Origin of the sequence: Microbacterium hominis (assembly GCF_013282805.1) — a bacterium.
GTDB lineage: Bacteria > Actinomycetota > Actinomycetes > Actinomycetales > Microbacteriaceae > Microbacterium > Microbacterium hominis_B.
The window spans coordinates 2,807,546-2,864,145 of record NZ_CP054038.1; the positions used below are offsets into that span (position 1 = coordinate 2,807,546).

General features: G+C 72.3%; 49 protein-coding genes and 1 pseudogene (1 of these 50 cut by a window edge). 20 read left to right on the forward strand and 30 right to left on the reverse strand.

The features are described 5' to 3' along the window. Nucleotides 1-302, forward strand: the 3' end of a protein-coding gene (locus HQM25_RS12735) for an acetylxylan esterase (protein ID WP_172990574.1). It extends 667 nt beyond the left edge of the window; 302 of the gene's 969 nt are visible here — the last part of the coding sequence; its start codon lies beyond the left edge, outside the window; it ends in the stop codon at nt 300-302. 58 nt (nt 303-360) lie between these two features. Here the strand turns inward: HQM25_RS12735 and HQM25_RS12740 are convergent, their stop codons facing one another. After that, nucleotides 361-2,580 (reverse strand): NADP-dependent isocitrate dehydrogenase, encoded by a 2,220-nt coding sequence (locus HQM25_RS12740; RefSeq protein WP_172990575.1) that lies wholly within the window; start codon nt 2,578-2,580, stop codon nt 361-363. Nucleotides 2,581-2,728: 148 nt separating this feature from the next. Between HQM25_RS12740 and HQM25_RS12745 the strand changes: the two genes are divergently transcribed. Both HQM25_RS12745 and HQM25_RS12750 read left to right on the forward strand, forming a co-directional pair. Further along, the gene (locus HQM25_RS12745) at nt 2,729-3,181 is read left to right on the forward strand and encodes a GNAT family N-acetyltransferase (RefSeq protein ID WP_172990576.1); all 453 of its coding nucleotides are present in this window, start codon (nt 2,729-2,731) and stop codon (nt 3,179-3,181) included. 457 nt (nt 3,182-3,638) lie between these two features. Further along, nucleotides 3,639-4,529 (forward strand): endonuclease domain-containing protein, encoded by an 891-nt coding sequence (locus HQM25_RS12750; protein ID WP_172990577.1) that lies wholly within the window; start codon nt 3,639-3,641, stop codon nt 4,527-4,529. Nucleotides 4,530-4,767: 238 nt separating this feature from the next. On the opposite strand, the gene HQM25_RS12755 is transcribed toward HQM25_RS12750, so the two are convergent. The 5 genes from HQM25_RS12755 to HQM25_RS12775 form a co-directional block, all read right to left on the reverse strand. Continuing rightward, on the reverse strand, nt 4,768-6,582 hold the full coding sequence (locus HQM25_RS12755) for an ABC transporter ATP-binding protein (RefSeq protein WP_172990578.1): 1,815 nt from the start codon (nt 6,580-6,582) through the stop codon (nt 4,768-4,770). After that, on the reverse strand, nt 6,579-8,402 hold the full coding sequence (locus HQM25_RS12760; RefSeq protein WP_172990579.1) for an ABC transporter ATP-binding protein: 1,824 nt from the start codon (nt 8,400-8,402) through the stop codon (nt 6,579-6,581). Before HQM25_RS12760 ends, HQM25_RS12755 begins: the two co-directional genes overlap by 4 nt. Before the next feature lie 399 nt (nt 8,403-8,801). Next, nucleotides 8,802-9,308: a methylated-DNA--[protein]-cysteine S-methyltransferase gene (locus tag HQM25_RS12765; protein WP_172990580.1), complete on the reverse strand. Its 507-nt coding sequence runs from the start codon at nt 9,306-9,308 to the stop codon at nt 8,802-8,804. Continuing rightward, nucleotides 9,305-10,936, reverse strand: coding sequence for a DNA-3-methyladenine glycosylase 2 family protein (locus HQM25_RS12770; RefSeq protein WP_172990581.1), 1,632 nt, complete (start codon nt 10,934-10,936; stop codon nt 9,305-9,307). The genes HQM25_RS12765 and HQM25_RS12770 overlap by 4 nt, the downstream gene beginning before the upstream one ends. 81 nt (nt 10,937-11,017) lie before the next feature. Continuing rightward, nucleotides 11,018-11,701, reverse strand: coding sequence for a TetR/AcrR family transcriptional regulator (locus HQM25_RS12775; RefSeq protein WP_254359331.1), 684 nt, complete (start codon nt 11,699-11,701; stop codon nt 11,018-11,020). 123 nt (nt 11,702-11,824) lie between these two features. Here HQM25_RS12775 and HQM25_RS12780 point away from each other — a divergent pair, with 123 nt between their 5' ends. From HQM25_RS12780 to HQM25_RS12790, 3 genes are all read left to right on the forward strand, one after another. Continuing rightward, nucleotides 11,825-12,838: an NAD(P)-dependent alcohol dehydrogenase gene (locus HQM25_RS12780; RefSeq protein ID WP_254359333.1), complete on the forward strand. Its 1,014-nt coding sequence runs from the start codon at nt 11,825-11,827 to the stop codon at nt 12,836-12,838. Continuing rightward, the gene (locus HQM25_RS12785) at nt 12,835-13,605 is read left to right on the forward strand and encodes a DUF4386 domain-containing protein (protein ID WP_172990583.1); all 771 of its coding nucleotides are present in this window, start codon (nt 12,835-12,837) and stop codon (nt 13,603-13,605) included. Before HQM25_RS12780 ends, HQM25_RS12785 begins: the two co-directional genes overlap by 4 nt. Before the next feature lie 118 nt (nt 13,606-13,723). Beyond that, nucleotides 13,724-15,145, forward strand: coding sequence for a dihydrolipoyl dehydrogenase family protein (locus HQM25_RS12790; protein ID WP_172990584.1), 1,422 nt, complete (start codon nt 13,724-13,726; stop codon nt 15,143-15,145). Nucleotides 15,146-15,169: 24 nt separating this feature from the next. Here HQM25_RS12790 and purH read toward each other — a convergent pair whose 3' ends face one another. The 3 genes from purH to HQM25_RS12805 are packed head-to-tail and all read right to left on the reverse strand — an operon-like array spanning nt 15,170 to nt 18,827. After that, entirely contained in the window at nt 15,170-16,777 is a 1,608-nt protein-coding gene (gene purH, locus HQM25_RS12795) for a bifunctional phosphoribosylaminoimidazolecarboxamide formyltransferase/IMP cyclohydrolase (protein ID WP_172990585.1), read from the reverse strand. Between the two features lie 40 nt (nt 16,778-16,817). Continuing rightward, nucleotides 16,818-17,420, reverse strand: coding sequence for a phosphoribosylglycinamide formyltransferase (gene purN / locus HQM25_RS12800; protein WP_172990586.1), 603 nt, complete (start codon nt 17,418-17,420; stop codon nt 16,818-16,820). Between the two features lie 9 nt (nt 17,421-17,429). Next, nucleotides 17,430-18,827: a cell division protein PerM gene (locus HQM25_RS12805; protein ID WP_172990587.1), complete on the reverse strand. Its 1,398-nt coding sequence runs from the start codon at nt 18,825-18,827 to the stop codon at nt 17,430-17,432. 198 nt (nt 18,828-19,025) lie between these two features. Here HQM25_RS12805 and HQM25_RS12810 point away from each other — a divergent pair, with 198 nt between their 5' ends. Then, nucleotides 19,026-20,486, forward strand: a complete 1,461-nt coding sequence (locus HQM25_RS12810) for an NCS2 family permease (RefSeq protein ID WP_172990588.1) — start codon at nt 19,026-19,028, stop codon at nt 20,484-20,486. A gap of 26 nt (nt 20,487-20,512) precedes the next feature. On the opposite strand, the gene HQM25_RS12815 is transcribed toward HQM25_RS12810, so the two are convergent. From HQM25_RS12815 to sucC, 3 genes are all read right to left on the reverse strand, one after another. Next, complete coding sequence (locus HQM25_RS12815) at nt 20,513-20,953, reverse strand: nitroreductase family deazaflavin-dependent oxidoreductase (protein WP_172990589.1); 441 nt, start codon at nt 20,951-20,953, stop codon at nt 20,513-20,515. Nucleotides 20,954-21,081: 128 nt separating this feature from the next. Next, a complete protein-coding gene (sucD, locus tag HQM25_RS12820) occupies nt 21,082-21,984 on the reverse strand; it encodes a succinate--CoA ligase subunit alpha (RefSeq protein ID WP_172990590.1) in 903 nt (300 codons plus the stop codon). A 33-nt stretch (nt 21,985-22,017) separates the two neighbouring features. Next, nucleotides 22,018-23,181: an ADP-forming succinate--CoA ligase subunit beta gene (sucC, locus tag HQM25_RS12825; protein WP_172990591.1), complete on the reverse strand. Its 1,164-nt coding sequence runs from the start codon at nt 23,179-23,181 to the stop codon at nt 22,018-22,020. A 166-nt stretch (nt 23,182-23,347) separates the two neighbouring features. Here sucC and HQM25_RS12830 point away from each other — a divergent pair, with 166 nt between their 5' ends. The 6 genes from HQM25_RS12830 to HQM25_RS12855 all read left to right on the forward strand — a co-directional run bounded on the left by HQM25_RS12830 (nt 23,348) and on the right by HQM25_RS12855 (nt 30,610). Then, complete coding sequence (locus tag HQM25_RS12830) at nt 23,348-24,028, forward strand: TetR family transcriptional regulator (protein WP_172990592.1); 681 nt, start codon at nt 23,348-23,350, stop codon at nt 24,026-24,028. 80 nt (nt 24,029-24,108) lie between these two features. Next, complete coding sequence (locus tag HQM25_RS12835) at nt 24,109-26,811, forward strand: cation-translocating P-type ATPase (RefSeq protein WP_172990593.1); 2,703 nt, start codon at nt 24,109-24,111, stop codon at nt 26,809-26,811. Between the two features lie 38 nt (nt 26,812-26,849). Further along, nucleotides 26,850-28,016, forward strand: a complete 1,167-nt coding sequence (locus HQM25_RS12840) for an AI-2E family transporter (protein WP_172990594.1) — start codon at nt 26,850-26,852, stop codon at nt 28,014-28,016. Between the two features lie 242 nt (nt 28,017-28,258). Then, entirely contained in the window at nt 28,259-29,407 is a 1,149-nt protein-coding gene (locus HQM25_RS12845; protein ID WP_172990595.1) for an alcohol dehydrogenase catalytic domain-containing protein, read from the forward strand. 1 nt (nt 29,408) lies between these two features. Further along, a complete protein-coding gene (locus HQM25_RS12850; RefSeq protein ID WP_172990596.1) occupies nt 29,409-30,158 on the forward strand; it encodes an SDR family oxidoreductase in 750 nt (249 codons plus the stop codon). Next, a complete protein-coding gene (locus tag HQM25_RS12855; protein WP_172990597.1) occupies nt 30,155-30,610 on the forward strand; it encodes a MaoC family dehydratase in 456 nt (151 codons plus the stop codon). The genes HQM25_RS12850 and HQM25_RS12855 overlap by 4 nt, the downstream gene beginning before the upstream one ends. 69 nt (nt 30,611-30,679) lie before the next feature. Here the strand turns inward: HQM25_RS12855 and HQM25_RS12860 are convergent, their stop codons facing one another. Then, entirely contained in the window at nt 30,680-31,894 is a 1,215-nt protein-coding gene (locus tag HQM25_RS12860; RefSeq protein ID WP_172990598.1) for an acetyl-CoA C-acetyltransferase, read from the reverse strand. 162 nt (nt 31,895-32,056) lie between these two features. After that, the gene (locus tag HQM25_RS12865) at nt 32,057-33,325 is read right to left on the reverse strand and encodes an acyl-CoA dehydrogenase family protein (protein WP_172990599.1); all 1,269 of its coding nucleotides are present in this window, start codon (nt 33,323-33,325) and stop codon (nt 32,057-32,059) included. A 113-nt stretch (nt 33,326-33,438) separates the two neighbouring features. Between HQM25_RS12865 and HQM25_RS12870 the strand changes: the two genes are divergently transcribed. The 5 genes from HQM25_RS12870 to HQM25_RS12890 all read left to right on the forward strand — a co-directional run bounded on the left by HQM25_RS12870 (nt 33,439) and on the right by HQM25_RS12890 (nt 38,522). Further along, nucleotides 33,439-34,083 (forward strand): QsdR family transcriptional regulator, encoded by a 645-nt coding sequence (locus HQM25_RS12870; protein WP_172990600.1) that lies wholly within the window; start codon nt 33,439-33,441, stop codon nt 34,081-34,083. After that, nucleotides 34,083-34,526, forward strand: a complete 444-nt coding sequence (locus HQM25_RS12875; protein ID WP_172990601.1) for an acyl-CoA thioesterase — start codon at nt 34,083-34,085, stop codon at nt 34,524-34,526. Before HQM25_RS12870 ends, HQM25_RS12875 begins: the two co-directional genes overlap by 1 nt. Nucleotides 34,527-34,626: 100 nt before the next feature. After that, nucleotides 34,627-35,661: a phosphotransferase family protein gene (locus HQM25_RS12880; protein WP_172990602.1), complete on the forward strand. Its 1,035-nt coding sequence runs from the start codon at nt 34,627-34,629 to the stop codon at nt 35,659-35,661. Then, nucleotides 35,661-36,875: an acyl-CoA dehydrogenase family protein gene (locus HQM25_RS12885; RefSeq protein ID WP_172990603.1), complete on the forward strand. Its 1,215-nt coding sequence runs from the start codon at nt 35,661-35,663 to the stop codon at nt 36,873-36,875. Before HQM25_RS12880 ends, HQM25_RS12885 begins: the two co-directional genes overlap by 1 nt. 66 nt (nt 36,876-36,941) lie before the next feature. Continuing rightward, nucleotides 36,942-38,522 (forward strand): AMP-binding protein, encoded by a 1,581-nt coding sequence (locus tag HQM25_RS12890; RefSeq protein WP_172990604.1) that lies wholly within the window; start codon nt 36,942-36,944, stop codon nt 38,520-38,522. Between the two features lie 92 nt (nt 38,523-38,614). Here the strand turns inward: HQM25_RS12890 and HQM25_RS12895 are convergent, their stop codons facing one another. The 9 genes from HQM25_RS12895 to HQM25_RS12935 form a co-directional block, all read right to left on the reverse strand. Further along, nucleotides 38,615-39,892, reverse strand: a complete 1,278-nt coding sequence (locus HQM25_RS12895; protein WP_172990605.1) for an ABC transporter substrate-binding protein — start codon at nt 39,890-39,892, stop codon at nt 38,615-38,617. Between the two features lie 11 nt (nt 39,893-39,903). Next, nucleotides 39,904-41,031 carry a branched-chain amino acid ABC transporter permease gene (locus tag HQM25_RS12900; protein WP_172990606.1) on the reverse strand — a complete coding sequence of 376 codons (1,128 nt, stop codon included), beginning with the start codon at nt 41,029-41,031 and terminating at the stop codon, nt 39,904-39,906. Then, nucleotides 41,028-41,906, reverse strand: a complete 879-nt coding sequence (locus tag HQM25_RS12905) for a branched-chain amino acid ABC transporter permease (RefSeq protein ID WP_172990607.1) — start codon at nt 41,904-41,906, stop codon at nt 41,028-41,030. Before HQM25_RS12905 ends, HQM25_RS12900 begins: the two co-directional genes overlap by 4 nt. After that, nucleotides 41,906-42,646 carry an ABC transporter ATP-binding protein gene (locus HQM25_RS12910; protein ID WP_172990608.1) on the reverse strand — a complete coding sequence of 247 codons (741 nt, stop codon included), beginning with the start codon at nt 42,644-42,646 and terminating at the stop codon, nt 41,906-41,908. Before HQM25_RS12910 ends, HQM25_RS12905 begins: the two co-directional genes overlap by 1 nt. Then, a complete protein-coding gene (locus HQM25_RS12915; protein ID WP_172990609.1) occupies nt 42,643-43,392 on the reverse strand; it encodes an ABC transporter ATP-binding protein in 750 nt (249 codons plus the stop codon). Before HQM25_RS12915 ends, HQM25_RS12910 begins: the two co-directional genes overlap by 4 nt. 376 nt (nt 43,393-43,768) lie before the next feature. Then, the gene (locus HQM25_RS12920; RefSeq protein WP_172990610.1) at nt 43,769-44,545 is read right to left on the reverse strand and encodes a glucose 1-dehydrogenase; all 777 of its coding nucleotides are present in this window, start codon (nt 44,543-44,545) and stop codon (nt 43,769-43,771) included. Beyond that, nucleotides 44,532-45,545 (reverse strand): NADPH:quinone oxidoreductase family protein, encoded by a 1,014-nt coding sequence (locus tag HQM25_RS12925; protein WP_254359334.1) that lies wholly within the window; start codon nt 45,543-45,545, stop codon nt 44,532-44,534. Before HQM25_RS12925 ends, HQM25_RS12920 begins: the two co-directional genes overlap by 14 nt. After that, the gene (locus HQM25_RS12930; protein ID WP_172990611.1) at nt 45,542-46,123 is read right to left on the reverse strand and encodes a TetR/AcrR family transcriptional regulator; all 582 of its coding nucleotides are present in this window, start codon (nt 46,121-46,123) and stop codon (nt 45,542-45,544) included. Before HQM25_RS12930 ends, HQM25_RS12925 begins: the two co-directional genes overlap by 4 nt. 51 nt (nt 46,124-46,174) lie before the next feature. Further along, on the reverse strand, nt 46,175-46,912 hold the full coding sequence (locus HQM25_RS12935) for an SDR family oxidoreductase (RefSeq protein WP_172990612.1): 738 nt from the start codon (nt 46,910-46,912) through the stop codon (nt 46,175-46,177). A 134-nt stretch (nt 46,913-47,046) separates the two neighbouring features. On the opposite strand from HQM25_RS12935, the gene HQM25_RS12940 reads away from it, so the two are divergent. Further along, complete coding sequence (locus HQM25_RS12940; protein ID WP_172990613.1) at nt 47,047-47,253, forward strand: hypothetical protein; 207 nt, start codon at nt 47,047-47,049, stop codon at nt 47,251-47,253. 48 nt (nt 47,254-47,301) lie between these two features. After that, nucleotides 47,302-48,347: pseudogene (locus HQM25_RS12945) on the forward strand (ATP-dependent DNA ligase). Between the two features lie 19 nt (nt 48,348-48,366). On the opposite strand, the gene HQM25_RS12950 reads toward HQM25_RS12945, so the two are convergent. The 7 genes from HQM25_RS12950 to HQM25_RS12980 form a co-directional block, all read right to left on the reverse strand. Beyond that, the gene (locus tag HQM25_RS12950; protein ID WP_172990614.1) at nt 48,367-48,846 is read right to left on the reverse strand and encodes a nitroreductase family deazaflavin-dependent oxidoreductase; all 480 of its coding nucleotides are present in this window, start codon (nt 48,844-48,846) and stop codon (nt 48,367-48,369) included. After that, a complete protein-coding gene (gene ligD / locus HQM25_RS12955) occupies nt 48,839-49,882 on the reverse strand; it encodes a non-homologous end-joining DNA ligase (RefSeq protein ID WP_172990615.1) in 1,044 nt (347 codons plus the stop codon). The genes HQM25_RS12950 and ligD overlap by 8 nt, the downstream gene beginning before the upstream one ends. 197 nt (nt 49,883-50,079) lie before the next feature. After that, entirely contained in the window at nt 50,080-51,234 is a 1,155-nt protein-coding gene (locus HQM25_RS12960; RefSeq protein WP_172990616.1) for an SseB family protein, read from the reverse strand. 72 nt (nt 51,235-51,306) lie between these two features. After that, nucleotides 51,307-53,799 (reverse strand): ATP-dependent helicase, encoded by a 2,493-nt coding sequence (locus tag HQM25_RS12965; RefSeq protein ID WP_172990617.1) that lies wholly within the window; start codon nt 53,797-53,799, stop codon nt 51,307-51,309. A 45-nt stretch (nt 53,800-53,844) separates the two neighbouring features. Continuing rightward, the gene (locus HQM25_RS12970) at nt 53,845-54,717 is read right to left on the reverse strand and encodes a CHAD domain-containing protein (RefSeq protein WP_172990618.1); all 873 of its coding nucleotides are present in this window, start codon (nt 54,715-54,717) and stop codon (nt 53,845-53,847) included. A 161-nt stretch (nt 54,718-54,878) separates the two neighbouring features. Then, nucleotides 54,879-55,400: a hypothetical protein gene (locus HQM25_RS12975; protein ID WP_172990619.1), complete on the reverse strand. Its 522-nt coding sequence runs from the start codon at nt 55,398-55,400 to the stop codon at nt 54,879-54,881. Between the two features lie 143 nt (nt 55,401-55,543). Then, on the reverse strand, nt 55,544-56,413 hold the full coding sequence (locus HQM25_RS12980) for a hypothetical protein (protein WP_172990620.1): 870 nt from the start codon (nt 56,411-56,413) through the stop codon (nt 55,544-55,546). Nucleotides 56,414-56,600 lie beyond the last annotated feature (187 nt).

The window sequence follows — 56,600 nt, forward strand, 5'->3', positions numbered from 1 at the left end:
CCGACCGAGACCCGTACCAGGAGGTCGCACGCTACCTCTCGGTGCACCGCGGCGCCACCGAGCGCGTGTTCGACACCCTGTCGTACTTCGACGGCGCGAACTTCGCCGCGCGCGTCTCGGCTCCCTCGCTGTTCTCGGTCGCGCTGCAGGATCTCACCTGCCCGCCCTCGACCGTGTTCGCCGCGTACAACCGGGTGCCGGTGGCCGACAAGGCGATCGAGGTGTACGACTTCAACGACCACGAGGGCGGCGGGCCGTACCAGTGGGCCGCCCAGGCCGCCTTCGCGGCATCCCGGGTCTGAGGGCGACACGGCGAAGGCCCGGCCGCACGCAGCGACCGGGCCTTCGTGGTTGCCGCGATCAGACGATCGCGTCGATGATCTCGTTGAACGTCGGCGACGGACGCATCACGCCGGTCACGAGGGCTGCGTCGGGACGGTAGTAGCCGCCGATCTCGACGGGCGAGCCCTGCACGGCGACCAGCTCGTCGACGATCTTCTGCTCGTTGGCCGCCAGCGCCTCGGCGACCGGGGCGAAGGCCGCGGCCAGCTCCGGGTCGGCGGTCTGCTTCGCGAGCTCCTGCACCCAGTACAGGGCGAGGTAGAAGTGGCTGCCGCGGTTGTCGATCGTGCCGAGCGCCCGGCCCGGCGACTTGTCGTTCTCGAGGAACGTGCCGGTGGCGGCATCCAGCGTGTCGGCCAGCACCTGTGCGCGGACGTTGCCGGTGAAGGTGGCCAGGTGCTCGAGCGAGGCTGCGAGCGCGAAGAACTCGCCCAGCGAGTCCCAGCGCAGGTAGTTCTCCTCGACGAGCTGCTGCACGTGCTTCGGCGCCGATCCGCCTGCGCCCGTCTCGAACAGGCCGCCGCCGGCCAGCAGCGGGACGATCGAGAGCATCTTGGCCGACGTGCCGACCTCGAGGATCGGGAAGAGGTCGGTGAGGTAGTCGCGCAGCACGTTGCCGGTGACCGAGATGGTGTCCAGGCCGTGGCGCATGCGCGCCAGCGTGTACCGGGTCGCCTCAGCGGGAGCCAGGATGCTGATCTGGATGCCGGTGGTGTCCAGCAGCGCGAGACCCTGGTGCACCTTGGCGATCAGCTGCGCGTCGTGCGCGCGGTTGACGTCGAGCCAGAACACGGCGGGCGAACCGGTGGCCTTGGCGCGGCCGACCGCGAGCTTGACCCAGTCCATGACCGCGATGTGCTTGGTCTGGGTGGCGCGCCAGATGTCGCCGGGCTGCACGCTGTGCTCGATGAGCACCGCGCCCTCGCCGTCGACGATCTGCACGACGCCGGGCGTCTCGATCTCGTAGGTCTTGTCGTGGCTGCCGTACTCCTCGGCCGCCTGCGCCATGAGCCCCACGTTCGGAACCGTGCCGATGGTGGCCGGATCGAGCGGGCCGTTGGCGATCACGTCGTCGATCACGGCCTGGTAGACGCCCGCGTAGGACGAGTCCGGGATGACGGCGAGCGTGTCGTCCTCGCCGCCGTCGACGCCCCACAGCTTGCCGCCGTTGCGCACGAGGGCCGGCATCGAGGCATCCACGATCACGTCGGAGGGGACGTGGAGGTTCGTGATGCCCTTGTCGGAGTTCACGTACGACAGGCGGGGTCCGGCGGCCAGGCCCGCGGTGATCTCCGCGGCGATCTGGTCGCCCCCCTCGACGGAGCCGAGGCCGGCGAGGATCGAGCCGAGGCCGTTGTTGGGGGTGAGGCCGGCCGCGGCGAGCGCCGCGCCATGACGCTCGAACACATCGGCGAAGTAGGCCTTCACGACGTGGCCGAAGATGATCGGGTCGCTGACCTTCATCATCGTGGCCTTCAGGTGCACCGAGTACAGGACGTCCTCGGCGCGGGCGGCCTCGAGGGTCTCGGCGAGGAACGCGTCGAGGGCCGCGGCAGACAGGAACGTCGCGTCGATGATCTCGCGCGGCAGCACCTTGAGGTTGTCCTTGAGCACCGTGACGGTGCCGTCCTCGGTGACGTGGCGGATCGTGAGCACGTCGTCGTGGGCGGCGATCCACGACTTCTCGTTGCTCTTGAAGTCGTCGTGACCCATGGTCGCGACGCGGGTCTTCGACCCCTCGGCGAACGCCTTGTTGCGGTGCGGGTGCTTGCGGGCGTAGTTCTTCACCGACAGCGGCGCGCGGCGGTCGCTGTTGCCCTCGCGCAGCACCGGGTTCACGGCGGAGCCCTTGATGCGGTCGTAGCGGGCGCGCACGTCCTTTTCCTCGACGCTCTGCGGCTCGTCGGGGTAGTCGGGCACGTCGTAGCCGGCCGCCTGCAGCTCGGCGATCGCAGCCTTCAGCTGCGGGATGGATGCCGAGATGTTGGGGAGCTTGATGATGTTGGCCTCGGCGAGCGTGGCGAGACCGCCGAGCTCGGCGAGCGCGTCGCCGACCTGCTGCTCGGGCGCGAGCTGCTGCGGGAAGGCGGCGAGCACGCGGCCGGCCAGCGAGATGTCGCGGGTCTCGACATCCACCCCGGCCTGGCTCGTGACGGCCTGGACGATCGGGAGGAAGGAGGCGGTCGCGAGGGCCGGGGCCTCATCGGTGTAGGTGTAGATGATGGTCGAGTCGGTCACCTGTGTCGTCTTTCGTTGTCGGGGCCCGCACAGCCTATCGCACGGAACCGAAAGTATCTTGACGTCAAGATAAATCCCGAGGATCTTGCGACACGGTCGCATATCGTTCACGTGACCCGGGCCGTGGATTGCGGCTAGCCTGTCGCCTATGGCTGAACTGCGACTGGTCGAACTGTCCGCCGCCACCATCGTGGCGGTCAACAACATGTCGCTCAAGCCCGGTCAAGCCGAATACCTCGCTCCCGTCAGCTACGGCATCGCCGCGACGGTCGTGAATCCGCAGACGTCGTGGCAGCGGGTCGTCGTCGACGGCGACGAGGTCGTCGGGTTCGTCAGCGCGAACTTCGACGATGAGGCGCCCGACGAGCACTTCCGCTCCGTGCTGTGGCGCATCAACGTCGACGCCGACGACCAGGGCCGCGGCGTGGGCCGCTTCGCCGTCGAGCACCTGCTGGCCGAGGCGCGCGAGCGCGGCGTCGACCACGTCAACGTCATCTACGAGGCGGGCGAGGACGGCCCCGAGGCGTTCTTCACCCGTGTGGGCTTCACGCCGGTCGCCGAGACCGAGTACGGTGAGGTCATCGCGGAGATCCGCCTGTAAGCACAGTCGCCTCTCAGAGCGAGCGCGGCGAACGGGTATCGACACCCGCCCAGATCCGGCGGCGGGGTCCCGGCCACCCCTCCCCCGCCGAGACCCCGTCGCCCTTGGCGTGCTCCGCGGCGCCCGGTGCGCGCGCTCGTCGGCCCCCGCGCCCTGCGCGAATGCGCGGCGCTGCACTCCCTGCGCGAGTGCGCGGCGCTGCGCCCCTGCGCGAGTGCGCGGCGCTGCACCCCTGCGCGAGTGCGCGGCGCTGCACCCCTGCGCGAGATCCGGAAACCGGATGACGGCAGGTTTGCCGGACTCGATCCGCACGCGGGCCCGGAAAGCGCACTGACCTCCGGTTTCCGGACCGTTCGGCGCGCGGCCCCGCTCCTCCCCAGCGGCCGCAAACGCGCCACCGCGTGATTCTTCTGTGGAGAGCGCCTGGACGGAACCCGTCGTCGGCCACGATCGCCGTATGAGTCCTCGCACCCTCAGCCCCCGCCGCTTCGCCTCGATCGCCGAGGGGGTGCCCGCACTCGCGGCCTGGGCCGCCGCCTCCGGCGGGATCGTCCACCGGGCTGCGGCCGAGCGTGCCGGCTTCCCGATCTCCGTACGCCGGGCGGCGGTGCGCACCGGTGCGGTGCGCAAGCTCCGGCGCGATTGGCTGGCGACCGACGACGCTCCACCCGACCTGGTCACCGCCGCGATCAACGGCGGCACGCTCACCTGTGTATCGGCGGCACGGCGACGAGGCTGGTGGATGCCGGAAGGCGCGCCCACCGGCATCCACCTCCGGGTCGATCCGCACGCGTCATCGCCCGTCGATCCCGACGTCGCCGTGCATTGGTCGCAGCGGATCGCACCCGCCCGACCGGACAGCCTCCTCGAGTCGGTGGAGGACACTCTCGCCCACATCGCGGTGTGCCTCGATGCGGAGAGCGCGCAGGTGGTGTGGAACTCCGCCGTCAAGCTGGAATCGCGATCGCCCGCAGCGCTCCAGCGGGTGCGGTGGCGAACGCAGGCTGCACGGGACTGTGCGGACCGCGCGTCCGAGCAGTCGGACTCGGGGCTCGAGACGATCGCCGTCGTGCGGCTGACCCCGTGGGGGATCCCCATCCAGCAGCAGGTCGTGCTGCTCGGGCGCCCCGTGGACATCCTCATGGGCGAACGGCTCGTGATCCAGATCGACGGGTACGCCCACCACGCGTCATCGGCGCAGCGGAGCCGAGACGTGGCGTTCGACGCGGAGCTGGCGCTGCTCGGCTACACCGTGCTGCGCTTCACGTACGTGCAGATCGTGCACGATTGGGAGGGCGTCGAACGCACCATCGCCCGCGCGATCGCCGCCGGGCTGCACCTCGCATGACGCGCCGCGCGCTGTCGCTCGGCTCGCGCCCCGCGCCGCGCGCGCGCCGCGCGCGCCGCGCGCGCGTGCTCCGGAAACCGGATCCACGTACGTTCTCCGGACGCGATCGCCGCTTCGGTCCGGAAACTGCGCGGGCCTCCGGTTTCCGGATCGCGCTGCGGAAGACGACGCGAACGCCGCACGCCGGAGTGGATGCCGCGCCCGGCGCGAGCGCGGGGCGCGGCATCCACTCGCGGCGTCAGACGAGCGATTCCCGCCAGGCGGCGTGGAGCTTGGCGAAGCGCCCGTCGCCGCCGATGAGGTTCTCGGGGGCGTCGTCCTCGATGATGCGGCCGTGCTCCATGACCAGCACCCGGTCGGCGATCGCGACCGTCGACAGGCGGTGGGCGATGATGATCGCGGTGCGGTCGGCGAGCAGGGTCTGCAGCGCGTCCTGGATCTGCCGCTCCGACGGGATGTCCAGCGACGCGGTCGCCTCGTCGAGGATCAGCACCGAGGGGTCGGCCAGGAACGCGCGCGCGAACGAGATGAGCTGGCGCTGACCGGCCGACACGCGTCCGCCGCGCTTGTTGACGTCGGTCCCGTAGCCATCGGGCAGCGCCTCGATGAACTCGTGCGCTCCGACGGCGCGCGCCGCCGCCTGGATCTCCTCGAGCGTCGCGTCGGGCTTTCCGAGCGCGATGTTGTCGGCGACCGTGCCGCTGAACAGGTACGCCTCCTGCGTGACCATGACGATCGCGCGGCGGAGGTCCTTGGGGTGCAGCGAGCGCAGGTCGACGCCGTCGAGAGTCACGCTGCCGTAGGTCGGGTCGTAGAACCGCGACACGAGCTTGGCGAGCGTCGACTTTCCGGCACCGGTGGTGCCGACGAGGGCGATCGTCTGCCCGGCGGGGATGTCGAGCGAGAAATCGGGCAGGATCACCCGGTCGTCGGAGTACCCGAACATCACGTCGTCGAAGCGGATCGCGCCGCGTGCGCTCCACAGGTCGACCGGACGCACCGGGTCGGGAACCGTGGGCTCCTCCTCCAGCACGCCCGACACCTTCTCGAGCGCCGCGGTGGCGGACTGGTACGAGTTCAGGAAGAACGCGACCTCCTGCAGCGGCGAGAAGAAGTTGCGCACGTACAGCACCGCGGCCAGCAGCACGCCGACTTCGATCGCGCCGTCGACCACCCGGATGCCGCCCCACAGCAGCACCAGGGCGACCGAGGTGGATGCCACGGCCATCAGCCCGGGCTCGAACGTGCCGAACAGCTGGATCGAGCGCATGTTCACGTCTCGGTAGTTGCTGGCGAGCCCGCCGAACTCCTCGTCGTTGCGCTTCTCCTTGCGGAACGCCTTGACCGCGCGAACGCCCGTCATCGTCTCGACGAACTTGACGATCACCTGGGCGCTGACCACGCGGGACTCGCGGTACACGACCTGCGAGCGCGTGTAGAACCAGCGCATCAGCAGCATGAGCGGGATGCCCATCACCGCGAGGATCACGCCCGACTCCCAGTCGAGCAGGAGGAGGGCGATGAGGGTGAACCCGCCGTACAGCAGGCCGGAGACGAGCTCGTTCAGGCCGCCGTCGAGCAGCTCGCGGATCGAGTCCAGGTCGCTGGTCTGGCGCGAGATGATGCGACCCGACGTGTACGACTCGTGGAACTCCAGGCTGAGCCGCTGCGTGTGCAGGAAGATGCGCTTGCGCAGGTCGAGCATGATCGCCTGCGTGAGGCGCGCGGCGACCACGACGTACCAGCCGATGAGCCCGGCACCGCCGATCGCGGTGACGAGGTAGACGGCGACGACGCCGATGGTCGGCATCCAATCCATCTCGTCCACGACGGCGGGCAGCGCGTTGTCGATGCCGAACGCGATCAGGGCGGGTCCGGCGACGCGGAACGCCGTCGAGACGACGAGCACGATGCCGGCCAGCCACAGCTGACCGCGCACCGGCGTCACGAGCGAGCCGAGCAGGCGCAGCGAGCGCCGCCGGATCGCGCGGCTCTCGTCGCGGGTGTAGTCGGAGCGGTCTTCGCCGCTGGTTCCGGTGACCGTGGTGCTCACAGGTTCACCTCCCTCTCCCGCAGGCGGGCTTGCTCGACCTCGAGGCTCGAGATCACGTGGCGGTAGTGCGCGCTCTCGCGCAGCAGCTCGGAGTGGGTGCCGACGGCGGTGATGTGACCGGCTTCGAGCAGGGCGACGCGGTCGGCGAGGGTCACCGTCGAGGGGCGGTGGGCGACCACGAGGGCCGTGGTCTCGTGCAGCACCTCGCGCAGCGCGTCTTCGACGAGCGCCTCGGTGTCGACGTCGAGGGCCGACAGCGGATCGTCGAGCACGAGTACGGCGGGCCGGGCGGCGACGGCGCGGGCGAGGGCCAGGCGCTGGCGCTGGCCGCCGGAGAGCGAGAGGCCCTCCTCGCCGATGATCGTGTCGACGCCCTGGGGCAGGTCGTCGACGAACCCCGCCTGGGCGACCCCGAGCGCCTCGCGCAGCACCCGCTCGGCCTCCGGCGACCCGGGCACGAGGTCTTCGCGGCCGAGCAGCACGTTGTCGCGCACGCTCTGCGAGAACAGCGTCGCATCTTCGAAGGCCATGCCCACATGGGTGCGCAGCTCGTGCAGGGTCAGGTCGCGCACGTCGATGCCGTCGAGCGTGACGCGACCGCCGGTCACGTCGTACAGCCGGCCCGGGAGCGTCGTGAGGGTCGTCTTGCCCGAACCGGTCAGCCCGACCAGCGCCATGGTCTCGCCGGGGCGCAGCACGAGGTCGATGCCGTCGAGCAGGTCGCGTTCGGTGGGCGCGGCATCCTGGTAGCGGAAGTGCACGCCCTCGAAAGCGAGCTCGCCGCGCGCGCGGCCGAGCTCGCGGGGCTCCGCCGGATCCTCGATCGTGTTGACCTCGTCGAACACCTCGAAGATGCGGTCGGTCGCGGTGCGCGCGTCGAGCAGGAACGAGAACAGGAAGCCGATCGACTCCATCGGCCATCGCAGCACGGTCGCCATCGCGAAGAAGGCGATGAGCTCGGATGCCTGCAGCTGGCCGACCGCAGTCAGGGCGATGCCCGCACCGAGGCACAGCGCGAACGCGATGTCGGGCAGCAGCACCAGCCAGAACCAGATCCAGCCGATGGCCCGGGCCTTGCTCAGCTCGGTCTCGCGGAGGGTCTCGGCCTGGCGGGTGAACTTCAGGAGCGCGTGCTTGCCGCGTCCGAAGGCCTTGAGCACGCGGATGCCGTGCACGCTCTCCTCGACCGACGTCGCGAGGTCGCCGGCCTGGTCCTGCGACTGGCGGGCCAGGGTGCCGTAGGTCTTCTCGAACCGGTAGCCGGCGTACCACAGCGGAGCGTTGACCAGGAGGAAGATCCCGCCCAGCGCCCAGTGCCACCGGAACAGCAGCCCCATGCCCACGAGGATCGTGAGCACGTTGACGACCAGGAGCACGATGCCGAAGGCCATCCAGCGGCGCAGCATCGAGATGTCCTGCATCATGCGGCTGAGGAGCTGCCCCGACTGCCACCGGTCGTGGAACGCGACCGGGAGGCGCTGCAGGCGCGAGTAGAAGGTCTGACGGATCTCGTACTCGACACCGGTGGCGGGGCCGAGCACGAACCAGCGGCGCAGCCACACCATGAGCGCCTCGGCGAGGCCGAGGGCGAGGATGGCGGCCGCGCCCCAGCCCATGAGCACGAGATCGCCCGAGGCGATCGGCCCGCGAACGATGACTTCGAGCACGAGCGGGATGGACAGGGCGAGCAGGCTCGCCGCCAGGGCGCTGGCGGCGCCGAGGGCGAGGCGGGGCAGGACCGGGCGGGCGAACGGCAGCAGCCGGGCGAGCGCTCGGAAGGTGGACAGTTCGGACCGTGGCGATTCAGCGGTGGTGGTCATGATCCTTGATGGGTCCTCGTGGGGAGGGGTGGTGCGGGCCTGGTGGGCCGGAGAGAACGCGCGCGGCGGCGCGGCGGAGGCTCCGATGGGAGGAACGCTCCGAGTGGCGGCGATATGCCGGGTCGGCCGTGGCCGAGAGCAGAAACGGAGCGGACTTACCCCTGGAAGCGAAGACGCGGCCGCCCGACGGCAGGGAGGACGACCGGGGTCTTCGCGATGTGAGCGACCTGGTACATGGCTTCCTCCTGTGGGCGGCGTGGGGACTGCGCGAGCGCGGCAGCCCTCCAGCATATGCCTGGGATTTGGCTGAATGCAACAGCAAAGGCTTTCCGAGCGGTGTGGGACGCCCGCGCGCGGCGCCGGGACGCGGCGCGGCGCCCGCGCGTGGCGCGGCGCGGGTCAGACGAGCGCCGGCACGCCCGCCTCGCGCGCGAGCAGCCGCTCCTTCACGGCGAGTCCCCACGCGAAGCCGCCCAGGCCACCGCCGGTGCGCAGCACCCGGTGGCACGGCACGAACAGGGCCGGGGCGTTGCGGGCGCAGATGGATGCCGCGGCCCGCACGGCCGACGGAGAGCCGAGCTGCACCGCGAACTCCGCATAGGTCAGCGGATGTCCGGGCTCGATGCGCCGCAGCGCCGCCCAGCCGGCCCGCTGCATCTCGGTGCCGCGCTGCAGAACCGGAACCTCGTCGATCGCGGTGAGATCGCCCTCGTAGTAGGCGGCGACGGCGGGCGCGGCATCCACACTCCCCGGCCGCACGTCGGCGGGACGGTCGGCGGGTCGGAGGCGCGCGAGGATGGCGTCGGGATCGGCGGTCCAGCCTGAGGCGAGCACACGGCGGGCGTCGTCTTCGAGCACGGTGAAGGGTCCGTCGGGGGTGTCGAGGGTCTGGATGGTCGCGATCATGATCGGTCTCCTTCGGGGGGTGTGCAAAACTCCGGTGATCCGGCGGCGGCGCCCGCGGCGGGCCCCGGAACTCCGCGGGTCTTCGCCGCGGCGGCCGCAGGACTTCCGGAGTTCTGCAGGCGGGTCGCCGACGCCGGCCGGGAGGGCGGCGAGGCGTGCCACAGGTGGGCGGTGAGGTAGCTGCGCCACGGGGCCGTCCGCTCGGCCCACGTCGCCAGTCCTTTCGGGTCGGACGGGATGCCGAGCACGGCCGCGCCGGAGCGCACCGCGACATCGCCGGGCAGGGTCACGTCGGGGTCGCCGATCACGCGCATGCGCACGTAGTCGGCCGTCCACGGGCCGATGCCCGGCCGCGCCAGCAGCGCCGCGCGCTGCTCGGCGCCGTCATCGCCGGTGGTGAGCACGAGCGACCCGTCGGCGAGGGCTTCGGCCGCGCCGACGATCGCGGCGATGCGCGCCGCGGGGCCGCGCAGCACCTCGCGCCCGCGCTCGGCGATCGCCGTCATCGTCGGGAAGAGGCGCTCGGCGTCGGGGAACCCCGTCACCGGTTCGCCGAGGGCCGCGGTGAGGGCGGTCAGCGCGGTGCGTGCCGCGGCGACGGTGATCTGCTGGCCGACCATTGCGCGGATGAGCATCTCGTGCGGGTCGGCGGCCCCGGGCACGCGCATCCCCGGCGTGCCCGCGACGGCGCGGGCGAGTTCGGGGTGGGCGGCCAGCGCATCGTCGACGGCGATCGGGTCGGCGTCGAGGTCGAAGAGGCGCCGCACGCGGGTGACGAGCGTCGAGAGGTCGGCCAGCTGGGTCAGCGCGGCCCGCAGGCGCACGCGGCCCTGCGCGTCGAGGCGCACCTCGAACCAGGCGGGGCCGCCGGGCAGGCGCAGCACGCGCGCGAAGGTGGTGCCGGTCGCGACCTCGACGCCGGTGACGGCGCGGGCGCCCATCCAGTCGAACAGGCCGTCGGCGTACAGCGGCCCCCGGTGCGGCAGCACCAGATCGATCGCGCCGGGGCCGGCGGCGTGCCCGCCCGAGAGCGGCCGACGCGCGCGCAGCTCGAGCGGCGTCATGCCGAACACCTCGCGGATCGTGTCGTTGAACTGCCGCACGCTCGCGAACCCCGCCGAGAAGGCGACGTCGGCGGCGGGCAGGTCGGTGCCGACCAGCAGCATGCGCGCGGTCTGGGCGCGGTGCGCGCGGCTGAGCGCCAGCGGTCCCGCGCCGAGCTCGGCGGTGAGGAGGCGGGTGAGGTGGCGCGGCGAGTAGCCGAGACGCCGGGCCAGGCCCGGCACTCCCTCCCGCTCGATCACGCCGTCGGCGATGAGGCGCATCGCGCGACCCGCGGTGTCGCCGCGGAGGTTCCATTGCGGCGAGCCGGGCGCGGCCTCGGGCAGGCACCGCTTGCACGCGCGGTACCCCGCCTCGTGCGCGGCGGCGCTGGTCGGATAGAAGGTGACGTTCGCGGGCTTGGGGGTGCGCGCCGGGCAGCTGGGCCGGCAGTAGATGCCCGTCGAGCGCACGGCGGTCACGAACTGCCCGTCGAACCGGGTGTCGCGCGAGTCGATCGCGCGGTAGCGCTCGTCGAACGACAGCGACGCCACGGACGCGGCGGGCGGTGTCGTCGTCAGGCTCATGCCCCCTAGCCTGTCACGCCGGGGAGGCACCGGCTGGCGGAAATCGGACACCGCCGTGCGCGGCATCCTCCCCTCGCGTCGTCAGGCGACGCCCACGCCGGCGGCCTCGTCGCCAGCCGCCGCCTCGAGGCCGTCGAGCACGAGGTCGAGACCGTACGCGAAGGAATCGCCGAAGCGGTAGTCGGGCCTCATCGCGTGCTCGGTGGTGAAGCGCACGAGATGGGGGTGGCTCTCGGGTGAGAAGCCCTCTGACACCTCGGCCGCCGTCTCGGCCGACCCCTCTCCGCCCTGCACGAGAAGGCTCGCCTCCTGGATCGCGAACCCGTACACGTAGGCGTCGAGCACCGCATAGGCGTGCGCGGTCAACGGCATCGACAGCCCGGCCTCGAGGAAGCACGCGAGCATCGCCTCGTGGTGGCGCAGGGTCGCGGGCCCGGGCGACCGCCGCGATTCGAGCAGGGGCACCGACCAGGGATGCCGCACCAGCACCTCTCGCGCCGACGCGCAGCGGGCGCGCACCGCGTCGCGCCAGGGCCGCGCCGGATCGGGAAGGGCGATCTTCTCGAACACGACATCGACCATGCCGTCGAGCACCTGCTCCTTTCCCTCGACGTAGTGGTACAGCGTCATCGGGCCGACCCCCATCTCCTTGGCGAGGGCGCGGATGGTGAGGGCGTCGATGCCGTCGCGATCGGCGAGGTCGACGGCGGCCGCCATGATGCGCTCGCGGGTGGGCCGGGTGCGCGGCGAGGGAGGTGTCGGCACGGGGTCTCCTTTCGGATCGTCCATCGGGTCTCGACCATCGGGTCTTGACCCATCGTACTAAGTACGAGTACCGTGATGCCAACAGTTCGTACTTAGTACGAGAAACATCCACGGGAGGATGACATGGCCACCACGACCACCACGAAAGGCACCATGCGGGCTCTCGCCCAGCACCGCTACGGCTCCACCGACGCGCTCGCCGTCGAATCCCGGCCGACTCCCGCGCCCGCCGCAGGCCAGGTTCTGCTGCGCGTGCGCGCCGCGGGGGTCGACCGCGGGGTCTGGCACCTCATGACCGGCAGGCCCTACCTCGTGCGTCTGCTCGGCTTCGGGCTGCGCCGCCCGGCCCAGCCCGTGCGCGGGGCCGATGTCGCCGGCACCGTCGTCGCCACCGGCGAGGGCGTCGCGCGCCTCTCCCCCGGCGACGAGGTCTTCGGCATCGCCGACGGCTCGTTCGCGGAGTTCGCGCTCGCCGACGCCGACCGGCTCGCCCTGGCCCCGGATTCACTGGATGCCGCTGAGGCGGCCGTGCTCGCCGTGTCGGGCGTCACCGCCCTGACCGCCGTCGAAGAAGTCGCCGATGTGCAGGCGGGCCAGCGCGTGCTCGTGCTCGGCGGCTCCGGCGGCGTCGGATCGTACGCGGTGCAGTTCGCCGCCGCACGCGGCGCCCACGTCACGGCCGTCGCCAGCGGCGCGAAGGCGGCGTTCGTGCGGAGCCTCGGCGCCGAGCGGGTCATCGACTACCAGGCCGAGGACGTCACGGCGTCGGGCGAGGTGTTCGACGCGATCATCGACACGGGCGGGCGCACGCCGCTGCGGCGCCTGCGCCGCATCCTGGCGCCGACCGGCACGCTCGCGATCGTCGGTGGCGAGGGCGGAGACCCGCTCACGGGCGGGATGCTGCGCCAGATCGGCGCGGCGGTGCTGTCGCTGGTCACCCGCCAGCGTCTCCGCTTCTTCATCGCCCCCGAGCACCACGCGCCGATGGCGCGCGTGGCCGCTCTGGTCGCGGCGGGCCGGGTGCGCCCCACCCTGACCCGGACCTACCCCCTCGACCGCGCGGCCGAGGCGATCGACGACCTCGTGGCGGGCCGCATCTGCGGAAAGGCCGCCGTCGTCATCGAGGAGGAATCGTGAACACGCGTCTGACTGCGCTCGCCGCCGCCGCGGCATCCACTCCCGACGACACCCGGCCCGCGCGCGCGGCCCTGTGGGCGGGAGGCGGGTACGCAGCGATCTTTGTGTGCGCGATGTTCGGCAACTTCGCCGTCGTGCAGCCGGTGCTCGGTGCCGGCGACGCCGACGCCATGGTCACCGCGATCGCCGGGGATCCCGGCCTGTACCGACTGGCCGTGCTCGCGTTCGCCCTGATCTTCGTCGTCGACGTGATCGTCGCGTGGGCGCTCCACGTCGTACTGAGCGGCACCGGCCGGATGCGATCGCTCCTGGCCGCCTGGCTGCGCCTCACCTACACGGTGCTGCTGGGTGCCGGGGTCGCGTTCCTGCACCTGGCCGGACAGCTCGCGACCGGAGGCACCGCGGTCGACGCCGCCGCGGCTGCACCCCTCGTGGTGGTGCTGCTCGAGGCCTTCGACATCACCTGGATCATCGGCCTCCTCGCCTTCGGCGGGCACCTCATGGTCGTCGGCACGATCCTGCTGCGCTCGCGCATCGCGGCGCGCCCCCTCGGAATCGGGCTGATCGTGGCCGGAGCCGCCTACGCGGTCGACACGGTCGCGCACCTGATCGCCTCCGATTACGCCGGCATCGCCGACGTGATGCTGCTGATCGTGGCGATCCCCTCCATCGCGTCCGAACTCGGACTCACCGTGTGGCTGTTCGTCGCGGCGCGGCGGCTGCGTGTCGCCGCGCACGCGTCCGAGCAGGTCGCAACGCGGGTCTGACCCGCGCCTCCCGTGGCCCCGCCGGCGCGCCGCCGGCGGGGCCGTCGGGCGCGCGCACCTCTCCCGCCCGCGCGCAACCCCTGGCCGCGCGCACGCACGCCGCGCTAGCGTGCACCGCATGGGTGCGCAGGAGTACGACGTGATCGTGATCGGGGCCGGTGCGGTGGGCGAGAACGTCGCCGACCGCACGGCGCAGGCGGGACTGTCGACGGTGATCGTCGAGGCGGAGCTCGTCGGCGGCGAGTGCTCGTACTGGGCGTGCATGCCGTCGAAGGCGCTGCTGCGACCGGCATCCGCCCTCCGCGCCGCACGAGCGGTCGACGGCGCCGCCGCGGCGGTGACCGGGGATCTCGACGTGGCGGGCGTGTTCGGCCGGCGCGACGCGATCGTGCACGGATGGGACGACGGCTCCCAGGTGCGCTGGCTCGAGAAGACGGGCATCGATCTGGTGCGCGGCCACGCGCGCTTCACCGGGCCGAAGGCGATCGCGGTGTCCACGGACACGGGCGTGACGCTGCTGCGCGCCCGCCACGCGGTGGCGGTGTGCACCGGGTCGGCGGCGCTGCTGCCCGACATCCCAGGGCTCGCCGGGATCGAGCCGTGGACGAGCCGCGACGCGACCAGCGCGAAGTCCGCCCCCGCCAGCCTCGCCGTGCTGGGCGGGGGCGTGGTGGGCACGGAGCTCGCCACCGCCTACGCCGGGTTCGGCACGAAGGTCACGGTGATCGCGCGGTCGGGACTCCTCCGCGGCCTCGAGCCGTTCGCCGGCGAGATGGTGGATGCCTCGCTGCGCGCCCTCGGGGTGACGGTGCGCGCCGGGGTGGAGGTGTCCGAGGCGCACCGCACCGAGAAGAACGCGGTGCTCGCCCTGAGCGACGGCGGCCGCGTCGTGGCGGAGCAGGTTCTCGTGGCGACCGGGCGCGTGCCCCGCACGATGGACCTCGCTCTGGAGGCGATCTCGCAGCCCCCCGGGGAGTGGCTCGAGGTCGACGACACGCTGCGGGTCGCCGGCACGGACTGGCTGTACGCAGTGGGCGATGTGAACCACCGCGCCCTGTTCACGCATCAGGGCAAGTACCAGGCCCGCGCAGCCGGCGACGCGATCGCCGCGCGTGCCCGCGGGAGCCGGGTCGACGACCGCCCCTGGGGCGCGCACGTCGCCACGGCCGACCACGACGCGGTGCCGCAGGTCGTCTTCACCGAACCGGAGATCGCGTCTGTCGGCTTCACTGCGGACTCCGCGCAGAAGGCGGGCAGGCGTGTGCGCGTGCTCGACTACGACCTGGCATGGCTCGCCGGCGCGACGACGCACGCCGACCGGTACGAGGGGCGGGCGCGGGCGATCGTCGACGAGGACCGCGGCACGCTCATCGGCGCGACCTTCGCCGGACCCGACGTCGCCGAGCTCCTGCACGCCGCGACCGTGGCGATCGTCGGCGAGGTGCCGATCGACCGCCTCTGGCACGCGGTGCCGCCCTACCCCACCGTCAGCGAGGTGTGGTTGCGCTGGCTGGAGGAGTACGGTCGTCCGGCGGCCTGACCGTGGACACCGCCCGTCCCGCGCTCAGTGGAAGAAGTGGCGCTCGCCGGTGAAGAACATCGTCACGCCGGCTTCGCGGGCGGCATCCACGACCTCCTGGTCGCGCACCGACCCGCCCGGCTGCACGATCGTCTTGATGCCGGCGTCGATGAGCACCTGGGGACCGTCGGCGAAGGGGAAGAAGGCGTCGGATGCCGCGACCGAGCCGGCCGCGCGGTCGCCTGCGCGCTCGACCGCCAGGCGGCACGAGTCGACCCGGTTGACCTGGCCCATGCCGATGCCGACCGTCGCCGAGCCCTTGGCGAGCACGATGGCGTTCGACTTCACGGCGCGGCACGACTTCCACGCGAAGATGAGGTTCGTCATCTCCTCGTCGGTCGGACGCTCGCCCGAGACCAGCTCCCAGTTCTTCGCGACGGACTCGATGTCGTCGGGGAAGCGGTCGGCATCCTGCAGGAGCAGACCGCCCGAGACGAGGCGCACGTCCATGCGCTCCTGCTTCCAGTCCTCGGGCAGGCGCAGCACGCGCAGGTTCTTCTTGAGCTTGAAGACCTCGAGCGCCTCGGGCTCGAAGTCGGGCGCGACGATGACCTCGGTGAAGATGTCGCGCAGGTTCTCGGCCATCTTGAGGGTGACCGTGCGGTTGGCGGCGATCACCCCGCCGAACGCCGACACCGGGTCGCACTCGTGCGCGCGCAGGTGGGCGCTGGCGATCGGGTCGAGCGCCTGCGGAGCGGTGACCGCGATGCCGCACGGGTTCGCGTGCTTGATGATCGCGACGGCCGGCTTGACCATGTCGAATGCGGCGCGCAGGGCGGCGTCGGCGTCGACGTAGTTGTTGTACGACATCTCCTTGCCCTGCAGCTGCGTGGCCTGGGCGATGCCGTGGCCGCCGATGCGCGAGTAGATCGCGGCGCGCTGGTGCGAGTTCTCGCCGTAGCGCAGGGTCTCGAGGCGCTCGGCCTTGATCGTGAGGTGCTGGGGCAGGTCGCCCTCGTCGACGAGGGTCTCCTCGGCGAACCACGTGGCGACCGCCCGGTCGTACTCGGCGGTGTGCGCGAACGCGCGTGCGGCGAGGTCGCGGCGCTGGGCGAGGGAGGTGCCGCCCTGGCGGACCGACTCGATGATGGCAGGGTACGACTCGGGCGAGACGACGATCGCCACGTTCGCGAAGTTCTTCGCCGAGGCGCGCACCATCGCCGGACCGCCGATGTCGATCTGCTCGACCACGGCGTCGCCGGTCGCCCCCGAGCGGACGGTCTCCACGAACGGGTAGAGGTTGACCACGACGAGCTCGAAGGGCTGGATGCCCAGCTCCGCCAGCTGCGACTCGTGGTCCTCCAGGCGCAGGTCGGCGAGCAGGCCGGCGTGCACACCGGGGTGGAGGGTCTTCACGCGACCGCCCAGCGACTCGGGGAATCCGGTCACCGAGGCCACGTCGGTCACCGTGTGCCCGGCGTCGCGGATGGTGGCCGCCGTCGAGCCGGTCGAGACGATCTCGACGCCTGCCTCCGCGAGCGCGCCCGCCAGCGCCAGCAGGCCGGTCTTGTCGCTCACCGACACGAGAGCGCGGCGCACGGGTACCACGTCGCGGTCACGGTAGAGGGCGGGGTCGATGCGGGGTCCGGCCATGCGGTTCTCCTCAGAGGTTCGGGATGCCGTTCGGGCGGCGTCAGGAAGCGGGGGCGGCCGCCGCGGCGGCCAGGTCGAGTTCGCCGTCGGCGATGCGGCGCACCACGTCGATGAGCAGTCTGCGCTCGACGGGCTTGATGCGCTCGTGGAGGGTGTGCTGGTCGTCGCCGGGCAGCACCGGCACGCGCTCCTGCGCGAGGATCGGGCCGGTGTCCACGCCGTTGTCGACCACGATGACGCTCGCCCCGGTCTGGGCGACTCCGGCGATCAGCGCGTCGCGCACGCCGTGGGCGCCGGGGAACTCCGGCAGGTACGCCGGGTGCGTGTTGATGATGCGCGGCGCCCACTCCTCGACGAGCGCGCTCGGCAGCAGGCGCATGAGTCCGCTCAGCACGACGAGGTCGGGCTTCCAGATCGCCAGCTGCGCCGAGACCTCCGCACCCCACGCCTCGCGCGAGTCGAACTGGCCGAACGGCACGAGGAAGGTCGGGATGCCGAAATCCTCGGCGTGCGCGACGCCGTCGGCTTCACGATCGGCGCCGACGACGACGATGCGGGCGGGGAAGGCGGGGTCAGCCGCAGCCTCGAGGAGCGCGCGCATGTTGGAGCCCGCGCCGGAGATGAGGACGGCGACCGTGAGCACCCGGCAAGTCTACCCGCGGCCTCCGGCGCTGTTGTCCGGTTCTCCGGCGGAGGTTCCGGGGCCGCGCAGGAGGTCGAGATCGTCGTCGAGAGGCACGGTGTCGTCATCGCCGGACGGACCGGCCGGCACGGGCACGGGCGCGGGAACGGGGTCCGCGGCCGGCACGGGCACGGGCGCGGCATCCCGGGGGGACGCATCGTCGGCGCGGGCCGCGTCCGCACGCGCGGCGTCGATCCAGGAGGCCGCTCCCGTCTCGGGCCCCGGCTCCGGATCCCCCGTCGCCCGGCCGCGCGGCGACAGCAGCAGGATCGCCGCCCCCAGCCCCACCTCGAGGCCGACCGCGAGGCCCACCGGTCCCGGCTCGGGACCCACCGTCGCGAGGCTCCCGGGGCCGGCCGACCCCGAGGCGACGACGGCCAGCAGCGCGGCCGCGGCCGCGGAGAGCACCGCGATGCCCCCGACGATCGCGAGGCGTGCGCCCATCGGCTCGTGCTCGGGGCGACGGCCCGCGGCATCCACTTCATGGGCGAGCACCCGCGAGCGGGTGATCCAGCCGGCCAGCACGCCCGCCGCCACCGGGGCCAGCGCGAGCAGCAGCAGCCACGGGCTGCTCGTCTCGGGCACGGCTCCGAGGATCGGGATGCCGGGCACCACGCCCACCTGGGTGCCGGCGCCCGACACCGCGGCACCCTCGCCGAGCGCGAAGCCGGGCCCGGCGATGTAGGCCACACCCCAGATCACGAGCGTCGGAAGGTAGGCGAACTGGGCGAGGGTGATCACCGTCGCGCCGAGCGCGTCGACGTGACCGGCCTGGAACAGCGCGATGATCTCCCCCGCGCCGGCGGCGACGGCCACCGTCAGCGCGAGCGCGCCGGCGGCGACGAGGCCCGCCACGGCCGCCGCGGAGCCCCGCGCGATGAGCGCCGGCACGTGCCCCCACCCGAGCGGATGGCGCTCGACCCGGTCGCGCAGACGAGCGACGGCCCCCGCGCCCGCTTCGGCCCACTCGGTGGCGACCGCCGCGGCGACCGCCGGCACGGCGTAGACGATCGTGGGGAACAGCACCGCCTGCCACAGCGCAACAGCTGCGGCGTCTGCGGCCGTCGTCAGGGCGATCCCGGTCGACAGCGCGGCCACGACGATCGTGCCGGTGACGACGCCGGTGACCCACGCCTCCGCGCGCGAGGCGCGCACGCCCGAGCGGGCGGCGAACACCGCCGTGAAGGCGGCGAAGGCGAGCGGGGCGAGCGAGAGGGTGAACGAGGCTGCCTGGGGATCGACCCCCGACACGGCGAGGTAGTCGCCGGTGAGGGTCACCGCCACCGGCGCGAGATGGCCGAACTGCCAGATGACGCCGGTCGCCGGCCACAGCGCCGCCCAGTCGGCGGTGCCGCCGAAGCCGACCACCCACAGCAGCGTCAGGGGGCGAGGATGGCCGCGACACCGACGGCCACCGCGATGGCGGCGTCGATGAGCGACAGGAGTGCGACAGTCAGGCGATGCATGCGCCATCGACCCTACCCGCGAGCGGGCGGCTCGCCCGGGTGGAACGCGCGATGGCTCCCGGTTCGGCGCGGGCGCTACCTTCTTCTGTGGGAGGTCCGCATGACCAGCACACCGTCGACCACGTCGACCGACGCCCCACCCCCTGCGCCGCGCAACGGGTTCGACCGGTTCTTCGAGATCACCGCGCGCGGCTCGAACCCGACCACCGAGGTGCGCGGGGGCATCGTCACGTTCGTGACGATGGCCTACATCGTGATCCTGAACCCGATCATCCTCTCGGGCGGGGTCGACATCGACGGCAACACCCTCCCGTTCACGCAGGTCGCCGCCGCGACCGCGCTGACGGCCGGTGTGATGACGGTGCTGTTCGGCCTGGTCACGCGCCTGCCGTTCGCGTTCGCCGCAGGCCTGGGCATCAACTCGTTCCTCGCCGTCGCCGTGGTCGGCCAGGTCACCTGGCCCGAGGCCATGGGGCTGGTGGTGGTGAACGGCGTGATCATCGTGGTGCTCGCCGCCACCGGCATCCGTCGCATGATCTTCGACGCGGTGCCGATCCAGCTGAAGATCGCGATCACCGTGGGCATCGGCCTGTTCATCGCGTTCATCGGCTTCGTCGATGCCGGCTTCGTCACCGCGACCGGGTTCGCCTCTCCCCCGGTGCAGCTGGGCGTCGACGGCTCGATCGCGACGATCCCCTCGCTCATCTTCGTCGTGACCCTCCTGCTGACGGGCGTGCTCGTGGCCCGGCGGGTCAAGGGCGGCATCCTCATCGGGCTGGTCGGCGGCGCCGTGATCGCCGTGATCGTCGAGGCGCTCCTCGATCTCGGTGCGGCGGCCGACGGCAATCCGGGCGGGTGGGGCCTGTCGGTTCCCGAGATCCCCACCACGCTCGTGAGCCTGCCCGACCTCTCGCTCGTGGGTCAGATCTCGTTCGGATCGTTCGAGCGCATCGGGGTCGTCGCGGCCCTGGGCCTGGTGTTCACCCTGGTGTTCACGAACTTCTTCGACGCCATGGGCACCATGACGGGGCTCTCGGAGGAGGCGGGCCTGGCCGACAGGAAGGGCGATTTCCCCCGCATCCGCTCGGCGCTCATCGTCGAGGGCGTCGGCGCGATCGCCGGCGGACTCACCTCGAGCTCGTCCAACACCGTCTTCGTCGAGTCCGGCTCCGGCATCGGCGAGGGGGCTCGCACCGGCTTTGCGAACGTGGTCACCGGCGCGCTGTTCCTGCTGGCGATGTTCTTCACGCCGCTCGTCTCGATCGTGCCCACCGAGGTCGCCGGGGCGGCGCTGGTGATCGTCGGCGCGCTCATGATGTCGCAGATCAAGAACATCGACCTGTCCGACTTCTCGGTGCTGCTGCCGGTCTTCCTCACCGTCACGGTGATGCCGCTGACCTACTCGATCGCCAACGGCATCGGCGCGGGCTTCATCGCGTGGGTCATCGTGCGGGCCCTGTCGGGCAAGGCGCGCGAGATCAGCCCCCTGCTGTGGATCGTCGCGGGCGGCTTCGTGCTGTTCTTCGCCCGCGGCCCCATCGACGCCGCGCTCGGGATCTGAGCCCCACCCGTCTCGGGGCCGGCCCGCTACTCGGTGGGCTCTTCGAGCACGAACAGCGCGATCTGGCGGTCGGTCTTCTCCTGGTACGCGTTGTAGTCGGGCCACACCGCGGCGGCGCGCTCCCACCACGGGGCGCGCTCGGCACCCGAGAGCTCGCGCGCGATGTAGCCGCGCTTGACCGATCCGTCCTGCAGCTCCACCTCGGGGTGACGGCGCATGTTCTCGGCCCACCGCGGCTCGTCGGGCGCGCCGCCCTTGGAGGCGACGACGACGTAGCTGCCCTCGTGCTCGACGCGCATGAGCGCGGTCTTGCGCAGGGCTCCGGTGTGCGAGCCGACGGTGGTCAGCACGATGATCGGCACCCCGCGCAGGGTGTTGGCCTCGGTCCCTCCCGACGCCTCGAACTTCTCGGCCTGGGTGCGGGCCCACTCGGACGTGGACGGCTTGTACTCTCCGGTCAGCGGCATGCGCTCCAGCCTACGGCCGCCCGGACGCCCCGGCTCCGCCGCCGCACCGTGCCCCCGCGCCGCGCGCGGAACGACAGAGGGGTGGATGCCGCGACCCGCGGCATCCACCCCTCTGTCAGGGCGTCGCGTCAGAGCGACTGAAGCAGCTCGCGCATGAGCGCAGCGGTCTCGGAAGGCGTCTTGCCGACCTTGACGCCGGCGGCCTCGAGGGCCTCCTTCTTGGCTTGGGCGGTGCCCGCCGAGCCCGACACGATGGCGCCGGCGTGGCCCATCGTCTTGCCCTCGGGGGCGGTGAAGCCGGCGACGTAGCCGACGACCGGCTTGGTCACGTTGGCCTTGATGAAGTCGGCCGCGCGCTCCTCGGCGTCGCCGCCGATCTCGCCGATCATCACGATCGCCTTGGTCTCGGGGTCGGCCTCGAACGCGGCGAGCGCGTCGATGTGCGTGGTGCCGATGATCGGGTCGCCGCCGATGCCGATGGCGGTGGAGAAGCCGAAGTCGCGCAGCTCGTACATCATCTGGTAGGTCAGGGTGCCCGACTTCGACACGAGGCCGATCGGGCCCTTGCCGGTGATGTTGGCCGGCGTGATGCCGACGAGCGCCTCACCGGGGCTGATGATGCCGGGGCAGTTCGGGCCGATGATGCGGGTCTTGCCGCCCTTGTCCTTGGCGTGGGCCCAGAACTCGGCCGAGTCCTGCACGGGCACGCCCTCGGTGATGATGACCAGCAGCGGGATCTCGGCGTCGATGGCCTCGATCACGGCGTCCTTGGTGAACGCCGGCGGCACGAACGCGATCGAGACGTCGGCGCCGGTGGCGGCCATCGCCTCGCTCACGGAGGCGAAGACGGGCAGCTCGATGTCGGCGCCCGAGGCGTCCTTGTGCAGCACCGTGGTGCCGGCCTTGCGGGCGTTCACGCCGCCCACGACCTGGGTGCCCGCCGCGAGCATGCGCGCGGTGTGCTTGGTGCCCTCGCCGCCGGTGATGCCCTGGACGATGACCTTGGAGTCCTTGTTGAGGAAGATTGTCATTGTTTTTCTTTCGGTCCCTGAGGCTGTCGCGGGTCAGGCGTTCGCGAGCTCGGCGGCCTTGTCGGCGCCCTGGTCCATGTTCTCGGCGAGGGTGACGAGCGGGTGCGCCGCCTCCTCGAGGATGCGGCGGCCTTCGGCCACGTTGTTGCCGTCCAGGCGCACGACCAGCGGCTTGTCGGCCGACTTGCCGAGCTCGGCGAGCGCGCCGACGATGCCCTTCGCGACCTGGTCGCACGCGGTGATGCCGCCGAAGACGTTCACGAACACCGACTTGACCTGCGGGTCGCCGAGGATGATGCCCAGGCCGTTGGCCATGACCTCGGCCGAGGCGCCTCCGCCGATGTCGAGGAAGTTGGCGGGCTTGACGCCGCCGTGGTTCTCGCCGGCGTAGGCGACGACGTCGAGGGTCGACATGACCAGGCCCGCGCCATTGCCGATGATGCCGACTTCGCCGTCGAGCTTGACGTAGTTGAGGTCGAGCTCCTTGGCCTTCGACTCGAGCGGGTCGGCCGCGGCCTTGTCCTCGAGCAGCGCGTGGCCGGCGTGGCGGAACTCGGCGTTCTCGTCGAGCGAGACCTTGCCGTCGAGGGCGATGACGTCGCCCTCCTCGGTGAGCACGAGCGGGTTCACCTCGACCAGCGTGGCGTCCTCGCGCTTGTAGACGTCGTACAGCTTCACGAAGACGTCGGCGACCTTCTCGACGAGCTCCTCGGGGAAGTTCGCGGCCTTCGCGATCTCGACGGCCTTCGCCTGGTCGATGCCGGCGGCGGGGTCCACCTCGATGCGGGCGAGGGCCTCGGGCTTCTCGACGGCGAGCTGCTCGATCTCCATGCCGCCCTCGACGCTGGTCAGCGACAGGTAGGAGCGGTTGGCGCGGTCCAGCAGCACCGAGAAGTAGAACTCCTGGGCGATGCGGGCGCCCTGGGCGACCATCACGCGCTTGACGACGTGACCCTTGATGTCCAGGCCCAGGATGGCCTGCGCGGCCTCGTAGGCTTCATCGGGGTTCTTGGCGACCTTCACACCGCCGGCCTTGCCGCGACCGCCGGTCTTGACCTGGGCCTTGACGACGACGACTCCGCCGATCTTCTCGGCAGCGGCACGCACCTCCTCCGCGGTGTCGGCGACGATGCCGGCGAGAACCGGCACCTCGTACTTCTCGAAAAGGTCTCGTGCCTGGTACTCGTACAGATCCACAGTGCATTCCTTCGCAGGTGGCGAATGGGGTGGGATGACGCGAAAAGCGTCTCGACGTCGAGATATCGACCGAGTCCCCAGCCTACTACCGCACCGAGGGCGGCTCTGACCGCATTGCACCGGCACGGCACGCCGCGGCATCCCTCGGACTAGGCTCTGTCGTGAGATGAGCGACGCCGCCCCCACCGTTCCCGCCGCCCGCCACGCCGTCGTCGCGGCGGCCCTCGATCTGTTCGCCGCCCAGGGCTTCGACCAGACCTCCGTCGACCAGATCGCGCAGGCCGCCGGTGTCTCGCGCTCGACCTTCTTCCGCCAGTTCGGCGGCAAGGACGACGTGGTCTTCACCGACCACGAGCTGCTGCTCGACGAGCTGCGCGGCTTCCTCGCCCAGCCGCACCCCGACCCGTGGGAGGCGGTGTGCCAGGCCTCGGTGCGGGTGTTCACGCACTTCGCGGCCGACCCGGAGCTGGCCCGGCGCCGCTACGCGGTCGTGCGGGAGGTGCCCGCCCTGCGCGAGCGCGAGATCGTCACCGTGTTCCGGTACGAGCGGCTGTTCGACGAGTACCTGCGCGAGGCGCTGCCGGGGATCGACCCGGTGGATGCGGTGGGCTTCGCCGCCCTCGTGACCGCCGTGCACAACCACGTGCTGCGCCAGCTGCTGCGCGGCCCCAAGCGCGTGCCGGCCACGGTGCTGCGCCGAGCCCTCGACGACGTGCTGCGCCGGTTCGGCGTCGGGCCGGCGGCCGAGCGCGAGCCCGCCGACGACGACGTCGTGGTGGCGGTCTTCCCGCGCTCGATGCCGACAGCCGAGATGGCTCGCCGCGTGCGCGAGCGTCTCGACGGCTGAGCCCGCCCGGCCCGGGCCCCGCTCGGCCCGCGCGGGGCGTGCCCTTGTGGCGACCCGCGCGTGGGGCCACGATGCTGAGCATGACGCCCGTGGACACCTCCGCCCGCCCCTGGTTCACCGAGGATCCCGATGCGGTGGTCGCCGCGCTCGGCGGCGACCGCGAGCGCGGACTCTCCGCGGATGCCGCCGCGCGCCGCCTGGCCGAGCACGGCCCGAACGCGATCGCCGCCGAGCCCGCGCCGTCGGTCTGGCAGGTGACGCTGCGCCAGCTCGCCGATCCGATGAACATCATGCTCGTCGCCGTCGCCATCATCAGCCTGCTCATCGGGCAGGTGAGCGTGGGCATCCTCGTCGGCGCGCTCGTGGTGCTGAACCTCGTGCTCGGCACACGCCAGGAGCTGAAGGCCAAAGCGTCGGTCGACGCGCTCTCGAAGATGCAGATCCCGCAGGCGAAGGTGGTGCGCGACGGCACGCTCCAGCAGGTGGATGCCACCTCGCTGGTGCCCGGCGACCTGCTGGCGCTGGAGGCGGGCGACATCGTGCCCGCCGACGGCCGCATCCTGCGCGCGGCGACGCTCGAGACGCAGGAGGCCGCGCTCACCGGGGAGAGCGCCCCGATCGCCAAGGGCGCCGGCACGCTGGATGATCCCGACACGACCCTCGGCGACCGCGCGAACATGGTGTTCCAGAACACGCAGGTCACGCGCGGCACAGCGTCGGTGGTCGTCACCGACACCGGGATGACGACCCAGATGGGGCGCATCGCCTCGATGCTCTCGGCGGTGAAGCCCGCGAAGTCGCCGCTGCAGCGGGAGCTCGACTCGCTCACCGGCGTGCTCGGGTGGATCGCGTGGGGCGCGGTGGCGATCATCGTCGTCACGGGCCTGCTGCGCGGCCAGGAGGTCGCATCGGTCGTGCTGCTGGGCATCTCCATGGCGATCTCCGCGATCCCCACCGGCATGCCCTCCTTCGTGCAGGCGATGCTCTCCTACGGGGCGCGGCAGCTCGCCGACCACAAGGCTGTCGTGAAGAACCTCACCGACGTCGAGACCCTCGGGGCGACCAGCGCGATCAACTCCGACAAGACCGGCACGCTCACGATGAACGAGATGACGGTCGAGTCGCTGTACCACCTCGGCCGGTGGTACTCCGTGTCGGGCACCGGCTACGAGAAGGTCGGCGACATCCGGGGCGTGGCCGGCCACGCCGCCCCGGACTTCTCGACGCTGTCGATCGGGCTGGCCCTGTGCTCTGACGCCACGGTCTCCGACGACGGCGCCGTGGTCGGAGACCCCACCGAGGCCGCGCTCGTCGTGCTCGCGGCGAAGATGGGGGCCGATGCCGAACTCACCCGCGCGACCTATCCGCGACTGGCAGAGGTGCCCTTCGACTCGGCGTACAAGTTCATGGCGACGTTCCACGAGATTCCCGCCGGGCGCTCCACCGCCACGGTGGGCTTCGTCAAGGGCGGCCCCGATGTCGTGCTCGACCGCTGCGCGAGCGCGGCGACGCCCGGCGGCACCGTGCCGATCGACGGGCAGCGCGAGGCGATCCTCGCCGCCAACCGCAAGCTGTCCGAACAGGGACTGCGCGTGCTCGCCTTCGCCTACCGGCGTTTCGAGGGACCCGATGCGCTTCCCGCCGACCCGATGACGGCGGTCGCCGATCTCGTGTTCGTCGGGCTGGTGGGCATCATCGACCCGCTGCGCCCGTCGTCGGCCGAGGCGGTGCGCATCGCCCGCCAGGCGGGCATCGAGGTGCGCATGATCACGGGCGACCATGCCATCACGGCGGCCGCGATCGGCGCGAAGCTCGGCCTGGGCGCCGGTGCCGCCAGCGGCGCCCAGCTCCAGGCGATGAGCGACGACGAGATCAAGAAGGAGCTGCCGGGCCTCCACGTGTTCGGCCGCGTCACGCCCGAGGACAAGCTGCGCCTGGCCCGCCTCATGCAGGAGGAGGGCGCGGTCGTCGCGATGACCGGAGACGCCGTCAACGACGCCGCCGCCCTCAAGCAGGCCGACATCGGCGTGGCCATGGGGTCGGGCAGCGACGTCACCAAGCAGGCCGGCAAGATGATCCTCGTCGACGACAACTTCGGCACCCTCGTCACGGCGGTGCGCCTCGGCCGCGCGATCTACGACAAGATCGTCAGCTACGTGCGGTTCCAGATGTCGCAGCTGTTCTCGCTCGTGCTGCTGTTCCTTGTCGCGAGCATCTTCGACATCAACAACGGCGTGCCGCTCACGCCGATCATGGTGCTGTTCCTCAACTTCTTCATCGTGATCTTCCCGGTGATCGTGATCCTGCTCGACCCCGTGCCCGACGGCATCATGAACAAGCCGCCACGGGATCCGAAGAAGACCATCGCCAACCGCGGGGCGGTGACGCTCTGGTTCCTCTATGGCGGACTCCTCTTCGTCGCGACCCTCATCCCCCTCCTGCTCTATCCGGACCAGCTCAGCTCCACCGCCCCGAACGCGCCCGTCACGATGACCTTCGTCGTCGCCGCGTTCGGCGCGATCATCAGCGGCCTCGTCATGCGTCGCGACCCCGAGCCGGGCCTGGCCCCGCCGATCATCGCCGCGGTGAAATGGCTCTCGATCCCCGTCGTGCTCACGGTGGCCGCGGTCGAACTCGACTTCCTGCAGCGGCTGGTGGGCACGACCTCGCTCACCGGCACGCAGTGGCTGGTGTGCCTGGCCCTGTCGCTGATCGTCCCGGTCTTCGTGGAGCTCGAGAAGTGGGTGCGGCGTGGACGCATCCACCGGCACGCGGCGAACTGAGCGCCCACTTCCGCGCTGCGCCCGATACTGTCGCCCCCATGGGATTGTTCCGACGCACCCCCGACCGCCCGGCCGCGCCGGGCGCGGCATCCACCGCCGCCGCCTCCGACGAGTCGCAGTCGCCCTGGAGACTCTGGGCGGACGGGTTCGGGCGCCTGGCGACCCGCGCCGTCCAGATCATCGTCGTCGTGGCGGTCGCCGCCGGCGTGATCTGGGTGATCCAGACGCTCACGATCGTGACGATCCCGCTCGCGGTCGCCCTGATCCTCGCGTGCGCGTTCGCGCCGGCCATGGGATGGATGCGACGCCACCGCGTCCCGCCGCTGTTGGCGACGATCCTCGCGCTGCTGGCGGCGGTGCTGGTGCTCACCGGCATCGGCTGGCTGATCACGGTCGCCGTGCGCGACCAGTGGGACGAGCTGGCAGCGCAGGCGGTCAACGGCTTCCAGGACCTGCTGACCTGGGTGAACACGCTCCCCTTCGTCTCCGACGCGCAGCTCCAGGAGTGGGGCGACGCGCTGGTCGACTTCGTCACGAGCGCGCAGTTCGGCTCGGGCGCCCTGGCGGGCGTCGGGGCGGTGGCCAACTTCGTCACCGGCTTCGTCCTGATGGTCGTGATCCTGTTCTTCTTCCTCAAGGACGGCCCGCAGATGTGGGAGTTCCTGCTGCGCCCGTTCCGGGGAAGCCACTACGCCCGCGCCGAGCGCATCGGCGACAAGTCGGTGACCACGCTCGGCTCGTACATCCGCGGCACGGCCACGATCGCGCTGGTCGATGCGGTCGGCATCCTCATCGGCCTGCTCATCCTGCAGGTGCCGCTGGCGCTGCCGCTGGCGGTCATCGTGTTCCTGGGAGCCTTCGTCCCGATCGTCGGCGCGACGCTGGCCGGAACGCTCGCGGCCCTCGTCGCCCTCGTGACCAATGGCTGGCTCAATGCGCTCCTGGTCGTCGGCGTGATCGTGCTCGTGCAGCAGCTGGAGGGCAACTTCCTGCAGCCGGTGGTCATGGCCCGGTCGATGAAGCTGCACGCGTTCGTCGTGCTCATCGCCCTGGCCGCCGGCACCGCGATCGGCGGCATCGTCGGCGCGGTGCTGGCCGTGCCGATCACGGCCGTCGCCTGGGGCATCGTGCAGGTGTGGGACGGACCGCACACCCCCGCCCGCTGGGCCCGGCCCAAGCAGGGCGCGCTCGACCAGGTGACCTGAGCCGCGCCGCCTCTGCGCCGCCGCTGCTCGTCGCCCACTCAACCGTCGTCCACCGCTCCGCTGTCGCAATCCGCTCGCGCAGGCGCCAACTGCGACAGCGGAGCAGCGGAGCAGCGGAGCAGCGGAGGGTGCGAGTGCGGGCCCTCCCCGGGCTCGGGCGAGAGAGTGTGGACACCATACCGCCTGGTCGGTATGGTGTCCGGAGAGCCGCCGATGCGGCCCGTCCACGACGAGGAGGTCGTATGCGCATCACCGGAGCGGTGCTCGAGCGGTCGGGTGCGGCGGCGCCGTTCGCCGATTCCCCGCCGTTCACCGTCGGCGAGGTGGATCTCGATCCGCCCGGCCCGGGCGAACTGCTCGTGCGCATCGAGGCGGCCGGGGTGTGCCACTCCGACCTGAGCGTCGTCGACGGCAGCCGCGTGCGGCCGACGCCGATGCTGCTCGGCCACGAGGCCGCCGGCATCGTGGAGCGCCTCGGCACCGACGTGGGCGATCTGGTCGTGGGAGACCGGGTCGTGATGACCTTCCTCCCGCGGTGCGGGAACTGCGAGGGATGCCGCGCCGACGGCCGACTGCCGTGCGAACCCGGCTCCGCGGCCAACGGCGCGGGCACGCTCGTGGGCGGCGGCATCCGCCTGCACCGCACCCGCGCCGACGGCGAGCGCGAGGCCGTGCACCACCACCTCGGCGTGTCCGCCTTCGCCACCCACGCGGTGGTCAGCCGCACCTCGGTCGTGCGGGTCGATCCCGACGTGCCGCCCGAGATCGCCGCCCTGCTCGGCTGCGCCGTGCTCACCGGCGGCGGCGCGGTGCTCAACGCGGCGCGCCCCGCGCCCGGCGCGCCCGTGGTCGTCGTCGGCCTCGGCGGCGTCGGCATGGCGGCGCTGCTGGTCGCGAGGGCGCTCGGGCACCCCGTGATCGGCGTGGATGCCGTGCCGGCCAAGCTGGCGCTCGCGCGGGACCTCGGCGCGGAGGAGGCATGGGAGCCCGCGGAGGCGATGGCCCGCGGCATCCACTCGCCCTCCGTCATCGAGGCCGCCGGGTCGGCTCGGGCCTTCGAGACCGCCCTGGCTCTCACCGCGCCGGGCGGCACGACCGTGACGGTGGGCCTGCCGGCCCCCGACGCGCGCGCGAGCGTCTCGCCGCTCACCCTCACGGCCGAGGCCCGCACGATCATCGGCAGCTACCTGGGCTCCGCCGTTCCCGAGCGCGACATCCCGCGCTACGTGGAGCTGTGGCGCGCCGGCCGCCTGCCACTGGAGCGCCTGGTGTCCTCGCACATCACGCTGGGCGGGATCGCCGCCGCGATGGACCGACTCGCCGCAGGTGGCGAGCTGCGCCAGCTCATCGTCTTCGACACCCCCACCCCCGACCCCACCCGGAAGGACTGACATGACCCGCACCGCCATCGTCACCGGCGCCGCGCGCGGCATCGGCGCCGCCGTCGCCCAGCGCCTGGCCGCCGACGGCCACGCCGTCGGCGTGATCGACCTCGATGAAGCCGCCTGCGCCGACACGGTCGCCGCCATCGCCGACGCCGGCGGGCGCGCCCTCGCGGTCGGAGCCGACGTCGCCGACAGCGCCGCGGTCGCCGGCGCCGTGAGCCGTGTCGCCGACGAGCTGGGCGCCCCGACCATCCTGGTGAACAACGCGGGCATCATCCGCGACAACCTGCTGTTCAAGATGACCGAGGACGACTGGGATGCCGTGCTCAGCGTGCACCTGCGCGGCGCGTTCCTGATGAGCCGGGAGGTGCAGAAGCATCAGGTCGAGGCCGGGTGGGGGCGCATCGTGAACCTGTCGTCGACCTCCGCCCTCGGCAACCGCGGGCAGGCGAACTACGCCGCCGCCAAGGCCGGCATGCAGGGGTTCACGAAGACCCTGGCGATCGAGCTCGGACGATACGGCGTGACCGCGAACGCCATCGCGCCGGGGTTCATCGTCACCGACATGACGCGTGCCACCGCCGCGCGCATCGGCGTCGAGTTCGAGCAGTTCGTCGAGTTCAACGCCAAGGAGATCCCGGTCGGCCGCCCCGGTCACCCGGGCGACATCGCGGCGGCGGCCGCGTTCTTCTGCTCCGCGGAGGCCGGGTTCGTCTCGGGCCAGGTGCTCTACGTCGCCGGCGGGCCGCGCGCATGACGATCACCGTGACCAGCCCCGCGGCGCTGCCCGACGTGGTGGGGCGCACCGCCGTCGGCGAATGGTTCGAGGTCTCGCAGGAGCGCATCGGCCAGTTCGCCGACGCCACCGAGGACTGGCAGTGGATCCATCTGGATGCCGCGCGCGCGGCATCCGGTCCCTTCGGCGGCACCATCGCGCACGGCTACCTCACGCTGTCACTGCTCCCCCGGCTCGTGCAGGGTCTGCTCGACGTCGACGGCGCCGCCATGGTCGTCAACTACGGCCTGGACAAGGTGCGCTTCCTGCAGCCGGTGCCCAGCGGCGCGCGGGTGCGGGCGGTGACGGAGATCGCCGCCGTCGATCCCGGCCCCCAGGGCTATCGCGTGAGCTCGCGCACGTCGGTGGAGATCGAGGGCTCGGAGCGCCCCGCCCTCGTCGCCGAGACGATCGCGCTGTTCGTGCCCGCCTGAGCGCACGCATCCCCGGTTCCGCCCGTCCTGGAGAAGGTGAGGGCAGAACCGGGGATGGATGCCGCGCGCTCAGACCCGCTCGAGCACCAGCGCCATGCCCTGGCCGCCGCCCACGCACATCGTCTCCAGGCCGTAGCGACCGCCGGTGGCGGTGAGCCCGTTGATGAGCGTCGAGGTGATGCGCGCCCCGGTCATGCCGAAGGGGTGGCCGACCGCGATGGCCCCGCCGTGCACGTTGAGTCGCTCCTCGTCGATGCCGAGTGCGCGCGCCGAGGGGATGACCTGCGCGGCGAACGCCTCGTTGATCTCGACGAGGTCGATGTCGTCGATCGACAGCCCGGCCCGTGCGAGCGCGCGCCGGGAGGCCTCGACGGGGCCCAGCCCCATGATCTCGGGCGACAGGCCGCTCACCCCGGTCGACACGATCCGGGCGAGGGGCTCGAGGCCGAGTTCGTCGACGACGCGGTCCGAGACGACCACGACGGCGGCGGCCCCGTCGTTGAGCGGGCACGCGTTGCCGGCGGTCACGGTGCCGTCGGGGCGGAAGACGGGCTCCAGTCCCGCGAGCGCATCCACCGTGGTGCCCGGCCGCGGGCCGTCGTCGGCGGCGACCCGCGTGCCGTCGTCGAGGACCACCGGGGTGATGTCGGCCGCCCAGAACCCGGAGGCGATGGCCGCCTCGGCGCGCTGCTGCGAGCGCGCCGCGAAGGCGTCCTGCTCGGCACGGGTCACGCCGTGCCGCTGCGCGACGTTCTCGGCCGTCTGGCCCATCGCGATGTATGGGTCGGGCAGGGCTCCGCTCTCGCGCGGATCCGTCCACCCCGGCGCGCCCGCGGCGGAGCGTTCCTGCGATCGGGCGAGCGCCTCTCCGAAGAGCGGGTTCACGGCCGACGGCAGATCCGAGGCTCCCGCGGCGTAGCGGCTCACCGATTCCACGCCCGCCGAGACGAACACGTCGCCCTCGCCGGCGGCGATCGCGTGGAACGCCATGCGCGTGGTCTGCAGCGACGAGGAGCAGTACCGGTTCACGGTGACGCCGGGCACGGCATCCCATCCGAGCTGCACGGCGACGATCCGCGCGAGGTTGAACCCCTGCTCGCCGGCGGGCTGACCGCACCCCAGCATGAGGTCGTCGATGCGCGCCGGATCCAGCCCCGGCACCTTCTCGACGGCGGCGGCGACCATGCGGGCGGCGAGGTCGTCGGGGCGGATGCCGACGAGAGAGCCCTTGCGGGCGCGGCCGATCGGCGAGCGGGCGGTGGCGACGATGTACGCCTCGGGCATGACGTCCTCCTTGACGTGGTCTGCTGCTCCGCTGTCGCGTTCGGCGCGACAGGCGACCGATTGCGACAGCGGAGCAGCGAGGGATGGGTGCGGGGCGGGGGCGGTGGGGGGTGGGGGCGGGTGGGATGGGTGCGGGGCGGGTGGGGTGGGTGGAGTCGCGGGTCAGACGAACGCGGCGATGCCGGTGATCGCGCGGCCGACGATGAGGGAGTTCATCTCGAATGTGCCCTCGAAGGTGTAGACGGCCTCGGCGTCGGCGAAGTAGCGCGCGACGCTGGAGCCGGCGGGGAGGTCGGCGTCGAGCTGGTCCTGACTGCCGAGCTGGATGCCGTTGCCTCCCGTGATCTCGCGGCAGAGTGCGACGGTCTCGCGCATGCGAGCGCTGACGAAGGCCTTCGCCATCGCCGAGTGGTGGTCGCGCTGGATCCCCTCGTCCTGCATCTGCGAGACGCGCACGCACAGGGCGATGGATGCGGTGATGTTCGAGAGGGCGGTCGCGAGCTTCTGCTGCACGAGCTGATACGCCGCGATCGGCTTGCCGAACTGCACGCGCGCTTTCGCGTAGGCCAGCGCCGCGTCGTACGCGCCGACGGCCACCCCGAGCGCCTGCCAGGCGACGTCGGCGCGCGTGAGGCGCAGCACGACGGCGACGTCGCGGAAGCCGTCGATGTGCGGCAGCCGATCGCTCTCGGGCACCACGAGCCCGTCCATCACGATGTCGGCGTTCTCGACGGCCCGCAGCGATTGCTTGCGCTCGATCTTCGTGGCCGAGAACCCGACCGCGGGCGTGCGCACGAGGAAGCCTTTGACCTGGTCATCGGCGACGTCGCGCGCCCAGATCACCACGAGGTCGGCGAACGCCCCGTTCCCGATCCACCGCTTGGCGCCGTTGAGCACCCACTCGTGGGTGCCGTCGGCGCGGGTGCGGCGCTCGGCGGTGGTCTCGAGGCCGCGGGCGGTGTCGGAGCCGTGGCCGGGCTCGGTGAGCCCGAACGCGGCGACCAGCTCGCCGCGGGCGAGGCGCGGCAGCCAGTGCGCCTTCTGCTCGGCCGATCCGCCGACGGCGATCGAGGTCATCGCGAGGCCCGAGTGCACGCCGATGAAGGTGGCCGTCGAGGGGTCGCAGCGCGAGATCTCGAGGGCCACCCAGCCGCGGAACACGTTCGAGTTCTCGAACTGCCGGGTCTCCGGGAACGCGTTGCCGTAGAGACCCAGCTCCGCGATGCGGGGAACGAGGTGCCGCGGGCTCTCGGCGCGCTCCCAGTGGTCGTCGGCGAACGGCCGCACCTCGGTGTCGAGGAAGTGCCGGATCTCGCGCAGCGCGCACTGCTCGCGCTCGGTGAGCAGGCTCTGGAACGCGTAGAAGTCGGCCTCCAGGAGGTCCGCGGGCAGAGTGCTCGGCGCGGGGGCGGTGGGGAGGGTGAACGTCATCGTCTTCTCCGATCATCGGTTCGGTCAGGTCAGTATGCAACACTTTCCCACATGTTGCACAACGTTTCCGGATTCGTTGCATGGTCAGGCACCCCGAAGGGTAGAGTCAGGCCATGAGCACGCTCACCGCCGCTGCCACCATCGCCTCCGTCGGGGTGGAGGCCGCGCCGTCGTGGCTCTCGGCGCGGCTCGCCGACGGCACCCACGCCGACGCGCAGCGCGCGTTCGACGCCGCGCGCGCGCTGTTCATCGACGGCCGCCGCATCGACATGAGCGCCCTCGCCGCCTCCCTCGGCGTCGACCGCACGTCGCTGTTCCGCTGGGTCGGCAATCGCGACGCCCTCCTCAGCGAGGTGCTGTGGTCGCTGGCCATCCCCACCCTCGTGAGCGCCGAGCACGCGTGCGACGGCCGTGCCGGCGGCGAGCGCATCGCCGGGATCCTCACCCACTTCGTCGACGACCTGAACACGGCGGAGTACTTCCGCTCATTCCTGCGCCGGGAGCCCGCCCGCGCGCTGCGCCTGCTCACCACGAAGGAGAGCCCGATCCAGCGTCGCTACGTCGCCACGGCCGACTGGCTCGTGCGCCGCGATCTCGGCGCCGAACCCCTGGGCGGGGCCATCGACCCGGCCGGCCTCGCGTATCTGCTCGTGCGGGTGTCGGAATCGTTCACCTACGCCGACCTCATCTCGGGCGACACGCCGAGCGCGGCACGGGCCCGCACCGCGTTCCGCCTGCTGCTGCGGGTGGACGGCTGATGGCCGCCCATCTCGCGCGCCGCCCCTTCGCGACGCGCTGGAACGACAACGACCAGTACGGGCACGTCAACAACACGGTCTACTACGCCGCGATGGACACCGCGGTGAACGCCTTCATGATCGCCGAGGGCGGGCTCGACCCGCAGGGAGAGGCGATCGCCCTGTGCGCGGCGTCGTCGTGCGAGTTCCACGCGTCCGCGTCGTTCCCCGAGCCGCTCGAGGTCGGCATCGGCGTCGAGCGCGCAGGCCGCACCAGCATCACGTGGGCCCTCGAGATCCTGCGACCCGGCGACGACGCGCCGATCGCGACGGGCCGCTTCGTGCACGTCTTCGTGGATGCCGCAACCCGGCGCCCGACGCCGATTCCGGCATCCATCCGCGCCGCCCTGGGGTCGGCCGCGGCGCCGGCCGAGCAGCCCGCCGCCCGACCCGCCGAGGACTGAACCCCCGCCCCCGGAAAGAGCAGGCGCGGCCTTGCGACAAACCGACCAGGCGGTATGCTTGAGGGGCTGCCACCGGAGGCAGGGAGAAGGCGAGTCGCTGATGACCGATGTTCCAGGCCTGGATGCCGCGGGGCTGACCGCGTGGCTGACGCGCGCACACCCCTCGCTCGCCGACCGGCCGCTCACGGCATCCGTCATCGCCGGTGGCCGCAGCAACCTCACGTACGCCGTCGACGGAGCCACGGTCCCCCTGGTCGTGCGGCGTCCGCCGCTCGGGCACGTTCTCTCCAGCGCCCACGACATGCGCCGCGAGCACCGCGTGATCTCCGCCCTCGCACCCACGCCCGTGCCGGTGCCGGTCGCGATCGACGTCGTCGACGACGAGGCCGCCGCCGAGGTCACCGGGACCGTGTTCTTCGTGATGGAGCGGGCGCCGGGCAGCGTGCTGGCCCACGCCTCCCAGAACGCCGCGTACTCCCCCGCAGCGCTGCGCCGGCTCAGCCTGCAGCTCGTCCGCCACCTGGCCGACCTCCACGCGGTGGATCCGGATGCCGTGGGCCTGGCCGACTTCGGCCGTCCCGACGGCTACCTCACCCGGCAGCTGTCGACGTGGCGGCGGCAGCTCGACGCGTCGCGGTCCCGCGAGACGCCCACCCTCGACGCCCTCGCCGGCACGCTCGACGCCGACATCCCCGTCTCGGCCCGCACCGCGATCGTGCACGGCGACTACCGTCTCGACAACGCGCTGGTCTCCGGCACCCCCGACGACCCGCTGATCTCCGCGATCCTCGACTGGGAGATGGCGACGCTCGGCGACCCGCTCGTGGATCTCGGCATCTTCGCCCTGTACTGGGACATCGCCGCGCTCGGCGAGGCGGGCGGCGCCGTGCCGAGCGCGGTCGACCCGGATGCCGGCTACCCGTCGTTCGACGAGCTCGTCGACGCCTACGCGCAGCGCGCCGGGATCTCGGTGCCCGACCTCCGCTGGTACCGCGCGTTCGCCGCGTTCAAGCTGGCCGTCATCCTCGAGGGCATCCACTACCGCTTCCGCGCCGGAGACACCGTCGGGGCGGGATTCGACCGGATGGGCGCCCTCGTCGAACCGCTCGCCCGACGAGGAATGGAGGTGCGCTGATGGACTTCGCACACGATGAGACCACGCGCGAGCTGAGCGAGCGTCTGCGCGCCTTCGTGCACGAGCACGCGATCCCCGCCGAGCAGGTGCTCGACGCACAGCTGGCCGCCGAGCCCGACCGGTGGGGCGGGTTCCCCGTGGTCGCCGAGCTGCAGCAGCGCGCCCGCGCCGAGGGACTGTGGAACCTGTTCCTTCCCGGCGACCCCGCCGAGACGGGCGCGGCGGGGCTCACCAATCTGCAGTACGCGCCGCTGGCCGAGATCACCGGCTGGAGCCCGCGCCTGGCGCCGCCCGCCGTCAACTGCGCCGCCCCCGACACCGGGAACATGGAGGTGCTGAACGAGTTCGGCACCCCTGCCCAGAAGGAACGCTGGCTCGAGCCGCTGCTGCGGGCCGAGATCCGCTCGTCGTTCTGCATGACCGAGCCCGACGTCGCATCCTCAGATGCCACCAACATCGGCACCCGCATCCGCCGCGAGGGCGACGAGTACGTCATCACCGGACGCAAGTGGTGGTCCACCGGCGCGATGAACCCCGACGCCGCGATCTTCATCGTGATGGGCAAGACCGACCCCGATGCCGAGCGCCACCGCCAGCAGTCGATGATCCTCGTGCCGCGCGACGCTCCGGGCGTCCGCGTGATCCGGCCGCTGACGGTCTTCGGCTACGACGACCGCGACCACGGCGGCCACGCCGAGATCGCCTTCGACGACGTGCGGGTGCCGGCGTCGCACCTGATCGCCGGCGAGGGCGACGGCTTCGCGATCGCGCAGGCGCGCCTCGGCCCCGGCCGCATCCACCACTGCATGCGCGCCCTCGGCATGGGCGAGCGCGCGCTGTCGCTCGTGCGGGAGCGCGCATCGGCGCGCCACGCCTTCGGGCGCACCCTGGCCGAGCAGGGCGTCGTGCGCGAATGGGCGGCCGAGGCCCGCATCCAGCTCGAAGCCCTGCGCCTGCTGGTGCTGAAGACGGCATGGCTCATGGACACCGTCGGCAACCGCCGCGCGATGACCGAGATCCAGGCGATCAAGATCGCCGTCCCGCGCGCGGTGCAGCAGATCATCGACCGCGCGATCCAGGTGCACGGCGGCGCCGGTGTCTCCGGTGATACGCCCCTGGCCGAGCTGTACGCCGGCATCCGGTCGCTGCGCATCGCCGACGGGCCCGACGAGGTCCACCTCTCCAGCCTCGGACGCGCCGAACTGCGCGTCTGACCCGCGCCGCGTCCCGCGGCCTCCCCGCGCCGCATCCCGCGGCATCCCGAGTCGAAGGAGACCATGATGCCCCACCCGCACGACCCCGCCATCGACGGCGGCGGCTTCGCGACGCTGTCGGTCGCGAGCATCCTCGCCGAATCCGCCCGCCGACACGGCGACCGCCCCGCGCTGCACTTCGCCGGCACGACGACCACGTACCGCGAACTGTGGGACCAGGCCCGCGCCTACGCGGGCGCGCTCGCGGCGCGCGGCATCGGGCGCGGCGACCGCGTGGCGATGCTGGTGCCGAACGTCCCCGACTTCGCCCGCGTCTACTACGCGGCCCTCGCTCTCGGCGCCGTCGTCGTGCCCGTGCACCTGCTGCTGAAGTCCGACGAGATCGCCTACGTGCTGCGCGACAGCGGCGCCGACCTCGTCGTCGTGGCCGCTCCCCTGCTGGCCGAGGCCGCCCCCGCCGCCGCGGAGGCCGGCGTGGCGCTCGTGACCGTGCTCGTGCCCGCCGACGCGGGCGCCGGCCTGCCGCGCCTGGAGGCCGAGGCGGCGGACGCGGTGCCGATCGCGCGCCATGCGCCGACCCACCCGATCGATCCGGCGACGATCCTCTACACCAGCGGCACGACCGGCACCCCCAAGGGCGCCGTCGGCACGCACCTGTCGATCGTCGAGCAGGTGCACTGCAACCTCATCGACGGGTTCGACCTGCGCGCCGACGACGTCGTGTTCGGCGGACTGCCGCTGTTCCACACGTTCGGCCAGACCGCCGTCATGAACATCGCGTTCCGGGTCGGCGCCGCCGTGATCCTCCTGCCGCGGTTCGACGCCGATGACGCGCTCGCGCTCATGGTGGCCCACCGGGCGACCGTGTTCACCGCCGTGCCCACCATGTACGTGGGCATGCTCGAGGCCGCGCGCCGCAGCGCCGACCGTCCGCCGCTGCGCTACGCGGTCTCGGGCGGCGCGGCGCTGCCGGTGGCCGTGCTCGAGGCGTTCCGCGACGCGTTCGGCGCCGATGTGCACGAGGGCTACGGTCTCACCGAGACCGCCCCCACCGTCTCATCCAACCCCCTGTTCGAGCCGATCCGGCCCGGCACCGTCGGGCGCCCGCTGTGGGGCGTCGAGGTGGCGATCGCCGACCCCGAGATCGACGACCGGGTCGTGCTGCTCGAGGACGCGCACGCGCTCGGCGAGATCGTCGTGCGCGGCCACAACCTCTTCAAGGGGTACCTCGGGCGTCCCGAGGCATCGGCCGATGCCGTGGTCGACGAGTGGTTCCGCACCGGCGACCTCGGCACCTTCGCCGACGGCATCCTCTCCATCGTCGACCGCAAGAAGGACATGATCGTCCGGGCGGGCTACAACGTGTACCCCACCGAAGTCGAGGCGACGATGGCGCGCCACCCCGGCATCGCCGTCGCGGCCGTGTTCGGCGTCGACGACCCGGTGAAGGGGCAGGAGGTGCACGCCGCCGTCGTCGCGCACGAGGGCGTCTCGCTCGACCCCGACGAGGTGATCGCCTTCACCCGCGACCGCATCGCGGCCTACAAATACCCGCGGGTCGTGCACGTCATGCCCGCTCTGCCCCTGGGCCCGAGCGGCAAGGTGCTCAAGCGCGCCCTGGTCGCGCAGCACACGCCGGTCGGCTGACCGACGGCCGCCGCGGTCCCGGGCATCCGGCATCCCGCGCCAACGACATCGGCCCGGCCCCTTCGGGGGCCGGGCCGATGCGTCGGGGGGACTCAGGACGCGGGGACCGCCTCGTTCTCGAGGGCGACCGGCTCGGCATCCACGGCCACGACCTCGCCGCCCTCCACCGCGTAGGTGGGTCCGACGTAGTCCTGCACGCCGCCGTCGACCGCGGTGATCCCCACCCCGGTGTAGGCGGCGTGACTGTCGGTCGAGAACGACAGGGGCAGGATGCCGCTGCCGGCCAGATCACCGCCGGTGACGGCATCCATCAGCGACTGCCGCGTCGGGTTCTCGCCGGCCGCCTCGAGCGCCTCGGCGAACAGGTACGCGACGCTCATGCCGTAGATGGTGTTGCCGTCGAAGGGCGCGCCGTCGTTGTACTCGTCGTTGATCTGCTGGAACAGGCTCACCCAGTCGCTGTCGCCGCCCAGCGCCGGCAGGTAGTTGGTGCCGACCAGCCCCTGCAGCAGCGCCGGCCCGACCTCCTCGCCGAGGAAGCCCACCAGCGTCGGGTAGTCGGCGCCCGACGACGACGAGAACCACATCGGGAACCAGCCGAGCTGCGCCGCGGTGCCGAGCGCCAGCGCGGTGAATCCGTTGATGGTCGCGAGGAGCGTGATCTCGCACCCGGCCGCCTGCAACGCGCCGATCTGGGCGGTGACGTCCTGGTTGGAGACCGAGTAGCGCTCGACGTGGGTGAGACCACCGGCGCCGAGGGCGAGCTCGGCGCCCTCGATCATCTCGTCGCCGAAGTCGTCGTCCTGCCCGAGGAGGCAGACGGCCTTGCCGGGATGCTCATCGGCCGCGTACTGGGCGAGGGCCGCGCCCTCCACGACATAGTCGGCATTGAACCCGAAGGTGAACGGGTACTTCTCTGGCTCGTTCCAGTTCGTCGACCCCGATGCCACGAACAGGTCGGGGACCTCGTTCTGGTTGAGGTAGTCGAGCACGGCGGTGTGGGTGGGCGTGCCCAGGCCGTTGAGCACGGCGAAGACCTCGTCCTCCTGCACGAGCTCGCGCACGACGGTCTGGGTCGTCGCAGGGTTGTAGCCGTCGTCTTTGACGATGTACTCGATCGTGCGGCCGTGCACGCCGCCCTGGTCGTTCAGGTACGCGAAGTACGCCGTCGCCGCCGCGGAGATCGACGAGTAGCCGGCGGCGGCCGGACCGGTCAGCGGAGTGTGCGTGCCGATCGTCACGGTGTCGTCGGTGACACCGGGCGCGTCGGCGACCTCTCCTGTCGGGGTGCTGCACGCGGCGAGCGAGACGAGCAGGGCGGATGCGCCGAGCATCGCCGCGGCGCGACGTGCGGGGGTGTGCTGTGACATGGTCACCTCTTTCATGGGTGGGTGTGTTGCAGGACCGGTGGGCTCGAGGCAGGGGTTCCGGATCTGCCGCCCGGCGGCTCCGGCTCGGACGCCGGGGGGAGGGATGCCGGGGCGGCAGGCGTGCGCCGTCGCCGGCGGATGCTCGCGAGGCCCCCCGGCCACGCGAGCATCACGGCGATGAGCAGCGCGCCGAACACGAGCACCGGCACGTTGCCGGAGAGGCGCTGCTCGACCTCGGCGGGCAGGCCGAGCGCGTCGATCGCCGTGGTGATCGCCCAGGGCAGCAGCACGATGAGGGCGGATCCGACGGCGGCTCCGCCGATGCTGCCGAGTCCGCCGACGACGACCGCGACCACCAGCAGGAGCGAGAACGCGAGGGTGTAGGCGCCGGGGCTCACCGACTGGGTCACGAAGCACAGCACCGCGCCGCCGGCGCCGGCCGCGGCCGAACTCGCCGTGAACGCGGTGACCTTGACGCGGCCGGCCCGCACACCCGACAGGCGCGCGGCGGTCTCGTCGTCGCGCACCGCCCGCATGCGCAGCCCGAGCGGACCGCGGGCGAGCACGCAGAGCGTCGTGACCGTGACGCCGGCGACCGCCACGGCCACCCACGCCTGCCACTGCTCGAGCGCGATGAGGGTGCGCAGCGCCCCGGGCACGCCGTCGAACGGGATCTGCAGCCCCTGATCGCCGCGGAAGACGCCCGAGAAGACGGCGGTCACGGCGGGGACCGCGATGACGAGGGCCAGCGTCACGCCGGCCAGGTACGGCCCGCGCAGGCGCGCGGCGGCCAGGCCCAGCATCCATCCCATGGCGCCGGCGACGGCGACCGCGACCGCGAGCCCGATGGCGAAGCGCGGCACGCCCTCGACCCCCGCGGCGGTGAGGGCGTTGGCGGCGAGCGCGTAGCCGTAGCCGCCGGTCGCCATGAGTGCCGCGTGCCCGAGCGAGAGCTGCCCGGAGTGGCCGATCAGCAGCGTGAGCCCGGCCGCGGCGCAGAAGGTGGCCGCGATGGTGGCGAGCTGGAAGTTGCGGAACGGATCGAGGAGGAACGTGCCGCCGACGGCGAGCACGGTGAGCACGGCGCCGAGCACGATCGTGCGCGGGGCGCCGGTGAGCGAGGGCAGGATCCGGGTCATGCGCTGCGCGCCTCCCTCATCGAGAAGATGCCGTTCGGGCGCACGAGCAGCACCGCCACCAGCAGCACGAGCACGGCGATCGGCGCCACCGTGGCCCCCAGGTATCCCGTGACGAGCGTCATCGCGACGCCAACGATCAGCCCGCCGAGCATCGCCCCGGCCGGGGAGTCGAGTCCTCCCACGACGGCGACCGTGAACGCGTAGACGAACAGCACGTCGGTCGAGTGGGGATTGAGCCCCAGCTCGGTCGGCACCAGGAGGATCGCCGCCAGCGCCGCGACGGCTGCGGAGAGCATCCACCCGATCGTGACCATGCGGGGCACCCGCACGCCGAGCAGGCGTGACACCTCGGGCGCGAACGCCGCCGCCCGCAGCTGCAGCCCCAGCGAGGTGCGCGTGAACAGCAGGGCCAGCCCGCCCATGACCGCGAGCGCGATGACGAGCACGAAGAGGTCGTACGGGCTCAGCAGCGGCACCCCGCCGCCCACGATCGGACTGTCGTCGAACGGGGTCGACATCGGGCGGAACTGCGCGCCGAACAGGATGCCGAGGAGGGACTGCAGCACCATCACGAGCCCGATCGCCACGATCACCCCGGCCAGCGGTTGGGAATGCGGGGCGAAGCGCATGATGCCGCGCTCGATTCCCGCCCCGATCGCGGCGCCCGCGAGGATGCCGGCCGCGAGGCCCGCCACGTACGACCCCGTGAGGCCCGACACCGCGAAGGCGACGTAGGTGGCGACGAGGGCCATCGCCCCCTGGGCGAAGTTGATGATGCGGGCGGCGCGCCAGATGAGCACGAGCGAGAGCGCGAACAGCGCGAAGATCGCGCCGCGGGCGAGTCCCGTCGCGAGGAGGAAGAGCAGTCGATCCATCAGAACCCCAGGTAGGCGTGGCGGAGGGCGTCGTCGGTGGCCAGCTGCGCGGCCGGTGCGACCGCGACGACCCGGCCGAGGTCGAGCACGACGCCGCGATCGGCGATGGAGAGGGCGCTGGTGACGTTCTGCTCGGCCAGCAGCACCGTCACGCCGCGCGCCGCGGCGACATCGCGGAGCGTTCCCATCAGCTGGCCGACGACGATCGGCGCGAGGCCGAGAGAGGGCTCGTCGAGCGCGAGCACGCGCGGGCGGGCGATGAGCGCGCGGCCGAGGGCGAGCATCTGCCGCTCGCCCCCCGACAGCTGGTGGCCGGCGGCCCCCCGGCGACGGGCGAGGGGCTCGAACATCTCGTAGACCTCGCCGATCGCCCGGTCGCGCGCGGCGCCGCGGTGGCTCCACAGCGCGCCGAGGCGCAGGTTCTCCTCGACCGTCAGCTCGGCGACCACGCTGCGCCCGTCGGGCACGAGCGCGATGCCCTGCCGCGCCCGCGCCTCGGTCGGCACGCCCGCGAGGTCGGCGCCGTCGAGGAGGATCGACCCGGATGCCGCGGGCACGAGCCCCGCGAGGGTGCGCAGCAAGGTGGTCTTGCCGGCCCCGTTCGCCCCGAGCAGGGCGACGATCTCCCCGGGCTCGAGGGCGAAGTCGACCTCGTGGAGCACCGGCGCGCCGCCGTAGCCGACGGTCACCGCGGTGAACGCGAGCGCGGCGCCGGTGGCCGTCGCCGGCCGCGCGCTCATGAGGCGGCCTTCACGCCGAGGTAGGCCTCCTCGACGCGCGGGTCGACGCGCACCTCGTCGGGGGTGCCCCGCGCGATCACGCGGCCGAAGTCGAGCACGACGATGCGGTCGGCAAGACCCATCACGAAATCGACGTGGTGCTCCACGAGCAGCACCGCGCACCCCTCGGCGGCGACGGCGCGGATGAGCCGCCCGAGCGCCGCGATGTCGTCGTGGCCGAGCCCGCCGGCGGGCTCGTCGAGCAGGAGCAGCGTCGGACGGATCACGAGCGCCCGCGCCAGCGCGACGCGCTTGCGGTCGGGGTAGGGCAGCGCCGCCGCCGGCGCGTCGGCGAACGCGGCGAGATCGAGTTCGGCGAGCTGGCGCGCCACTCGGGCGTCGGCATCGCCGTCGCCCGCGACCGGCACCCGCACGTTCTCGCGCACCGTCATGCCGGCGAAGAGCCCGAGCCCCTGCAGCGTGCGGGCGACGCCGCGGGAGGTGAGCCCGGCGGCCCGCCGCGGCGCGGGCATCCCGTCGATCTCGACGGCCCCCCGGCGGCGGACGAGACCGCAGATCGCGTTGAAGACGCTCGTCTTGCCGGCGCCGTTCGGGCCGATCAGCGCGACGACCTCGCCGGGCGCGACGGCGAAGCTGACGTCGTCGACGGCCGTCAGGCCGCCGAAGGTCACAGTCAGCCCGCGGCAGGCGAGCCGCGGCGGCGTGGCTGCTTCGGCCCTCTCGGCCGGATCTGTCGTCTCGTTCATCGGCACCTCTTCGTGTCGGGTGGCCCCACCGTAGCACGAAAACCGACCAGCCGGTATGTCTCTGTTGCAGGAGTCTCAGCGCCGCCCGTCCTCCCCCCGTTCCGCTGCCGTTCCGCTGTCGCAATGCGCACGTCTGGGCGCCGATTGCGACCGCGGAGCAGCGGACCTCCCCGTTCCGGGGCGGACTACCCCGATCCGCAGTGGTCCTCTCCGTTCCGCTGTCGCAATGCGCGCGTCTGGGCGCCGATTGCGACAGCGGAGCGGCGGAGGCAGGGCCGCGCAGCGACAGGGCCGAGGGGCGCCCGCAGGGCCAAGGGGCGCCCGCAGGGCCAAGGGGCGCCCGCAGGGCCGAGGGGCGCGGGCCCCCGGCGCCGCGTCAGCGGTGCGGGATGCCGGCGATCATGCCGCCGTCGACGACGAACTCGGCACCGGTGGTGAAGCGCGAGGCGTCGGAGGCGAGGAAGACGATCGTGCCGGCCACATCCCCGGGCTCGCCCGGCCTGCCGAGCGGGATGTCGAGGTGCGCCGGGTCGATGCGATCGGTCATGGCCGTGCGGATGAATCCCGGGTGCACCGAGTTCACGCGGATCCCGAACGGCCCGAGCTCGACGGCGAGCGACTGCGAGAGCCCCCGCACGCCGAACTTGGATGCGGTGTAGGCGTGCACGCCACGGCTTCCGCGCATCCCCTCGACAGAGGAGATGTTGATGATCGAGCCGCCGGTCCCGGTGGCGGTGAACTGCGCCTTCATGGCGGGCACGACGGCGCGGCAGCCGAAGAACGTGCCGGTGAGGTTGACCGCGATCGCGGCGTTCCACTTCTCGGTGGTCAGGTGCTCGATCGGGGCCGCGTTGGCGATGCCCGCGTTGTTGACGAGCACGTCGACAGACCCGAACGAGTCGAGGGATGCCGCCACCGCGGCATCCCACTGATTCTCGTCCGTCACATCGAGGTGCACGCAGCGCACCCGGTCGCCGAGCTCGGCGGCGAGCGCGGCGCCCTCCGCATCGAGGATGTCGGCGATCACGACCCGCGAGCCGGCGGTGTGCAGCGCGCGCACGTACGCCTCGCCGATCCCCCGCGCCCCGCCGGTGACCAGGGCGACCCGGCCGGCGAGGTCGAGGCCGCCGCGCGCGGGCTCAGGCGCCGACATGCACCACCACGCGCCCGACCGTGCCGCCGTCGGCGAGCGCCGTGAGAGCGGCCGGTGCCTCCTCGAAGGTCACGGCGTGGTCGACGACCGGTGCGATGGTGCCCGTTTCGGCCAGGCGCGCGAGCTCGGCGCGGGCCCGCTCGATGAGGTCGGGCCGAACGCGCGGATAGAGGCCCCAGTGCAGGCCCAGCACGGAGTAGTTCTTGACGAGCACGTGTCCCGCCGGCAGCGTCTGGATGTCGCCCCCGGCGAAGCCGACGACGATGATGCGCCCCTCGAATGCGATGCATTTGGTGGATGCCTCGAACGCGGCCCCGCCGACCGGGTCGAACACCACGTCGGCGCCGTGACCGCCCGTCGCCTCCTTGACGGCGGAGGCGATGTCGGTCTCGCCGCGCACGATCACGACCTCGGCTCCGGCGTCGCGCACGACCTGTGCCTTCGACGCGGAGCCGACGACGCCGATCACGCGGGCGCCCGCAGCCGCCCCGAGCTGCACGGCCGCAAGGCCCACGCCTCCCGCTGCGGCGTGCACCAGCATCCACTCCCCCGCCTCGAGCGCCGCGCGCCGATGCAGGCCGAACCACGCCGTCTGGTAGGCGACCGTGAGGCCCGACGCGGCGGCGTCGTCGAGGGCGGCGGGGGCCTCCCACACGTCGGAGGCGAGGACGGCTGCGTACTCCGACAGCACGCCGATCTTCGATCCCACGACCCGGGTGCCGATCGCCGGGCCCGCGACGCCCTCGCCTAGGGCGACGACATCGCCGACGAACTCGATGCCGGGGACGAAGGGCAGTTCGGGCCGCACCTGGTACTGGCCGCGGCACAGCAGCACGTCGGGGAAGTTCGCCGCGACGGCCCGCACGCGCACGAGCACCTCGCCGGGCGCCGACGACGGCACGGCGATCTCGTCGAGGCGGAGCGCGTCGGCGGGTTCGCCGAGCGCCGTCACGCGCCACGCGCGCATCGTCTCGGGCAGGGAGTCGCTGGTGGTCGTCATGTGGGCTTCCGGAGGCTCGAAAGGAACAGGTCGGTGAGCTGGCGGGCGACGAGCGAGCGGTCTTCGGGCCCCTCGGGTGAGTACCAGTGCGAGAGGTAGTGCACGTCGCTGAAGAAGTGGGCCACGAGCATCGCGAGCGGGATGTCCTCGCGCCAGATGCCGTCGCGCTGCCCCGTCGCGATGAGCTCGGCGAACTCGTCGTGGTACTCGCGGCGTCGCCGGGTGACCTCCTGGCGGCGCGGCGCCGACAGCATGTGCATGCTGCGGAAGAACACCGTGCCCTCGGGCAGGAACTCGATGGAGGTCTCGATCACGTCGATGCACACGGCGCGCAGCACGTCTTCGACGGCACCGCCGGCCGCCGTGATCTCGTCGAGGCGCGCCTTCTGCAGCGACAGCAGCTTGTCGTAGATGCCGAACAGCAGGTCGTCCTTGGACTCGAAGTAGTGGTACATCGCGCCCTTGGTGACGCCGGCGGCCTCGACGATCTGCTGCACGCTCGTGGTGGCGTAGCCCTGAGTGGCGAACAGCTCGACGGCCGCGCGCGTGACGTCGTCGGCGACGTGGGAATCCTTCATGTGCTCAATCCTTCACCCGATCGCCCGTTCCTCCGTGCGGCTGCGCCCATGTCAGAGGAAGGGACGGATGCCGGCCCCGCCGTCGATCGGGAGGGTCTGGCCGGTGATCCAGGCGGCGTCGTCGGAGAGCAGGAACGCGACCGGGCCGGCGACGTCGTCGATCTCGCCGAGGCGCTGCAGCGGGTAGGCGGCCGACGCCTCGGCCTCGTGCCCCTCGTACAGCGCGCGGGCGAAGGCGGTCTTCACGACCGCGGGCGCGACGGCGTTGACGCGGATCGCGGGCGCCAGCTCGTAGGCGAGCTGCATCGTGAGGTTGATGAGGGCGGCCTTGGAGATGCCGTAGAAGCCGATGCCCGGGCTCGCCCCGAGGCCCGCGACCGAGGCGAGGTTGACCACCGACCGCGTGAGGCCGGCGGCGACGGCATCCCGGGTCCATTCGAGGGCGGCGATCACGTTGACGTCGATGATCTTGCGCGCCGCCGCCGTGTCGACCTCGGCGAGCGGGCCGTAGACGGGGTTGATCCCGGTGTTGTTGACCAGGTGGTCGAGCCGGCCGTGCTCGTCGCGCACGTGGGCGAGCACGGCGGCGCGGTGCTCGGGGTCGGCGGCGTTGCCGGCGATCGCGGTGACCTGGGCTCCGAGCTCCGCGACGGCCTCGTCGAGCGCCGGCTGCCGGCGACCGGTGATGACCACCCGGCCTCCCTCGGCGACGATCCGCCGCGCGATCGCGAACCCGATCCCCCGGCTCGCGCCGGTGACGATCGTGACCGTTCCGTCGAATCTGTGCATCGCGCCTCCTTGCGCATACCGTCCAGTCGGTTTCACGCTATCACGGATCGCGCGACCGTGATCGACCCGCCGCGCGCGTATCAGGCGGCATCCGTTGCGCTCTGAGTGTGCAAGGCCGAGCGAAAGGAGCCGAAATGTACGCCACCATCCACGCAGCAGAGATCATGTACCGCCACGAGGCGGACGCCCTCGCTCGCGACCTGGAGCACCTGCAGCACCAGCGCGAGCGCCACGACGTCGGTGGACGACCCACCGGATTCGCCGTGGTGACCGAGGGGTTCTGGTCGCTGCTGCAGCACCTGGCCCGCACCGCCGCGGGCGTCCCCGCCTCCGCGCACTGACGCGCGACCCCTTGCGCCGGTGTCGGCGCGGGACGGCATGATGAACCCATGCCGTATGAGATCCCCGCGCCGATGCTGGCCAAGGCCGTGCCCGAGGTCCCGCCCTTCGACAAGGTCGCGGGCGGCCTCAGCTACGAACCCAAGTGGGACGGCTTCCGCGCCCTCGTGTCGTGGGACGGGGATGCCGTCGAGATCGGCTCCCGCGGCGCCAAGCCCCTCACCCGCTACTTCCCCGAGCTGGTCGACGCGTTCGCGCGCCTGCTGCCGGAGCCCTGCCTCCTCGACGGCGAGATCGTCGTGCCCACCGGCGAGCCCGGCGCCCAGCGACTGGACTGGGAGGCGCTGAGCCAGCGCATCCACCCGGCGGCCTCGCGCGTGACGATGCTGTCCGAGAAGACCCCGGCCATGTTCATCGCGTTCGACCTGCTCGCCCGCGGCGAGCGCGATCTGCAGTCCGAGCCGTTCGAGGTGCGCAGGTCCCAGCTCGTCGACCTGCTGGGCGGGGTGCCGCATCCGGTTCATGTGACCCGAACCACCGACGACGCCGACCTCGCACGGCGTTGGCTCGCCGAGTTCGAAGGAGCCGGCCTCGACGGGGTGGTCGCCAAGCCGCTCGCCCAGCCGTACGCGCCGAACAAGCGCGCGATGTTCAAGATCAAGCACGCGCGCACCGCCGACGTGGTGGCGCTGGGTTACCGCATCCACCGCTCCGGGCAGGGGTGGGTTCGCTTCTGGTCGGGCTCTACGGCGACGACGGCACGCTCTACCCCGTGGGCGGCGTCGCCGCCTGGAGCGACAAGCGCCGCCTCGAGCTCATCGAGGAGCTCGACCCGCTCGTGATCCGCGACGACGACGGCGCGGCGGTCACCGGCGAGGGCGAGAAGTCCCGCTTCTCGTCGGGGCGGGCGGACTCGTCGTTCGTGAAGCTACGCCCCGAGCGCGTGCTCGAGGTGCGGTACGACCAGCTCGAGGGGTGGCGCTTCCGCCACACCGTGCAGTTCGAGCGGTGGCGGCCCGACCGCGATCCGACCTCGTGCACGTACGAGCAGCTCGAGACCGTGGGCGCCTACGACCTGGGCGACGTGCTGGAGTGAACACCGGGTGGGTGCCGCGTCACGATCGCGCACTGACCTCCGGGGGCCCGAACTCCAGGACGGGGATGCGGGGATCGGGCTCCCCGGCCAGTTCCGCCATCGCGGCGCTGAGCTGCTCCCACGCCTGCGGGTGGGCGAGCGCGTAGCGGGCGAGCACCGCGCGTCCCTCCTCCTCGGAGAGGAACCGCACCGACGCCGGCACCCGCCGCGCCCGTCCGGTGCTGAGGAAGGCGACGCCATTGGCCCGCAGGTTGCGGTACCACTGCGATGTCTCGCCGAATCCGCTCGCAACCCGGATCGCGTTGCCCTCCCGTTCGACCACCTCCACCACCACGAACCTCGGCTCCCCCGACACGCGGCCACGGTGCTCGATCATCACCATGCGCGGGCCGAGCAGCCACCCGAGCCCCGCCCGGTAGAGCGGGATCGGCGCGCGCACGATCCACCGGGTGCGCAGCAGATCGGCCGCCCACTGCGCGGCTGTGCGACGCTCAGGCATCGGCGTCCTTCGGCCAGTTCTCCGGATTCTTGCGGCTGGGCTGCACCCGGGGCGGCTCGCCGGGCATCTTGGGGAAGTCGGGCGGGAAGTTCAGCTCCCCGAGCCCGTCGTCGAGGTCGCGCTGCCACCACTCCAGCAGCGTGTCGATGCGCCCGGGCTTCGCGAGCAGGTCGGCCCACGGGTCGCCGGTGTCGGCCAGCCGCTGCGGAACGGTGCGGATCGTGAAGGCGCCGGGATCGGCATCCACCAGCTCGTCCCAGGTCAGCGGGGTCGAGACCGTCGCCCCGGGCAGCGCGCGGGGGCTGTAGGCGCCGGCCATCGTGCGGTCGCGGTTGGCTTGGTTGAAGTCGATGAAGATGCGCTGCCCGCGCTCCTCCTTCCACCAGCTCATCGTGACCTTGTCGGGCATGCGACGCTCGAGCTCGCGGCCGGCCGCGATCACGGCGTGCCGCACGTCGAGGAACTCGTGCGCCGGCTCGATGGGACAGAAGACGTGGATGCCGCGGTTGCCGCTCGTCTTCGCGAAGGCCTCGAGCCCGGCCTCGGCCAGCACCTCGCGCAGCGCGGGCGCGACGGCGGCCGCATCGGCGAAATCGGTGCCCGGCTGCGGGTCGAGGTCGATGCGCAGCTCGACCGGGTTGTCGGTGTTCGAGGTCAGCGACGCCCAGGGGTGGAAGACGACGGTGTTCATCTGCGCGGCCCACACCGCGGCGGCCGGCTCGGTGAGCACCAGCTGCGGATGCCGCCGCCCGCTGTTGTATGTGACCGTGACCGTCTCGATGAACCCGGGAGCGCCCTTCGGCGGGTTCTTGGAGTAGAACCGCTCGCCGTCGACGCCCTCGGGGAAGCGCTCGAGCGACACCGGCCGATCCCCGTTGGCGGCCCGGAACGGCCCGCTCACCGCGATGAGGTACTCCGCGAGCTCGTGCTTGGTGATGCCGAGTTCGGGCCACAGCACCCGGTTCGGGCTCGACAGCCCGACCTCGCGATCTCCGTCGGGCCCGGGCACGGTGAGGGTGATGCGCTCTGACGCCATGCCCTCGACCGTAGTGCCGCCGCCCGACATCCGGCACCCCGCGGCCGCCCGGGTCGGCGAACCGTGCCGAACTCCGGAATGTCCGCGCCTGATCCCCGGGATTCGGCCGGGTGGATGCCGCGATGGGACGATTCTTCCGGATTTTCGCACGAGTGGGAGCGCGGTCGGCAACGTCCGACGCCGGAGGCCGGCCGGGCCTATTCGGCCAGGAACGGCTCCAGCTGAGCGCGGGTGAGGCGCATCCAGGGACCGCGCGGATCGAGCACGACGCCGCTGAGTCCCTCGTCCTTGCGCAGGGCGGCGCGCAGCCTGTCGGCCTGGATGGGCGCGGGCTGGTCGCCGCGGCCACCGGCCACCACCTCGAGCGGGTGGGTGTAGAGCTCCAGGTAGCGCGATCCGTCGTCGGAGCGCCCCTCGGCGATGCCGAGCGGGCCGCCCTCCTCGGCGCGGTTGACGGCCACCCACAGGGGCGCGTCGGCGAGGGCGGTCACCAGGTCGGCCTCGCTCTGCGGCGAGCGGGGGTTCGCCAGCAGCGTCTTCAGCGTGAGCTTCTCGTCGATCGTCTCGAGCATCTTCTCGAGCATCGGCCGCGGCAGCACCGCGCGCGCGGGCGCCGAGGCGTGATCGAGGATGAGCCCCTCGTACGGACCCGACAGCACGTGCCGCAGCACGACGAGAACGGGCTGGCCCATGGCCGAGGTGTGCGTGTCGCTGTCGGCCTGCACGCTCGCCTGCAGCGCGGCACCGCTCGAGTACGCGAGCGCGTACTTCTTCTCGCCCACGGTCGCCATCGCCAGCGGCAGCTCCTTGCCCTCGGCGATGAGCGCACGGGCGTCGCCCTTCACGCGCAGGAACAGATGACCCTGCAGCAGCTGCCGCGCCACGTTGAGCAGCTGCAGCGGCTCGGGGTTCTCCGGCAGCGCCGCCAGTGCGTTGCGCACGAGCACGTTGTCGCGAAGGCCGGGCACCGGTCCGGTCGGCGGCGCGGGGGTGCGGGTGATCGAGGGTCCCCCCTCCGACGCCGGCCGCGGGGTGGGCTTTCCGAAGGTGGTCACCGAGATGCCGACGTGAGGAATTGACTCGGATGCCGCGTCCGCAGCCTCCGGGAGCACGCCGGCGTCGAGCTCGGCCGCCGCATCGGCCTCGGCGGGCTCGGCATCCGCTGCCACGGCCTCCGTCGGGCCATCGCCCGCGGCGTCGTCGCCCGCGGCGTCGTCGCCCGGCGCGGCGGCGGTCAGGTCGGCGGCCGCCGGCTCCTCGGCGGCGGCGCCATCGACCGCGGCGTCGGGCTCGGTGCTCGGCGCTTCCGCAGTCTCATCGTGCGCGCGCTTGCCTCTGGAGAAGATCGACATCACTCGAGCCTAACCCGGCGCGCCCCCGTTCACAGGGTCGACCTCCCGCGTTCGGCTCGCCGCCGGCAGGCGTCAGAGCTTCTCGATCGGCGCGATCTTGATGAGGAGCTTCTTCAGGCCCGCACTGTCGAAGCGAACGTGCGCGACGCGCTTGGCGCCCTCGCCGGTGACATTGTCGACGCGGCCCTCGCCGAAGTCGTCGTGGCGGATGCGGTCGCCCGGCGCGAGTTCCATGTCGCCGTTGTCGCGCACCTTCGCGGGGATGCGGTTGGCGAACTTCTCCATTCCGGCGCCCGGTTCCCGGCGGGCGAGCGGCACGAGGTCGTCGCCGTAGCGCTTGCCCGATCCGCCGAACCCGCCCGATCCGCCGGGCCGTCGCGCGTTGAGCGCGCGGGACTGCATCCCGCCGCGGGAGTTCACATCGCCGGGCGACTGGCGCCAGTGCACGAGCTCGGCCGGGATCTCCTGCAGGAACCGGCTCGGCATCGCCACCGACACCTCGCCGAACTGGGCGCGGGTCATCGCGAGCGACAGGTACAGGCGCTTGCGCGCGCGGGTGAGGCCCACATAGAAGAGGCGTCGCTCCTCCTGCGGGCCGCCCGGCTCGCCGGCGGAGATGCGGTGCGGGATCAGGTCTTCCTCGACGCCCGTGACGAAGACGGCGTCGTACTCGAGCCCCTTCGCGGTGTGCATCGTCATGAGCGACACCGAGCCCGACTCGTCGTCGAGGTCGTCGGCGTCGGAGACGAGCGCGACCTCGGCGAGGAAGTCGCTGACGGTGCCCTCGGGGTTGTTGCGCGCGAACTCGCGGGTCACGGCGACGAGCTCGTCGAGGTTCTCGAGGCGCGCCTCGTCCTGCGGGTCGCGGCTGGCGCGCAGGGCGTCCATGTAGCCGCTCTTGGCCAGCAGCAGCTGAAGACCTTCGGCGACCGCGGTCGAGGGGGGCAGCTCGCCGGATGCGGGGATCATCTTCTCGGTCGCCTCGGCGAGCACCGCATCGAGCTGCACGATGGCGGCCTGGATCTTCGGGCCGACGCCCAGCACCGAGGCGTTGGCGAGCGCATCGCGGAAGCTGATGCCCTCCTCGGCCGCGTACCGAGCGATCGCCGTCTCGGTGACGTCGCCGATGCCCCGGCGGGGCCGGTTCAGGATGCGCCGCACCGCCATCTCGTCGGCCGGGTTCGACACCGCGACGAGGTACGCGAGGGCGTCCTTGATCTCGGCGCGCTCGTAGAATTTGGTGCCGCCCATGATCTTGTACGGCACGGCGGCCCGGATGAAGATCTCCTCCAGCGCGCGGGACTGCGAGTTGGTGCGGTAGAACACGGCCATCTGCGCGTAGTCGACGCCGCCCCGGCGGAGCGTGTCGATCTCGTCGGCGACGAACTGGGCCTCGTCGTGCTGCGAGTAGCCGGTGAACCCGATGATCTTCTCGCCGGCGCCCACGTCTGTCCACAGCTTCTTGTCCTTGCGGTCGAAGTTGTGGCTGATCACGGCGTTCGCCGCGGACAGGATGTTCTGCGTCGACCGGTAGTTCTGCTCCAGCAGCACCACCTTCGCACCCGGGTAGTCGCGCTCGAACTCGGTGATGTTGCGGATGTCGGCGCCGCGGAACGCGTAGATCGACTGGTCCGAGTCGCCGACGACGGTGAGGGATGCCGCATCCTGCGGCTCCGGCGCAGCCGCGAAGATCATCATCCCGCCGCCGGCCTCGAACGGCTCCGCGTCGGCGCCGGGCGGCCGGGTCAGCTCGTGGATGAGCGCGTACTGCGCGTGGTTGGTGTCCTGGTACTCGTCGACGAGGATGTGGCGGAATCGCCGCCGGTACGTATCGGCCACCTTCGGGAACGCCCGGAACAGGTACACCGTCTGCGCGATGAGGTCGTCGAAGTCGAACGCGTTCGCCTTCTGCAGCGCCCGCTGGTAGTCGGCGAACAGCTCGACGAACACGCGCTCGGCGGGATCGGTCATGTTCGCCGATCGCGCGTACGACTCCGCGTCGGCCAGCTCGTTCTTGAGCTTGGAGATCTTGCTCTGCGCGGCGGCGGGGGTGAGCCCGAACGCGTCGGCCTCGTGCTCCTTGACCAGTCGCTTGATGAGCGCGCGCGAGTCGCCGGAGTCGTAGATCGTGAAGTTCTTGGTGAAGCCGAAGTTCTCCGCCTCGCGGCGCAGGATCCGCACGCACGCGGAGTGGAACGTCGAGATCCACATGCCCCGCGCGTGGTCGCCGATGAGCTGCTCGACGCGCTCGCGCATCTCTCCGGCGGCCTTGTTGGTGAATGTGATCGCGAGGATCTGGCTGGGCCAGGCATCCTTCGTGCGCAGCAGCGACGCGATGCGCCGCGTCAGCACGCTCGTCTTGCCCGAACCGGCCCCCGCCACGATCAGCAGCGCCTGCCCCCGGTAGACGACGGCATCGCGCTGGGGCGGGTTCAGACCCTGGAGCAGATCTTCGTCGGGGCGCACGGCGCGGGCGCCCGGGGCGCTCGCACGCGGGCCGACGTCACCGCCGACGATGAGAGGAGTGGATGCCGCGCGAGGCGCGGCCGCGGAGGCGTCGGTCATAGCCCGACAAGTCTAAGCGCGGGCCCCGACAGCGTCGGGGCCCGATCAGCGCAGGGTGCGCGCTGCGGCGCGCACCGCCGCGACGAGGTCGTCGATGCCGGCGAGCCGCTCCTCGGCCTCGCGACGGAGCTCCGCCGCCAGCTCGCGGTAGGCCGACACCTCCTCCCCCGCGCGCCCGGCGAGCGGCGCGGTGCGATCGAGCCGCTCGGCGAGGGCGTCGCGATCGCGGTGGTCGCCGAGGGCGTCGTGGATGCCGTTCCCGGCGTCGGCGAACGTCTGCAGCTGCGCGGGGAAAAGGCTGGGGTCGGCGCCGGAGACGCCCTCGGCGACGTACCGCAGGCGCCTGCCCGCCTTGCGCAGGGTGTGGAGCGACGCGGCCGATCCGTCGCGTCGCGCGGCCGCGCGACGCACGCGGCGCGCTTCGGCGCGCATGATCGCGCGCACGGCGGGCGCGGCATCCCCCTCTCCCTCGACGATCGGAGGGTGCGCGGCGAACGTCTCGAGAAGCGCCGTGCGATGCGCGGCGCGCGCGGCCTGCGCGAGTTCGACGAGGCGGGCGTGGGCGACGGCGCGCTCCGCACGCGGGTCGTCGACGAGCCGACGACGCATATCGAGGTCGACGTTGCCGTGGGCGTCGAGCACCTCGGCAGCGAGGTCGGCGAGCACTTCGATGTCGCGCACGGCACCGAGCTGGCGCCCCCACTCCTGATAGCCGACGCGCAGGCGGGCGACGGCCGCCGCGTCGAGGTGCGCGCTCACACCTCCGAGCAGGCTCCGCAGGCGCCGCACGCGCACGCGGTGCTGATGCACCCCGTCTGGCTCGTCAGCGAGCGCGGCGCGCTCCGTGTCCGCCACCTCGGCGGCGGCCGTGCGCAGCGCGGGGATGAGCAGGTCGGCCAGTGGCGCCGGGTGCGGCATCCACCCACCATAGGGCGCCCAGCCCGCTGTCGGACCTGCCGGCACGATCCGCGTCCGGCTCGCGATCCGGCCGCGCGCCGTCGGGGCCTGTTCAGACCCCGGGAACGTCGAAGGCGGCCGTCCCCCCTGCGGGACGGCCGCCTTCTCGGATCACTCTGCGATCACTCGGCGACGAGGCTGCTGCAGCCTTCGTTGCCTTCGCCGACGCAGAGCACGAGGCCCTCCGCGTCGACGAGGTCTTCGGGAACCTGGAAGCTCCACACGTAGGTGTACGACTTGTCGGCCGTCATCGGCACCTCGATCGAGCGCTGCGACACGGCCGCGGCGGCGAACTCCTCGTCGGCCGACGAGCGCAGCACGGGCGCCACGTCGACGTCGGACAGGCCCTCCTCGGCGACCCACTGGGCCACGTTCACGGTCACCCACTGGCTGCCGGCCTCGGCGTCGCCGAGCACAGCGGCGGCGCTCTCGTCGGGGACGGCGGTGCTCCACACCGCGAGCGCGACGCCGTCGGCGCCTACGCGCTCACCCGCGGCACCCGGCGCGGAGAAGGACGAATCCACGACATCTGCCGCGGGCGAGGTGACGGTGGTCGGCTCCGAGGCGGCGGTGGTGGCGCAGCCGGCGAGCAGAAGCGCGGAGGCGGCGGTGAGGGACAGGACGGCGGCGCGGGGTGTGCGCATGACAAATACCTCTTCGAATCGTTTCGGGGGGATGACTACTACGTTACCCGCTTGTTACACGTGGTCCTGACCACGGGGCGGGCGCGCGGGCAGGCGCACAGGCGCGCGCGGCGCGCGGAGCGAGCGGGGCGGTCGCCCAGGGCTCAGTCGCGGCGCCAGCTGCCCCAGAGCGCGACGCCGAGCGCGGCGATGAGCACGGCGACACCGCCGGCGATCCATGGGGTGAGAGGCGGCACCGTCATCGGGGTCGACGGCCCGAAGCCCACGCCCGCGATGATCGCGGCGCCCACGGCGACGCCGGCGCCGAGCCCCGCCAGCACGATGCCGATCGCCCGGCGCAGTCCGAACTGGGTGATCAGCGCCCACCCGCCGGCGACGAGCACCCACGCGGTGGCAGCGAACGAGATCGCCGTGGCTGCGACGAGCAGAGCGGGGCGGACGCCGACCGCGTTCCACCAAGCCTCAGGGCCGGCGATCGCGATCACCGAGAGCGAGAGCACGCTGTGGATCGCGATCGCCCCGCCCATCGCGGCGATGACGGGCCACGGCGAGTGACGCCCGACGAGCAGTCGCACGACGAGGGCGAACACGAGCCAGCCCGCGAGCACTGCGGCCAGCTCCGCCCACGCGGTGAACGATGACTGCAGGGTGCGCGTTCCGATGATGAGGGCGACGGGAACGGTGATCATGAGCCAGCGGTCGAACGCCAGCACCCCGAGCGCCGACTCGCGCGCCCGCCACGGACGTGTCGAGCCGAGCCATGACGCCCGCGCTCCGGCCGCGCCGGGTCGACGCACGAGGCTCGTGCGCGCGGCGAGGATGCCGATCACCAGCCACGCGAGGGCGAGGGCGAGAACGCCGCGGGCCAGCCACGCGAGCTCCTGCTGCGGGCCGCCCACCGGGCCGCCCAGCTGCAGCCACGGCCGCACGACCAGGGCGAACAGCGCGCCGACGACGAGGAGCCCGAGAGCGATGGATGCCGCGGCGATGCCCCTGCGCCGCTCGATCGTCATTCCCACACGGTAGCGCGTGCCCCATCCCCCCGCGCGCATGCGCGCATCGGCATGCGCCCGCGCGCGGCATCCACTATCGTCCATCGGCCGATCCGGAAACCGGAGGTCGCCACGTTTGCCGGACGTGCGGGGCGCCATGGTCCGGCAAAGGCGGAGTGGTCCGGTTTCCGGAGCGGCGCGGAAGGGC

Bases quoted from the DNA above. Each gene is read 5' to 3' on its own strand.
- HQM25_RS12745 (WP_172990576.1), top strand. From the start codon at position 2,729: ATGGCTGAACTGCGACTGGTCGAACTGTCCGCCGCCACCATCGTGGCG.
- HQM25_RS12750 (WP_172990577.1), top strand. From the start codon at position 3,639: ATGAGTCCTCGCACCCTCAGCCCCCGCCGCTTCGCCTCGATCGCCGAG.
- HQM25_RS12760 (WP_172990579.1), bottom strand. From the start codon at position 8,402: ATGACCACCACCGCTGAATCGCCACGGTCCGAACTGTCCACCTTCCGA.
- HQM25_RS12765 (WP_172990580.1), bottom strand. From the start codon at position 9,308: ATGATCGCGACCATCCAGACCCTCGACACCCCCGACGGACCCTTCACC.
- HQM25_RS12770 (WP_172990581.1), bottom strand. From the start codon at position 10,936: ATGAGCCTGACGACGACACCGCCCGCCGCGTCCGTGGCGTCGCTGTCG.
- HQM25_RS12780 (WP_254359333.1), top strand. From the start codon at position 11,825: ATGGCCACCACGACCACCACGAAAGGCACCATGCGGGCTCTCGCCCAG.
- HQM25_RS12790 (WP_172990584.1), top strand. From the start codon at position 13,724: ATGGGTGCGCAGGAGTACGACGTGATCGTGATCGGGGCCGGTGCGGTG.
- purH (WP_172990585.1), bottom strand. From the start codon at position 16,777: ATGGCCGGACCCCGCATCGACCCCGCCCTCTACCGTGACCGCGACGTG.
- HQM25_RS12810 (WP_172990588.1), top strand. From the start codon at position 19,026: ATGACCAGCACACCGTCGACCACGTCGACCGACGCCCCACCCCCTGCG.
- HQM25_RS12815 (WP_172990589.1), bottom strand. From the start codon at position 20,953: ATGCCGCTGACCGGAGAGTACAAGCCGTCCACGTCCGAGTGGGCCCGC.
- sucD (WP_172990590.1), bottom strand. From the start codon at position 21,984: ATGACAATCTTCCTCAACAAGGACTCCAAGGTCATCGTCCAGGGCATC.
- HQM25_RS12830 (WP_172990592.1), top strand. From the start codon at position 23,348: ATGAGCGACGCCGCCCCCACCGTTCCCGCCGCCCGCCACGCCGTCGTC.
- HQM25_RS12835 (WP_172990593.1), top strand. From the start codon at position 24,109: ATGACGCCCGTGGACACCTCCGCCCGCCCCTGGTTCACCGAGGATCCC.
- HQM25_RS12840 (WP_172990594.1), top strand. From the start codon at position 26,850: ATGGGATTGTTCCGACGCACCCCCGACCGCCCGGCCGCGCCGGGCGCG.
- HQM25_RS12845 (WP_172990595.1), top strand. From the start codon at position 28,259: ATGCGCATCACCGGAGCGGTGCTCGAGCGGTCGGGTGCGGCGGCGCCG.
- HQM25_RS12850 (WP_172990596.1), top strand. From the start codon at position 29,409: ATGACCCGCACCGCCATCGTCACCGGCGCCGCGCGCGGCATCGGCGCC.
- HQM25_RS12855 (WP_172990597.1), top strand. From the start codon at position 30,155: ATGACGATCACCGTGACCAGCCCCGCGGCGCTGCCCGACGTGGTGGGG.
- HQM25_RS12860 (WP_172990598.1), bottom strand. From the start codon at position 31,894: ATGCCCGAGGCGTACATCGTCGCCACCGCCCGCTCGCCGATCGGCCGC.
- HQM25_RS12865 (WP_172990599.1), bottom strand. From the start codon at position 33,325: ATGACGTTCACCCTCCCCACCGCCCCCGCGCCGAGCACTCTGCCCGCG.
- HQM25_RS12870 (WP_172990600.1), top strand. From the start codon at position 33,439: ATGAGCACGCTCACCGCCGCTGCCACCATCGCCTCCGTCGGGGTGGAG.
- HQM25_RS12875 (WP_172990601.1), top strand. From the start codon at position 34,083: ATGGCCGCCCATCTCGCGCGCCGCCCCTTCGCGACGCGCTGGAACGAC.
- HQM25_RS12880 (WP_172990602.1), top strand. From the start codon at position 34,627: ATGACCGATGTTCCAGGCCTGGATGCCGCGGGGCTGACCGCGTGGCTG.
- HQM25_RS12885 (WP_172990603.1), top strand. From the start codon at position 35,661: ATGGACTTCGCACACGATGAGACCACGCGCGAGCTGAGCGAGCGTCTG.
- HQM25_RS12890 (WP_172990604.1), top strand. From the start codon at position 36,942: ATGCCCCACCCGCACGACCCCGCCATCGACGGCGGCGGCTTCGCGACG.
- HQM25_RS12895 (WP_172990605.1), bottom strand. From the start codon at position 39,892: ATGTCACAGCACACCCCCGCACGTCGCGCCGCGGCGATGCTCGGCGCA.
- HQM25_RS12900 (WP_172990606.1), bottom strand. From the start codon at position 41,031: ATGACCCGGATCCTGCCCTCGCTCACCGGCGCCCCGCGCACGATCGTG.
- HQM25_RS12905 (WP_172990607.1), bottom strand. From the start codon at position 41,906: ATGGATCGACTGCTCTTCCTCCTCGCGACGGGACTCGCCCGCGGCGCG.
- HQM25_RS12910 (WP_172990608.1), bottom strand. From the start codon at position 42,646: ATGAGCGCGCGGCCGGCGACGGCCACCGGCGCCGCGCTCGCGTTCACC.
- HQM25_RS12915 (WP_172990609.1), bottom strand. From the start codon at position 43,392: ATGAACGAGACGACAGATCCGGCCGAGAGGGCCGAAGCAGCCACGCCG.
- HQM25_RS12920 (WP_172990610.1), bottom strand. From the start codon at position 44,545: ATGTCGGCGCCTGAGCCCGCGCGCGGCGGCCTCGACCTCGCCGGCCGG.
- HQM25_RS12925 (WP_254359334.1), bottom strand. From the start codon at position 45,545: ATGACGACCACCAGCGACTCCCTGCCCGAGACGATGCGCGCGTGGCGC.
- HQM25_RS12930 (WP_172990611.1), bottom strand. From the start codon at position 46,123: ATGAAGGATTCCCACGTCGCCGACGACGTCACGCGCGCGGCCGTCGAG.
- HQM25_RS12935 (WP_172990612.1), bottom strand. From the start codon at position 46,912: ATGCACAGATTCGACGGAACGGTCACGATCGTCACCGGCGCGAGCCGG.
- HQM25_RS12940 (WP_172990613.1), top strand. From the start codon at position 47,047: ATGTACGCCACCATCCACGCAGCAGAGATCATGTACCGCCACGAGGCG.
- HQM25_RS12950 (WP_172990614.1), bottom strand. From the start codon at position 48,846: ATGCCTGAGCGTCGCACAGCCGCGCAGTGGGCGGCCGATCTGCTGCGC.
- ligD (WP_172990615.1), bottom strand. From the start codon at position 49,882: ATGGCGTCAGAGCGCATCACCCTCACCGTGCCCGGGCCCGACGGAGAT.
- HQM25_RS12960 (WP_172990616.1), bottom strand. From the start codon at position 51,234: ATGTCGATCTTCTCCAGAGGCAAGCGCGCGCACGATGAGACTGCGGAA.
- HQM25_RS12965 (WP_172990617.1), bottom strand. From the start codon at position 53,799: ATGACCGACGCCTCCGCGGCCGCGCCTCGCGCGGCATCCACTCCTCTC.
- HQM25_RS12970 (WP_172990618.1), bottom strand. From the start codon at position 54,717: ATGCCGCACCCGGCGCCACTGGCCGACCTGCTCATCCCCGCGCTGCGC.
- HQM25_RS12975 (WP_172990619.1), bottom strand. From the start codon at position 55,400: ATGCGCACACCCCGCGCCGCCGTCCTGTCCCTCACCGCCGCCTCCGCG.
- HQM25_RS12980 (WP_172990620.1), bottom strand. From the start codon at position 56,413: ATGACGATCGAGCGGCGCAGGGGCATCGCCGCGGCATCCATCGCTCTC.